The 57,671-nt window shown below is 41.1% G+C and carries 51 protein-coding genes and 1 pseudogene (2 of these 52 running past the window's edge); 28 read left to right on the top strand and 24 right to left on the bottom strand.

The window, feature by feature from the left end; translation table 11 throughout:
* Together MUCPA_RS20595 and MUCPA_RS20590 are read left to right on the top strand one after the other, a co-directional pair.
* On the top strand, positions 1-572 hold the end of the coding sequence (locus tag MUCPA_RS20595) for an ABC transporter ATP-binding protein (RefSeq protein WP_008509023.1). The gene continues 1,186 nt to the left of window position 1, outside the view; 572 of the gene's 1,758 nt are visible here — the last part of the coding sequence; its start codon lies off the left edge, out of view; the stop codon is at positions 570-572.
* Positions 573-663: 91 nt separating this feature from the next.
* Positions 664-876, top strand: a complete 213-nt coding sequence (locus tag MUCPA_RS20590; RefSeq protein WP_008509022.1) for a PLDc N-terminal domain-containing protein — start codon at positions 664-666, stop codon at positions 874-876.
* A gap of 128 nt (positions 877-1,004) precedes the next feature.
* Here MUCPA_RS20590 and MUCPA_RS20585 read toward each other — a convergent pair whose 3' ends face one another.
* From MUCPA_RS20585 to MUCPA_RS20570, 5 genes are all read right to left on the bottom strand, one after another.
* Positions 1,005-2,282, bottom strand: coding sequence for an MFS transporter (locus MUCPA_RS20585; RefSeq protein WP_008509021.1), 1,278 nt, complete (start codon positions 2,280-2,282; stop codon positions 1,005-1,007).
* Positions 2,283-2,453: 171 nt separating this feature from the next.
* On the bottom strand, positions 2,454-4,562 hold the full coding sequence (recG, locus tag MUCPA_RS20580) for an ATP-dependent DNA helicase RecG (RefSeq protein WP_008509020.1): 2,109 nt from the start codon (positions 4,560-4,562) through the stop codon (positions 2,454-2,456).
* A gap of 42 nt (positions 4,563-4,604) precedes the next feature.
* Positions 4,605-4,985: a RidA family protein gene (locus tag MUCPA_RS20575; protein WP_008509019.1), complete on the bottom strand. Its 381-nt coding sequence runs from the start codon at positions 4,983-4,985 to the stop codon at positions 4,605-4,607.
* On the bottom strand, positions 4,982-5,125 hold the full coding sequence (locus MUCPA_RS38685; RefSeq protein WP_008509018.1) for a DUF6728 family protein: 144 nt from the start codon (positions 5,123-5,125) through the stop codon (positions 4,982-4,984). Before MUCPA_RS38685 ends, MUCPA_RS20575 begins: the two co-directional genes overlap by 4 nt.
* 79 nt (positions 5,126-5,204) lie before the next feature.
* Positions 5,205-6,563: an OmpA family protein gene (locus tag MUCPA_RS20570; RefSeq protein ID WP_008509017.1), complete on the bottom strand. Its 1,359-nt coding sequence runs from the start codon at positions 6,561-6,563 to the stop codon at positions 5,205-5,207.
* A gap of 151 nt (positions 6,564-6,714) precedes the next feature.
* Here MUCPA_RS20570 and MUCPA_RS20565 point away from each other — a divergent pair, with 151 nt between their 5' ends.
* Positions 6,715-8,004 carry an aminopeptidase P N-terminal domain-containing protein gene (locus MUCPA_RS20565; RefSeq protein ID WP_008509016.1) on the top strand — a complete coding sequence of 430 codons (1,290 nt, stop codon included), beginning with the start codon at positions 6,715-6,717 and terminating at the stop codon, positions 8,002-8,004.
* Here MUCPA_RS20565 and meaB read toward each other — a convergent pair.
* Positions 7,991-8,866, bottom strand: coding sequence for a methylmalonyl Co-A mutase-associated GTPase MeaB (gene meaB, locus MUCPA_RS20560; RefSeq protein WP_008509015.1), 876 nt, complete (start codon positions 8,864-8,866; stop codon positions 7,991-7,993). The two genes, MUCPA_RS20565 and meaB, sit on opposite strands and share 14 nt — an antisense overlap.
* 146 nt (positions 8,867-9,012) lie before the next feature.
* Here meaB and MUCPA_RS20555 point away from each other — a divergent pair, with 146 nt between their 5' ends.
* The 4 genes from MUCPA_RS20555 to MUCPA_RS20540 all read left to right on the top strand — a co-directional run bounded on the left by MUCPA_RS20555 (position 9,013) and on the right by MUCPA_RS20540 (position 12,384).
* Positions 9,013-9,888 (top strand): glycosyl transferase, encoded by an 876-nt coding sequence (locus MUCPA_RS20555; protein WP_008509014.1) that lies wholly within the window; start codon positions 9,013-9,015, stop codon positions 9,886-9,888.
* A gap of 6 nt (positions 9,889-9,894) precedes the next feature.
* Complete coding sequence (locus tag MUCPA_RS20550; RefSeq protein ID WP_008509013.1) at positions 9,895-10,893, top strand: glycosyltransferase family 9 protein; 999 nt, start codon at positions 9,895-9,897, stop codon at positions 10,891-10,893.
* Positions 10,894-11,022: 129 nt separating this feature from the next.
* Positions 11,023-11,361, top strand: coding sequence for a hypothetical protein (locus MUCPA_RS20545; protein ID WP_157543954.1), 339 nt, complete (start codon positions 11,023-11,025; stop codon positions 11,359-11,361).
* A gap of 93 nt (positions 11,362-11,454) precedes the next feature.
* Complete coding sequence (locus MUCPA_RS20540; protein WP_040626202.1) at positions 11,455-12,384, top strand: hypothetical protein; 930 nt, start codon at positions 11,455-11,457, stop codon at positions 12,382-12,384.
* 42 nt (positions 12,385-12,426) lie between these two features.
* Here the strand turns inward: MUCPA_RS20540 and MUCPA_RS20535 are convergent, their stop codons facing one another.
* On the bottom strand, positions 12,427-13,428 hold the full coding sequence (locus tag MUCPA_RS20535) for a glycosyltransferase family 9 protein (protein WP_008509010.1): 1,002 nt from the start codon (positions 13,426-13,428) through the stop codon (positions 12,427-12,429).
* A gap of 23 nt (positions 13,429-13,451) precedes the next feature.
* Positions 13,452-14,168: a glycosyltransferase family 2 protein gene (locus tag MUCPA_RS20530; RefSeq protein WP_008509009.1), complete on the bottom strand. Its 717-nt coding sequence runs from the start codon at positions 14,166-14,168 to the stop codon at positions 13,452-13,454.
* 129 nt (positions 14,169-14,297) lie between these two features.
* On the opposite strand from MUCPA_RS20530, the gene MUCPA_RS20525 reads away from it, so the two are divergent.
* From MUCPA_RS20525 to MUCPA_RS20510, 4 genes are all read left to right on the top strand, one after another.
* Positions 14,298-15,032, top strand: coding sequence for a glycosyltransferase family 2 protein (locus tag MUCPA_RS20525; RefSeq protein ID WP_008509008.1), 735 nt, complete (start codon positions 14,298-14,300; stop codon positions 15,030-15,032).
* The gene (locus tag MUCPA_RS20520; protein WP_008509007.1) at positions 15,029-16,120 is read left to right on the top strand and encodes a glycosyltransferase family 4 protein; all 1,092 of its coding nucleotides are present in this window, start codon (positions 15,029-15,031) and stop codon (positions 16,118-16,120) included. Before MUCPA_RS20525 ends, MUCPA_RS20520 begins: the two co-directional genes overlap by 4 nt.
* Positions 16,121-16,200: 80 nt before the next feature.
* Positions 16,201-18,024, top strand: coding sequence for an ABC transporter ATP-binding protein (locus MUCPA_RS20515; RefSeq protein WP_008509006.1), 1,824 nt, complete (start codon positions 16,201-16,203; stop codon positions 18,022-18,024).
* Positions 18,025-18,231: 207 nt separating this feature from the next.
* Positions 18,232-19,155 carry a hypothetical protein gene (locus MUCPA_RS20510; RefSeq protein ID WP_008509005.1) on the top strand — a complete coding sequence of 308 codons (924 nt, stop codon included), beginning with the start codon at positions 18,232-18,234 and terminating at the stop codon, positions 19,153-19,155.
* 229 nt (positions 19,156-19,384) lie between these two features.
* Here the strand turns inward: MUCPA_RS20510 and MUCPA_RS20505 are convergent, their stop codons facing one another.
* Complete coding sequence (locus MUCPA_RS20505) at positions 19,385-20,467, bottom strand: acyltransferase family protein (RefSeq protein WP_008509004.1); 1,083 nt, start codon at positions 20,465-20,467, stop codon at positions 19,385-19,387.
* A 158-nt stretch (positions 20,468-20,625) separates the two neighbouring features.
* On the opposite strand from MUCPA_RS20505, the gene MUCPA_RS20500 reads away from it, so the two are divergent.
* Positions 20,626-21,552 carry a hypothetical protein gene (locus tag MUCPA_RS20500; RefSeq protein ID WP_008509003.1) on the top strand — a complete coding sequence of 309 codons (927 nt, stop codon included), beginning with the start codon at positions 20,626-20,628 and terminating at the stop codon, positions 21,550-21,552.
* A gap of 646 nt (positions 21,553-22,198) precedes the next feature.
* Complete coding sequence (locus tag MUCPA_RS20495) at positions 22,199-23,677, top strand: C1 family peptidase (protein WP_008509002.1); 1,479 nt, start codon at positions 22,199-22,201, stop codon at positions 23,675-23,677.
* A 77-nt stretch (positions 23,678-23,754) separates the two neighbouring features.
* On the opposite strand, the gene infB is transcribed toward MUCPA_RS20495, so the two are convergent.
* Genes infB through rimP form a run of 3 tightly spaced genes read right to left on the bottom strand, consistent with a single transcriptional unit; the run spans position 23,755 to position 28,597 of the window.
* Complete coding sequence (gene infB / locus MUCPA_RS20490) at positions 23,755-26,787, bottom strand: translation initiation factor IF-2 (protein WP_008509001.1); 3,033 nt, start codon at positions 26,785-26,787, stop codon at positions 23,755-23,757.
* Between the two features lie 58 nt (positions 26,788-26,845).
* Positions 26,846-28,081: a transcription termination factor NusA gene (gene nusA / locus MUCPA_RS20485; protein WP_008509000.1), complete on the bottom strand. Its 1,236-nt coding sequence runs from the start codon at positions 28,079-28,081 to the stop codon at positions 26,846-26,848.
* Positions 28,082-28,111: 30 nt separating this feature from the next.
* Positions 28,112-28,597 carry a ribosome assembly cofactor RimP gene (rimP, locus tag MUCPA_RS20480; RefSeq protein ID WP_008508999.1) on the bottom strand — a complete coding sequence of 162 codons (486 nt, stop codon included), beginning with the start codon at positions 28,595-28,597 and terminating at the stop codon, positions 28,112-28,114.
* 463 nt (positions 28,598-29,060) lie between these two features.
* Here rimP and MUCPA_RS20475 point away from each other — a divergent pair, with 463 nt between their 5' ends.
* The 3 genes from MUCPA_RS20475 to MUCPA_RS20465 all read left to right on the top strand — a co-directional run bounded on the left by MUCPA_RS20475 (position 29,061) and on the right by MUCPA_RS20465 (position 31,188).
* Positions 29,061-29,990, top strand: a complete 930-nt coding sequence (locus MUCPA_RS20475) for a 2-hydroxyacid dehydrogenase (RefSeq protein WP_008508998.1) — start codon at positions 29,061-29,063, stop codon at positions 29,988-29,990.
* Between the two features lie 213 nt (positions 29,991-30,203).
* A complete protein-coding gene (gene greA / locus MUCPA_RS20470; RefSeq protein WP_008508997.1) occupies positions 30,204-30,677 on the top strand; it encodes a transcription elongation factor GreA in 474 nt (157 codons plus the stop codon).
* Between the two features lie 103 nt (positions 30,678-30,780).
* Positions 30,781-31,188 (top strand): HIT family protein, encoded by a 408-nt coding sequence (locus MUCPA_RS20465; protein WP_008508996.1) that lies wholly within the window; start codon positions 30,781-30,783, stop codon positions 31,186-31,188.
* A 117-nt stretch (positions 31,189-31,305) separates the two neighbouring features.
* On the opposite strand, the gene ruvC is transcribed toward MUCPA_RS20465, so the two are convergent.
* On the bottom strand, positions 31,306-31,920 hold the full coding sequence (ruvC, locus tag MUCPA_RS20460) for a crossover junction endodeoxyribonuclease RuvC (RefSeq protein ID WP_040627757.1): 615 nt from the start codon (positions 31,918-31,920) through the stop codon (positions 31,306-31,308).
* A 109-nt stretch (positions 31,921-32,029) separates the two neighbouring features.
* Between ruvC and MUCPA_RS20455 the strand changes: the two genes are divergently transcribed.
* Complete coding sequence (locus MUCPA_RS20455) at positions 32,030-33,001, top strand: hypothetical protein (RefSeq protein ID WP_008508994.1); 972 nt, start codon at positions 32,030-32,032, stop codon at positions 32,999-33,001.
* Positions 32,985-34,115 carry a glycosyltransferase family 2 protein gene (locus MUCPA_RS20450; RefSeq protein ID WP_008508993.1) on the top strand — a complete coding sequence of 377 codons (1,131 nt, stop codon included), beginning with the start codon at positions 32,985-32,987 and terminating at the stop codon, positions 34,113-34,115. The genes MUCPA_RS20455 and MUCPA_RS20450 overlap by 17 nt, the downstream gene beginning before the upstream one ends.
* Positions 34,116-34,218: 103 nt before the next feature.
* Here the strand turns inward: MUCPA_RS20450 and MUCPA_RS20445 are convergent, their stop codons facing one another.
* From MUCPA_RS20445 to MUCPA_RS20415, 7 genes are all read right to left on the bottom strand, one after another.
* On the bottom strand, positions 34,219-34,416 hold the full coding sequence (locus MUCPA_RS20445) for a cold-shock protein (protein ID WP_008508992.1): 198 nt from the start codon (positions 34,414-34,416) through the stop codon (positions 34,219-34,221).
* A gap of 106 nt (positions 34,417-34,522) precedes the next feature.
* Positions 34,523-35,188 (bottom strand): energy transducer TonB, encoded by a 666-nt coding sequence (locus MUCPA_RS20440; protein WP_008508991.1) that lies wholly within the window; start codon positions 35,186-35,188, stop codon positions 34,523-34,525.
* Between the two features lie 351 nt (positions 35,189-35,539).
* The gene (locus MUCPA_RS20435) at positions 35,540-36,778 is read right to left on the bottom strand and encodes an IS4 family transposase (RefSeq protein ID WP_008503844.1); all 1,239 of its coding nucleotides are present in this window, start codon (positions 36,776-36,778) and stop codon (positions 35,540-35,542) included.
* Positions 36,779-37,095: 317 nt separating this feature from the next.
* Complete coding sequence (locus MUCPA_RS20430) at positions 37,096-37,800, bottom strand: peptidoglycan DD-metalloendopeptidase family protein (RefSeq protein WP_008508990.1); 705 nt, start codon at positions 37,798-37,800, stop codon at positions 37,096-37,098.
* Positions 37,801-37,805: 5 nt separating this feature from the next.
* Positions 37,806-38,183, bottom strand: coding sequence for a 30S ribosome-binding factor RbfA (gene rbfA / locus MUCPA_RS20425; protein ID WP_008508989.1), 378 nt, complete (start codon positions 38,181-38,183; stop codon positions 37,806-37,808).
* A gap of 298 nt (positions 38,184-38,481) precedes the next feature.
* A complete protein-coding gene (locus MUCPA_RS20420; protein ID WP_008508987.1) occupies positions 38,482-40,329 on the bottom strand; it encodes a DEAD/DEAH box helicase in 1,848 nt (615 codons plus the stop codon).
* Between the two features lie 569 nt (positions 40,330-40,898).
* Positions 40,899-41,366, bottom strand: a complete 468-nt coding sequence (locus MUCPA_RS20415; protein ID WP_008508986.1) for a DUF4293 domain-containing protein — start codon at positions 41,364-41,366, stop codon at positions 40,899-40,901.
* Between the two features lie 148 nt (positions 41,367-41,514).
* On the opposite strand from MUCPA_RS20415, the pseudogene MUCPA_RS37150 reads away from it, so the two are divergent.
* From MUCPA_RS37150 to fabF, 4 genes and pseudogenes are all read left to right on the top strand, one after another.
* Positions 41,515-41,652 (top strand): annotated as a pseudogene (locus MUCPA_RS37150) (tRNA pseudouridine(38-40) synthase TruA); the annotation flags it as partial.
* Between the two features lie 42 nt (positions 41,653-41,694).
* Positions 41,695-42,525, top strand: coding sequence for a tRNA pseudouridine synthase A (locus MUCPA_RS39425; RefSeq protein ID WP_316928943.1), 831 nt, complete (start codon positions 41,695-41,697; stop codon positions 42,523-42,525).
* A gap of 93 nt (positions 42,526-42,618) precedes the next feature.
* Positions 42,619-44,421 carry an ABC transporter ATP-binding protein gene (locus tag MUCPA_RS20405; protein ID WP_008508984.1) on the top strand — a complete coding sequence of 601 codons (1,803 nt, stop codon included), beginning with the start codon at positions 42,619-42,621 and terminating at the stop codon, positions 44,419-44,421.
* Between the two features lie 99 nt (positions 44,422-44,520).
* Positions 44,521-45,765 carry a beta-ketoacyl-ACP synthase II gene (fabF, locus tag MUCPA_RS20400; RefSeq protein ID WP_008508983.1) on the top strand — a complete coding sequence of 415 codons (1,245 nt, stop codon included), beginning with the start codon at positions 44,521-44,523 and terminating at the stop codon, positions 45,763-45,765.
* Between the two features lie 463 nt (positions 45,766-46,228).
* Here the strand turns inward: fabF and MUCPA_RS20395 are convergent, their stop codons facing one another.
* From MUCPA_RS20395 to MUCPA_RS20385, 3 genes are all read right to left on the bottom strand, one after another.
* Complete coding sequence (locus MUCPA_RS20395) at positions 46,229-46,981, bottom strand: SDR family oxidoreductase (RefSeq protein WP_008508982.1); 753 nt, start codon at positions 46,979-46,981, stop codon at positions 46,229-46,231.
* Between the two features lie 103 nt (positions 46,982-47,084).
* Complete coding sequence (locus MUCPA_RS20390) at positions 47,085-48,635, bottom strand: DHA2 family efflux MFS transporter permease subunit (protein WP_008508981.1); 1,551 nt, start codon at positions 48,633-48,635, stop codon at positions 47,085-47,087.
* Positions 48,636-48,809: 174 nt separating this feature from the next.
* Positions 48,810-49,412, bottom strand: coding sequence for a TetR/AcrR family transcriptional regulator (locus tag MUCPA_RS20385; protein WP_008508980.1), 603 nt, complete (start codon positions 49,410-49,412; stop codon positions 48,810-48,812).
* 166 nt (positions 49,413-49,578) lie between these two features.
* Between MUCPA_RS20385 and dctA the strand changes: the two genes are divergently transcribed.
* From dctA to MUCPA_RS20360, 5 genes are all read left to right on the top strand, one after another.
* A complete protein-coding gene (gene dctA / locus MUCPA_RS20380; protein ID WP_008508979.1) occupies positions 49,579-50,826 on the top strand; it encodes a C4-dicarboxylate transporter DctA in 1,248 nt (415 codons plus the stop codon).
* A 154-nt stretch (positions 50,827-50,980) separates the two neighbouring features.
* Positions 50,981-51,859 (top strand): succinate--CoA ligase subunit alpha, encoded by an 879-nt coding sequence (sucD, locus tag MUCPA_RS20375; protein WP_008508978.1) that lies wholly within the window; start codon positions 50,981-50,983, stop codon positions 51,857-51,859.
* Between the two features lie 115 nt (positions 51,860-51,974).
* Positions 51,975-52,985 (top strand): hypothetical protein, encoded by a 1,011-nt coding sequence (locus MUCPA_RS38545; protein ID WP_174316913.1) that lies wholly within the window; start codon positions 51,975-51,977, stop codon positions 52,983-52,985.
* 66 nt (positions 52,986-53,051) lie between these two features.
* Complete coding sequence (locus tag MUCPA_RS20365) at positions 53,052-53,477, top strand: methionine-R-sulfoxide reductase (protein WP_394330541.1); 426 nt, start codon at positions 53,052-53,054, stop codon at positions 53,475-53,477.
* Between the two features lie 440 nt (positions 53,478-53,917).
* A complete protein-coding gene (locus MUCPA_RS20360; protein WP_157543953.1) occupies positions 53,918-54,952 on the top strand; it encodes an acyltransferase family protein in 1,035 nt (344 codons plus the stop codon).
* Between the two features lie 118 nt (positions 54,953-55,070).
* On the opposite strand, the gene MUCPA_RS20355 is transcribed toward MUCPA_RS20360, so the two are convergent.
* On the bottom strand, positions 55,071-56,213 hold the full coding sequence (locus MUCPA_RS20355) for an ATP-grasp domain-containing protein (protein ID WP_008508973.1): 1,143 nt from the start codon (positions 56,211-56,213) through the stop codon (positions 55,071-55,073).
* Positions 56,214-56,378: 165 nt separating this feature from the next.
* Here MUCPA_RS20355 and MUCPA_RS20350 point away from each other — a divergent pair, with 165 nt between their 5' ends.
* Positions 56,379-57,671 carry the 5' portion of an oligosaccharide flippase family protein gene (locus MUCPA_RS20350; protein ID WP_008508972.1) on the top strand. The gene runs 63 nt beyond the window's last position, so only the first 1,293 of its 1,356 coding nucleotides appear in the window; its start codon is at positions 56,379-56,381; the stop codon falls past the right edge of the window.

Below are 57,671 nucleotides of genomic sequence, written 5' to 3'. Positions count from 1 at the left end.
ATGTACTATACAACAATGTATCAAGCAAAAGCATTGACCTGGATCAACTACGCGAAAAAATTGGTTTTGTTACCCAGGATACGCAATTATTCTCGGGTACGATTCGCGAAAACCTGTTATTTGTTCGGCCCGACGCTACCGACGAGCAGTGCTTGGATGTGTTGCGTAAAGCGGCATGTCACACGCTCATGGCCCGCGCCAGCAATGGCCTGGATACAGTTATTGGCGAGGGCGGTGTAAAGGTATCGGGGGGAGAAAAACAACGCCTTTCTATAGCGCGGGCCTTATTACGTAAGCCAGATATCATGGTGTTTGACGAAGCGACATCTTCGCTTGACTCCATTACCGAGGAAGAAATTACAGAAACCATCCGCGATGTATCAAACTTAGGCGGACAAATCACTATTTTAATAGCTCACCGCTTGTCAACTATTATGCATGCCGACAGGATTTATGTACTTGAGCGGGGCAATATCATTGAATCTGGAAAACATTTGGACCTGATAGAGCAAAAGGGTTTATATTATGCCATGTGGCGCCAGCAAATTGGCGAAAAACATGCAGTAATTTAATAGCCCACGCAATAAACTAATAGTGTATTTAGTTGTTTAATTGTTACATCGCCGCAGCATTTGCTATGGTGTTAATATTAACTCAATTATCATGCAATTTATCAGCTCGGTTATAGGCGGCGCGTTTGGTTTGTTATTCTTTATAGCATGGGTAGTTTTAGTACTGTACGCGCTGCTGGGTATCTTACGCAATCCCGGCTTCAATTCAAATACCAAGCTTTTATGGATTGTGATTATTTTAATTGCGCCTATTTTGGGTTCATTGCTCTATATCTTCTGGGGGCGAAATCAAAACTTCCTTTGATAGTCAGCTTGAGATATCAATTGAGCAATTTCACTTCACGATGTGGAAGGAGTGGAGTAGTAGCTTGGTGTATGCCAACCGAAACAAAATTTAGACAAACCAGCTATAGAAATTAGGTAGACACAACTTTAGTCTTTCGGGGCGTTGATCTCATCCAGCGTTAGCGGCACAAGCTTCCTGGTTTTCAGCCACGTTGTTACAACCACAATTAACGTCATGGAGCCTCCGAAAAGAACCGAAGGTATTGCACCCATATATTTAGCCGTTAAACCAGATTCAAATGCGCCAATCTCGTTAGACGAGCCTATAAACATAGAGTTTACCGCAGATACCCGGCCACGCATTTTATCGGGCGTTAATACCTGCATAATAGTGGACCGGATGAGTACGCTGATGCTATCAAAGGCACCTAAAGTAAACAGGAAGAACAGCGACCAGTAAAAACTGCGCGACAAGCCGAAACAGATAATAGAGATGCCAAAGCCCGTAACGGCTATCAAGAGGTTACGCCAAGGTTTACCCATCGGCGAATAACGCGTCATGACCAGCATGGTGAGTACCGCACCTATTGAATCGATAGAGCGCATTAAGCCAAAGCCCTCTGCCCCAACTTTTAAAATATCATTGGCAAAAATAGGCAAAACGGCAACAACTCCTCCAAACAGTACCGAGAACAGATCAAGACTTAAAGCACCCAGCATCATACGGGTTTTAAACACAAAATTAATCCCCTCGGACAGGCTATGATAAATACTTTCTTTAGGTACATATTCTGCCGGATGCCGCTTAAGTAATGATATGGCTATCAGTGCTATGGTGATAAAAACCACAACTACTACAAAAGTGGAGGTTATGCCTGCGTAAGCAAAAATAAGCCCGCCCACCATTGGCCCTATTACCGAAGCGGTTTGATAAGCAGAGCTGTTCCAGGTAGAAGAGTTAGGATAAAGCTCGCGTGGGATAATATGTGTCATCACCGAAAAAGCCGTTGGGCCGTAAAAGCCACGGGCCAACCCGATGCAAAATATCATTAGATAGATAATAATGAGTGCCAGGCTGCTGCTTACATATTGGTGCGCCTGTGGAAGTGTAACCAGCAGCATTACGGTAGAGCAAACCCACATTACCGCAAAAATTTTGATCAGTAGTTTTTTCTTTTCAGATTTATCTGCCACATATCCCCCGTATAGGGCAATCCCAATGGATGGTATGGCCTCCACCAAACCGATCATCCCGAGGGCAAAAGCGTCTTTTGTTTGCTGATAAATGTAGTATCCGATGATTACCGCCTGCATTTGGTAGGCGAACGTAAAAAAGAAACGCATGCCCAAATAAGAACGAAACTCGCTGTATCGCAATGCCGCGAAAGGGTCCTTCTTTGTGCTAACCTGTTCTCCTTCTTCCAAAATCAATTATTAATGTTTGCAAAAATACTCAACCTTAATTTATATTATGTAATAATTAGGTTAAAAATCAAACCAGGTCCGATCAATTTAACAGCTTAAATACGCTATTGAAGCCGAGCAAGACAGATTAAATTTCATGTAATCGACGGGGTGTAAATATACATAACGTTATCAGGATATTTTATCCCAGCTTAAGCCGCCATTATGGGTATGCGAAGTTTGATTTAAAATTTGATTTTCGGGTAGTTGTAGTTGAGGATCTTTCTCAAAAATTCCCTCTACGCATTTACGGGCAATCATCAGCAATTGCTGATCGGTAGCCAGATTGGCCAATTTCAAATCGAGCACGCCGCTTTGTTGCGTCCCCTCAATATTACCCGGCCCACGTAATTGCAAGTCTATCTCCGATATTTCAAAACCATTGTTGGTTTTAACCATTGTTTCTAACCTGATCTTACCATCGTGGCTCAGTTTATGGCTGCTCATCAGGATACAGTACGATTGTTCGGCCCCCCGCCCTACCCTGCCACGCAGCTGATGCAATTGCGATAAGCCGAAACGCTCCGCATTCTCGATAATCATCACAGAGGCGTTAGGTACATTTACGCCAACTTCAATCACGGTAGTAGCCACCATAATTTGCGTTTCGCCCTTTATAAAGCGCTGCATCTCAAAATCCTTATCCGAAGCCGACATTTGGCCATGTACAATACTAATACGGTATTGAGGTAACGGAAACTCGCGGGCCATTACTTCGATACCATCCGTCAAATTTTTCAGATCCAGTTTTTCACTTTCCTTAATCAAAGGATAAACCACGTAAACTTGTCGCCCCTTGTCAATTTCCCGCTTCATAAAGCCAAACATGCGCAAACGATGGCTATCGTAAAGGTGCAAAGTTTCAATAGGCTTACGTCCGGCTGGCAACTCATCTATTACGGATACGTCCAAATCCCCGTATAAGGTCATAGCAAGTGTACGGGGTATAGGCGTGGCTGTCATTACTAAAACGTGAGGCGGGATAATATTCTTTCGCCATAACTTAGCGCGCTGCTCAACGCCAAAGCGGTGCTGCTCATCAATCACAACAAAACCCAGGTTTTTAAACTGAACTTTGTCTTCAATTAAAGCGTGGGTACCAATCAAAATTTTAAGATCGCCGCTTTCAAGCTTCTGATGTAATACCTTCCGTTTTTTGGCAGAAGTTGATCCTGTTAATAAGGCAACCTCCAAAAATTCATCATCAATTAATTGCTCGATGGATTGATAATGCTGGTTGGCTAAAATTTCAGTCGGTGCCATAATGCAGGTTTGGAAACCATTATCAATGGCCAACAGCATACTCATCAACGCAACAACCGTTTTACCGCTCCCTACATCGCCCTGCAACAAACGGTTCATTTGTATACCACGCTGGGTATCCTGCCTGATCTCCTTGAGTACTCTTTTTTGTGCATTGGTTAAATCAAACGGCAATTTATTTTTATAAAACTCATTAAAATAGCTGCCTACGGTTCCAAAAATATTCCCTTTAAACTTCAGGGTATGTAACAATTTATTTTTTAGCAGCTTAAACTGGATAAAAAAAAGCTCCTCGAATTTAAGCCGGTCAACAGCTAAGTTTAAGTGAGAAGTATCCGCCGGAAAGTGAATATTCATATAGGCTTCTCTACGCCCTATTAGCCTTAGCTTTTGTAGTAAGTGTTGCGGAATACTCTCTTCAATATCTTTAGCTGTTTGTTCAAGTAAAATGGCAATAAGTTTCTGTATGCCTTTGCTATCTAACGAAAACGGTTTGAGTTTCTCTGTAGAGCTGTAAGCCGGTTGTAGTTTTAAATTGCCTTGCTTTTTTATGGCTTCGGGCGAGTATAATTCAATTTCGGGATGGGCCATTTGAGCTTTACCGTTAAACAAGCCTGGCTTACCAAATACAACATACGCTTTGCCAACTATCAGTGATTTTTCAATCCACTTAATTCCCTGAAACCAGGCAAGTTCCATCGTTCCGGTATCGTCATACACCTGGGCAATAAGCCGCTTGGTATGCTTCTCTCCTAATATTTCTTTGCTTTTGAGCCGTACAATGATCTGCACGTGGGGAAGATCTGGATTAGCTTCTCTTATCTTATAGAAACGCGTACGGTCGATATATTTATAAGGAAAATGCCGAAGCAGGTCGGCAAAGGTAAATATCCCAAGCTCCTTTTTTAAAACGTCAGCGCGTGCAACGCCTACGCCTTTAAGATATTCTATAGGAGTCTGGAATATTTGCTGGTTCATTAGGCCTTTTAGCCTCCGTAACGGAAAGCTTGTATCTCTGTGTTATCCTTTATAAGCAATAACCGATATTTCAACGTTTACATTTTTGGGCAAAACAGAAACCTGCACGGTTTCACGTGCGGGGTAATTGCCAGTAAAAAATGAGCCATATATTTCGTTCACTTTTGCAAAGGTACCCATATCTGAAAGGAAGATAGAGCTTTTAACAACATCATCAAAAGTGAAAGAAGCTTCATCTAAAATGGCCTTGATATTGTTCATCACAAGTTTAGTTTCCGTTTCAATATCATCTAAAACTAATTGATTGCTAACCGGATCAAGAGCAATCTGACCGGATACAAAAAGCATATTGCCTGCTAATATAGCCTGATTATAAGGACCTATTGGCGCAGGGGCTTTATCGGTTTTAATTATTGTTTTCATTTCTTTATAAAATATACATCAATCAATTTCCAGATGATGCCTGCCAAAAACATAATAATAGCAAGTGCATTAATAAAATGCATTACCCGTAAATTAAAGTTATCAGGCCTGTTAGGATCTTTCTTTCTGAAAAAATACATCGTTCAAATATAATAAAAAAAGAGGGTTCCAGTTTCCCGGAACCCTCTTTCAAAAATTCTATTGATTCTAATTGATCAATTATTTTTTAAATTCAACGCGACGGTTTAATACACGTCCGTCTTCAGTTGAGTTATCAGCAATTGGGTGAGTTTCACCTAAGCCTTTAACCTTGATACGTTTAGCATCAACACCAGAGTTAACTAAGTAAGTTTTTACTGAGTTAGCGCGGTCTTTAGATAATTGCAGGTTGTGAGCTGCAGTACCTTCAGATGAAGCATAACCGTTAACAGTAATTGATTTTTTACCTGTTCTTAAGTCTGCTGAAGTAGCATCTAAAATTGGGTAAGAAGAAGTTCTTAATACTGAACTATCAAATTCAAACTGGATGTTAGAATAAGGAGTTGCTACAACAGGAGCAACTTTTGCAGTAGTATCAGGAGTTGGGAATTTGATTGGGCAACCTGAACCATCAACTACAGTACCTGCAGGAGTGTTAGGGCATTTGTCAAATTGATCAGCAACACCGTCACCATCAGAATCTTTTTTCAAATCGTTAACAGCGCTTTCAACATTGTTCATACGACCTTTTAAAGCTTCAACTTCTTGACGTAATGTAGGATCGTTTAATTCGTCATACATCATAGCAACAGGGTTAACCCAGTCTAAGTTCGGTTTTGAGCTTGAACCTAAAGAGAATTCAAGACCACCGTATCCGTAAGAATATTTGTCTTTGTGAGTAACTTCATTGGTCAATTTTTGTCCATCAAAGCTGTCATTGTCAACAAAAGTTGCAGTATAACCGAAGTTTAAAGCAACACGATCGCTCAACCTGAATTTAACACCAACACCAACCGGGATGATCAATTCTTTTCCATAGTCATCACCACTTGGGCGTGTTGTTTTTAAGTCTCTGGTAGAGTTATTTGAAAGAGTAACTACCGGGTTATAAGCAAGGTAACCACCACCAGCAGAAACGAAGAAGTTAACAGCATTTTTACGACGTAAAAAATCTACAGTCGCAACGTTAGCAACACCGCTTAAAGTAGCAGCATATTGGATAGTTGTTTCGAAAGACTTGATACCTTGTTGAGCGCCAGAAGCTACGGTATTGTTGTTACCAGCAACCTTACCGCGCATAATGTCCGCTTGTAAGCCAAATGCGTGACCCAATTGTTTTCTAACCGAAATACCATAACCCAGTTCTAAAGTAGGGTCAGTGTAGTTATTAGTTCCGCCGATAGCAAGGAATGGCGAAAGAACACCTGCATTAACACCAATGTTCCATGTTCTGTACTGTGCTCTGCCGCCAAATACCTTGGCAGTAGTAGCCGTAGTCTTTGCAGTTGAATCCGGAGTTGTTTGTGCGTTAACAGCACCAACAGCAACTAAAGAAGCAAATGACAAAGCGACTGTTTTCTTTAATGTAGAATAATTCATAATTTTAAGATTAAACAATTTTAATTGTGATTTTTTTTTCAAATTTAGTTATTATGTTTGAAACGAATACCAAACTCCGTTCCAATTTTTAATAATTGTTAGACAAATATTTTTCAAAAAAGTTTGAAAAACATTCACATCATTCATTAAAATGAAATATTTACCTATTGGTTTTAATTTATTTACAAATAATAGAAAAAATTTCGTCTCACGACTTAAAAAAGACTCCTTAGCCATATTTAACTCAAGTGATGAATTTCCGAGAAGTGGCGATCAAGCTTTCACATTTAAACAAAATGCTGACTTTTTTTACCTGACAGGCGTCGATCAGGAGCAGTGTATACTGTTATTATATCCTGATTGTCCTAATCCGCTATACAAAGAAGTACTTTTTTTAAGACAAACTAATGAGCAAATTGCAGTTTGGGAAGGACACAAGTACACTAAAGAAGAAGCCAGAAAAACATCCGCAATCGACAACATTTACTGGATAGATGATTTTAATTCCATATTGCACTCTGTAATAAATTATGCAGAAAACATCTATCTTAATACAAACGAAAACGACCGGTACGTACACGGCGTGCAGTATAAAGACTTGCAATTTGTAAAAGAGCTCCGCGAGCGTTACCCACTGCACAACTACTTGCGGTCGGCACCAATTATGCGTGCTTTAAGGGTTGTAAAATCGGACATTGAAGTTGAACTTACCCAACAAGCCTGCAACATTACCAATGATGCATTTGTACGCGTTTTAAAATATGTAAAGCCCGGGGTTGCTGAATATGAAATAGAGGCTGAAATTATCCATGAATTTATCAGACAGCGTGCGAGTGGCCATGCATATAACCCGATAATCGCATCTGGCCCCAATGCTAACATCCTTCATTATAATGACAATAACCAGGTTTGTAAAGATGGCGATGTGATACTTTTTGATTTTGGTGCCGAGTATGCCAACTACAATGCTGATCTGAGCCGGTCGATACCAGTTAACGGGCGCTTTACCAAACGCCAGCGGGATGTTTATAACGCTGTATTACGTGTAATGAAAGAGGCCACCAAAATGATAGTTGCGGGTGCGATTTGGAATGAGTACCATGAGGAAGTAGGCAAAGTAATGACGGGCGAATTAATTGGCCTTGGCTTATTAGACAGACATGATGTTGAAAAACAAAACCCAGCGATGCCAGCCTATAAAAAATATTTCATGCATGGCACATCTCACCATTTGGGCCTGGATGTGCACGACTTCGCCAGCCGGTACGAGCCCTTCCAGGTAGGAAATATCTTAACATGCGAGCCCGGTATCTATATTCCGGCGGAAGGATTGGGAATAAGGCTTGAAAACGATATTCTGATCACCAGCGCTGGCAATCGGGACCTGATGGCTGCCATCCCTATCGAGGCCGACCATATTGAAGAAATTATGAATTCGTAAGTTCGTCAGCAAAACGATAGATATTAAATCCATCTGTCAGATAAGCTTCGCCAATAACCTGGCGAAGCTTATTTTTTTCAATACCCCTCATTTTGTTATACTGAATAAGATGATACACTTTTTCAGTAAGCAGGTGCAGTTTCTTTTCATCGTTATGCATCCCAGCCTTAGTTAAATGTTTTAGTATTTCGCCAATGCCAATGTTGTTGATGGCTACAGTTTTGAAAACAGGTACCTGAACCTGGTTATAATGAATGAGCTTTTGTAAATTGTTGGCGAAGCCATCGCCTGGATCACGATCTGCTTTGTTAACAATAAATACATCAGCTATTTCCATCAGCCCTGATTTGATATGCTGTATCTCATCGCCAGACTCGGGCACCAGTACCACCATCGTTACATCAGCCAGGCCTGCTATATCGATCTCCGACTGCCCAACGCCTACAGTTTCTATCATAATATAGTCAAAGCCGTAGGCCTTAAACACGTCGGTCATTTCCATCGCTTTCACGCTCAGTCCGCCAACCCAGCCGCGTGTGGCTACCGAACGGATAAAAACATCGGGATGATTAAAATGAGAGGTCATCCGTATCCTGTCGCCCAACAAAGATCCGTGGTTAAAAGGCGATGTGGGATCAACTGCCAAAACGGCAATTCTTTTGCCTTCGGTTAGCAGTTGGCTTATCAACGCATTTACCAAGGTACTTTTACCTGCGCCGGGCGGCCCCGTTAACCCAATTACCGGGATGCTATCATTTAGATTTAAGCTTTTTAAATACTCAAGTCCGCCCGGTAAATCATTTTCAACCAGGGTTAAATGCCTTGCGAGCGCCTTAAAATCTATTTGGTGTAAATCCGACATATCAATTTGCTATTAAAAGCAAGCTAATTTAGGGGCTTATTTATACTTAGTTTAGAAAATTTGCATAAATTAATTGTTATTTGTTGCAGGCGAAATACAAACGAGATCCGTTTGTTTACACCTTATATATATAGTATAGCTTAAAAATGAAAGTTGCAGGTTTTACATTTATCAGAAACGCGGTAAAAAACGACTATCCCGTTGTTGAAGCAATTACTTCCATATTGCCTTTATGTGATGAGTTTATTGTAGCGCTTGGCAATTGTAATGACGGTACGCGGGAATTAATCGAGGGCATTGCATCGTCTAAAATTAAAATTATACATACAACCTGGGATGAAACCAAACGCGAGGGAGGTACTGTATTTGCCGAAGAAACTGATAAAGCCTTTAAAGCTATAGCAACCGATGCCGACTGGGCCTTTTACATTCAGGGTGACGAATGCGTCCATGAAAAATATCTGCCGCTGATTCAAAAAGAAATGGAAGATAACCTGGATAACGAACAAATTGAGGGCTTGCTATTTAAATATCTTCATTTTTACGGCTCCTATGATTACTACAGCTATTCGCGCAGATGGTACAGGCGCGAGATTAGGATTGTTAGAAACAATAAGGCCGTACACTCGTACCGGGATGCACAGGGATTTAGATGGGACGGACGAAAATTGAATGTTAAATTGATTGATGCCTATATATATCACTATGGATGGGTAAAGCCACCAAAGGGTATTGTTAATAAGATGCATAATTTTAATCAATTTTATCACGGCGACCAGGCAATACCCGTTCAGGAAGAGCAAGAGATACACGATTTTGAATACGGCAACGCCGATAAACTGATCCCCTTTGCAGGCACCCATCCCGCCGTACTGCAAAAACGTATTTCGGCTTCTAACTGGAAGTTAAACCTCAACAAGGTTAAAATAAAGATGTCGGTCAGGCGCAGGCTGCTTCAGCAGATAGAAATGATAACCGGATGGCGCATCGGCGAGTATAAAAATTATAAAATAATTAAGTAGGCATTAGTGAAGGTTATCAAAAATCAGCATATCCTGATCAGCCGGGTTGACGCCATTGGCGATGTGGTACTCACTTTGCCTATGTGTGGCTATCTTAAAAGCATTTATCCCGCTGTTACCATTTCGTTTTTGGGCAAAACCTATACGGGCCCGGTAATTAACACGTGCGGTGCGGTTGATCATTTTATTAATTACGACGAACTGAAGGTATTGCCCCAAAAAAAACAGGAAGACTTTTTACGATCAAAACATATCGATATCATTATTCATGTTTATCCGCAAAAACAAATTGCATTGTTAGCAAAACGTGCTGGTATCAAAAACAGGATAGCAACCACCAACAGGGTTTACCATTGGTTTACATGCAACAAATTAGTTAAATTAAGTCGAAAAAATTCCGACTTACACGAAGCGCAGTTGAATATAGTATTGTTGAGGCCATTAGGTATCAACCATATTCCCACAATTAGTCAACTACCAAACTTTTACAATTTCAGTTCAGCAACTCCCCTGCCGGCTGGGCTGGCCACCTTACTAACTAAAGATCGCTTCAACCTCATTTTACACCCAAAATCAAACGGGAGCGGAAGGGAATGGAGCCTTGATCGGTTTGCAGAATTAATAAACCTATTACCTCCCGCTGATTTTAACATTTTCATTTCCGGCTCGGATAAAGAACAGGCTTTGCTTAAAGATTGGATTGATACCCTACCCCGTAATGTTATCGACATCACCGGAAAACTTACTCTGGAGCAATTGATCAGTTTTATTACACAGGCGGACGGGCTGGTTGCATCGGGCACAGGGCCTTTGCATATAGCGGCAGCGGCTGGCATAAATACGTTGGGCTTATTTCCTGGTGTAAGGCCTATACATGCCGGGCGATGGGGACCGATAGGCAAGCGGGCGGAATATATTGATAGCGGCAGCGACAATTTAAACGATATTGCCGCTAACACTGCCTACAATAGAGTAAAAAATTGGCAGATTTTATATAACCTATAAAAAATACCGCTTTCCGTTTGTAATATTAAGCATAGACACAGGATGACTAATAAGTGTGTTTTTATAAAAACATTATTATTTATTCAAAATAATAACTATATTTATAAAAATAACATTCTTAATATTACTATGAAAACGAAAACCTTATTATCAATTGGAATTTGCTTTTTGAGCTTATGCCTTAGTTTACCCAGTTGCAAAGTCGAACAGATCAAACCAATTCAGGTCGATCCGGTGGACGGCGGTGGTGGTGGTGGTGGCGGAACACCATCACCACCACCCTATGTTGAGCCCACTGAAATAACAAATTTACGAACCTATTTTGCAAATACGGCAGGAGTTAGCGTTAGCCAAGTTTATTATGATTCTAATAGTGACATTTTTGGACGTTCGGGCACTACGGATGTTTTAAGTCACGCAGAACTCGCTAATTATTATTATTACTACAACCTTAACAATGCCAATTAATACAAATACTTCATTATGAAACTTAAAATATTCATTTTTCTAATAGGTGTAATTTTAACTATACCATGCTATGCTATTATATCGATAAATCGTATGGAAATAGACAAAAGTAATTTATCATCCTCAGATATTGTTATTGTTCCTTCCAATGGTGTGATACATTTGCAATTTACCGTTTATTTTCAACGTGTCTTAGGCCCGGCAAACCTATCTATAAATTTTATTATTGGATCGTATAATACAAGTACCGGTCAACAACATAAGGCAGCCGGCCCTTTCTCAATTAGTGACGCTGATTTCAAAGACTCAAATACAACATTTGGGATGAAGAGTTTTGCAATTGATATTAACAACTCAGATTTGACCTACAATAATGTTGTTTTAATTTACGACCCTTTTGGCTATACAAATTTCAGTGTCAGGGCGGACAGGTTATACAATACTCCAGCCAATAGTTCCCCTCCGGTTATCTATAATCCACCATCGAATGTACATCCAACTGTAAAATTTATAAATGCCAGAAGGGATCCTGACGACTTCTTTTATTCTGCTTACGGCGTAAATCCTGCAATGATTTATGTTAGTCATACACCAATTTTAACCGCCAATCAAGCGATTTACTCAGAAAATGGAGCTTATAAACTAATCCTACAGGGCGATGGAAATCTCGTTATATATAGAACCTCAGATAATTATACAATGTGGAGCACTGATACAAACGGTAGTGGAGCTCAATATCTGTATTTTCAAGATGATGCCAATTTAGTATTAACAAAAACTACAGACTTACATAGTTCTGTTTGGTCATCAAATATTTATACAGTTTCACAACCTAACCAATCCCTTGCTACTAATTCAAAATATGTTCTACAAAATGATGGTAACTTGGTAATGCTTATTGATTATTATTATTATTATTATTATCAATTTAGTCCTCCCTCTCGACCCGGGATTGAATATTTAGTTTTAGGATCAACTGGCTCATCTAACGATCGCAGCATACATTATGGGATAATTAACTAAATGTAAACAAAGAATGCCTTAGTTAAAAAATTAAGGCATTCTTTATTTAAGCCACCTAACAATTACCTCATACACCATCTTTACCGAGATGCTCGACAGATCGTCCGAATCACTCTCAATATGTTCTGCTTTTTTCCCTAAGGGCGCCCATCTTAGTGCATTTATCGATTTACTGACAGGGAACAAGCCCAAAGCATGTATGCCCGATGCCGCAGCAATATGTAACGGCCCGGTTCCAGATGCCAGCAAACCATCGGCCTTATAAATAAAGGTCATAAACTGCGACAGCGTCATTTTCCCACTTAGGTTAATAACCTCCGGAGGCAATTTCTTCACCCAATCGTTAAGTATCTCCGCCTCTTTAGGTGAGCCAGATATGATGATATTAAACTTATCGAGTGGAAGTTGATTAATCAGTTCGGCGTATTTATCCATTTCCCATTCGCGCCCATGCCCGTTGCTCATGGTATGTACTATCAGGTTAAACTTACCAGGCAACAAATGAGCTGATAATTCGGTAGAGAGTTCTGCAGCAGGCTTATAAAAATCTTTATAATAGCTGGCCAATGTGCCTATGGTAGGGATATGGGTAAAACCCAATGGCTGTAAAAACAAAAACATTTGCTGCGCCTCGTGCAAATGCGAGTTGCCGCGGCTAAGCCTGATTAACTTGTTGCAATAAATAAAATGGCTGTTATTACTGGTATTGCCTATCCGGATAGGTATGCCTGCACGCTTGGCTAATTTGGCAATTTTACTTTTATTAAAGGTATGTAGTATAACATCTATCTTCCGCTCCCTTATATTTTCTACTTGCTCGTTTTCGGTTAGCTGGTCCAATATATCGTAATCGATAAAATGATCAATTGCCGGGCAGGCTTCAACAATTGCCCTGGTATAATTGCGTGCCAAAAAGCTGATGGTAATATCTGGATATAACAATTTCAGATAAATACAAAGGGGCAGCGTTAAAATCACATCGCCGATGTTATCAATGCGGTTAATTAAAAAATGGTTAATGTTTCGATTGTTGATGACAGCCATTAATTTGTTTATATATATAATATCTACTTAGTACCTCTTAATCGTTCTTTAAACAAACGAAACATATAACGTAGCCATATCTTTAGGCCAAAATTCTGACGAATTAAATTTGACTTATTACTCGCAAATAACTCATCCTCCCCCCCAGACGACGCGCCGTTATGGTTAAAATTGGCGATGACATAGTCCCTATATATAAAAGCAATGCTTTGGTCACGCCAGCAGCGCATGTTCAATTCATAGTCGGCCGATATGCTGTATCGGGTATCGTAACGGTAGGTTTTAAAAATGGATGCCGAATAAATTATAGCCTGATGGAATACCCCGGCCTTGGCCTGATAGTATTCATTCACAAAACCAGATTTTTTTTTTCCGTTTGACATCACATTAGCATAGTATAGTGCTCCGGGGCGCTTCAATTCTAAAGCCATTTCCGAAAATTCATCCCTTAGCTCATCATCAGCTCCCATAAAGTATACCCATTGGCCGCTAATATGGTTTAACCCCTTATTCATAGCATCATAAATACCCTCGTCGGGTTCGCTTTTCCAATAAGCAAGTTTGCTGGTATTATCTTTCAGTAGTTCAAGGGTACCGTCTGTACTCCCGCCATCTATCACAACAACTTCAATATTGGGATATTTTTGTGCGTAAATACTATCTAAACCAGCTTGCAGTGTTTTAACGGCGTTGTAGGTGACTATGATGATAGAAATTTTGGGCGCTTTAGGTTGTGACATTTTATAGAACAATTATAACAATCAAAATCCGTTATTTACACTAACCGAGATAAAGATCGTAAGATTGCAAAAATCACAATTAAAGCAGACATTTACAAAGAACTATTTTCGACAACCAAAACCCGATAAATGTTGGATAAAAAAGAAGCACCTTCACTGGTATCTATCATCATTGTAACCTATAACGCGGCCCAATTTTTACAAAATTGCTTAAACAGCATCTATAAACAAACCTATCCGGCTATTGAGATTGTGGTACTTGATGGTGGCAGTACCGATGGCTCTGTTGATATTATTAAAGCCAATGATAACAAAATAGCTTTTTGGAAAAGTGAACCCGATGAGGGCATTTACGATGCCATGAATAAAGCACTTGAATATATTAAAGGCGATTGGGTTTACTTTTTAGGGGCCGATGACATAGTTCTGGAAGGCTTTTCGGCACTCGCGTATGATCTCGAAGATAGCAATGCCATATACTATGGTAGCGTTATTTTACGAGGGAATAAATATTACGGTAAAGCGTCAAAATATCAGTTAGCTAAGAGTACGCTTTGTCACCAAGCTATGATTTATCCGGCACGAGTATTTAAAAAGTACAGATTTAATACACGTTACCAAATCTCGGCAGACTTTGAACTGAACATGCGTTGCTGGCGCGATAAATCCCTCAGGTTTGAATTTAGAGATCACACCGTAGCTAACTTTAACCATACCGGTGCATCCTCAAAAAAAGACCCCATATTTGAAAAAGAAAAAGCCGCCTTAATTTTAAAAAATTTCGGTTTTATTACCTGGCTTCGCTTCAGAATCAAAAAAATAAAACAAAGCACTTACAAAAAACCTAAAGAAACAGAAGATTGAAAATATTATTTGATCATCAAAAGTTTTCGATGCAAAAGTATGGCGGTATTTCGCGGTATATTGCCAATTTAAACCGGGGCTTAAATACAAAGCCCGGTATAAGCAGCAGCATTGCGGCTTTATATTCCGAAAACGAGTATGTTAAAGATAAACCCTTTATTTTAAACAACAGTTTAGGTAAAAAACTTTTAGGCGGCAAATACCACAAAACTTACAAATGGAACCGCAGATTTAGTCGCTGGAGCGTACGCCTGGGCCAATACGATATCTTCCATCCCACGTACTACGATACCGACTTTCTAAAAGACATTAAAAAGCCCTTTGTAGTTACCGTACATGATATGGTGTACGAATTATTCCCGGATAATTTCTCAGACGCAACCGAAGTTATTGCCCAAAAGAAAGCCATCATCACCAAGGCCGATGCCATCATCGCTATTTCCGAATATACAAGAAGAGATATCCTACGCATATTCCCGCAGCTGGAAAGTAAGATCCATGTAGTTCATCATGGCTACGTATTAGGCACCCAACAAGCCGATACAGGCTTACAGCACATAGAAATGTTTATCCTTTTTGTTGGGCAGCGCTGGCACTATAAAAATTTCGAGGGCTTTGTTAAAGCAATAAGCCCGCTTTTGCAGCAAAATCATGATTTGTACCTGGTTTGTGCGGGCGGCAGCGCTTTTACGCCCGAAGAACAGGTAGTCCTTGAGCAATTAAACATCCTCAACCAGTGTGTCCAAATTGGTGCATCCGATGCCGAACTAAAGCAACTTTATCAAAAAGCGGTGCTTTTTGCCTACCCATCCCAACAGGAAGGTTTTGGCTTGCCTATACTGGAGGCTTTTGCAAATAACTGCCCAATAGTATGCAGCAACAATACCAGCATGCCCGAAGTAGCGGGCAATGCCGCCGAATATTTCGACCCGTTCGACGCATCCTCCATATTATCAGCCGTAAGCAAGGTATTAAACGATGCCGCTTATCGCGAACAATTACGAACTAATGGCCGGCAACGCTTAAAACTGTTCAGTTTTGAGGCTTGTGTTACCAATACCATTAAGGTATACCGGTCGTTATTGTGATATCCTAATCATGTAATGGTTTGCTTGCAGAAAAAAATATTCATTACTTATACTTAAATTTGCCAGCTTTAATTTTTTAAATGAAAACATACTTCCGGTTACTATCATTCGCAAGGCCAATTGAAAAATTTGCAATACCCTATGTTATCTTTACCATTTTCTCTGTTATATTCAGCACGCTTAACTTTGTACTTTTAGCACCACTGCTTAAAGTAATTTTCAATGTCGAAAAGGCAAATCCAAAACTGTTAAGGCCTGATAATTGGTTTGACGTTTTGGCCATGTTTAATTATTATGCAAACAAAGCCAATTTAATGTATGGCCCCGAGACGACACTGAAATTTGTTTGCCTCGTTATTGTGGTTTCTGTTTTGTTAGGAAACCTTTTCCGCTATCTATCACAGCGCATAATGGAAAACATGCGCATACACACATTGCTTAACCTGCGCAAATCTGTTTTCGATAACGTAATGCACTTGCACATGGGTTATTTTAGTAACGAGCGAAAAGGCGACATCATATCAAAAGTAACATCGGACGTGCAGGTGGTACAGTTCTCGGTCACTGGTACGCTACAGGTGGTGTTTAAGGAGCCATTACAGCTTCTAGCCTTCTTGTTCATGCTCTTCAGCATATCCTATAAGTTAACGCTTTTTTCGATGCTGGTTATTCCGGTATCGGCATTTGTCATTTCGCGGATAGTGAAAAGATTAAAACAACAAGCTATTGAATCGCAAAAAGCATACTCGAACCTGATAAGCTACCTGGATGAGGCACTCACCGGTATTAGAATAATTAAAGCATTTAACGCTGTTGAATTTATAAAAGACAAGTTTAATAACGAGAACGCGCGCTACTCAAGAATAGTGAGATCAATGGCTAAGCGCCAGCAGATGGCATCGCCGGTATCGGAGTTTTTAGGTGTTACCATGATATCTACCTTGGTTTTATACGGTGGTTCGTTAGTAATATCACATCACTCAGAGTTAAAAGCCGAAGATTTTATTGCTTACATTATTTTATTTTCGCAGGTAATGCGCCCGGCTAAAGCCATTTCGGATTCATTCAGCAACATTCATTCGGGCATAGCAGCGGGCGAACGGGTACTTGAACTGATAGATACTAAGCCGCAAATATTTGACCTGCCAAACGCTGTACCGGTCGATGGTTTTAAAAACGAGATCAGGTTTGAGAACGTATCCTTTGCTTACAACGAAAAACCGGTGCTTAAAAATGTGAATATAATTGTTCCAAAAGGCAAAAAGGTGGCATTAGTTGGCCCCTCAGGTGGTGGCAAATCAACAATGATGGATCTGATCCCACGTTTTATTGAGCCACAAACCGGCAACATATTTATCGACGGGCAAAACATCAAAACCTTTACCACCGATTCGGTACGTGCCTTAATGGGTGTAGTAAACCAAGAATCCATCTTATTTAACGATACCATTTATAATAACATAGCCTTTGCCAAACCCTACGCAACAATGGAAGAGGTAGAGGCCGCCGCCAAAATAGCCAATGCCCACGAGTTTATACTGGCTGCCGAAAACGGTTACCAAACCAACATAGGCGACAGGGGCTCTAAATTATCCGGCGGACAAAAGCAGCGCATCTGTATAGCGCGGGCGGTATTGAGCAACCCACCTATCATGTTACTGGACGAAGCCACATCGGCGCTGGATACCGAATCAGAAAAATTAGTTCAGGAAGCATTGAATAACCTGATGCAGAACCGCACATCGTTAATTATAGCACACAGGCTAAGCACGATCCAAAATGCCGATGTCATTATCGTTTTAGAGGACGGCAAAGTTGTAGAACAAGGCTCACACGCTGATCTGATCAACAACAACGGTGTTTACAAAAGACTGATAGATATGCAATCGTTTGCAACCGAATAAGGCATTTATATATAATTCACGCTTATTACTGATGCGTTAAGTACTACATTGAATAAAATAGCGATATTCTTTAAAAGTTCAATGATTTTATTTGCTTTCGGCAACATACCAAATCAAACCAAAAAATAAAAAAAGTCATATAAATCTAATTACCAGCAACTTAATTTGTTTTTGAAAAAATTAACGCATCACCGATAATCTACGCTCATGAATAAATTAACAATATACAATAGTTTAAACAAATCTTTTCACAAAAAATACATTTTTAATTTTGGCTCAGAAGGGGGCTTTTATTCCGAATTTAACATTATGGTGTTTGCAATAATTTATTGTTTAAAATACCACTACCAATTTATTTTATTTACAGGCATATCTCAGTTTACCATCGACAAAGGCTGGAAAGATTTTTTTGAGCCATTTGCAGATACAGTAAATTCATCTTTCTATAGACGTTTCAACAGAAGATTAACTGCAAAAAAGATAAAAATCAGACATTATCCTCAGTGGTATACTTTTAAATTTCTGAATAAAGAAACTTATTTGAGCCACCAATTATTCCATTTTTATACAATTGGAAAATTCTATCAGGAACAATTTGATTTTCCTGAACTTGGTATTAAAGGTAATTTAAAAGAAGTATCGCGTGAGATAGTTAAAATGATTTATCGTTTTAATGCCGTTACTGAAACTGAAATTAAAAAAAATATGTCCAATTTAAAATTACCTGCTAAATACGCAGCAATGCACGTAAGAAAAGGAGATAAAGATACGGAGTTCGAGTTTATGCCGAATGTAACGTACATAAATAAGTTGGAGGAACTTTCTGATTTAAAACACGTTTTTGTTTTTACCGACGACTATACGGTAATTGAGTTTCTACAAAAAGGCTATCCCCATATTCATTTTTACACTCTCGTGAACCCTAACGAGCGAGGATATATACACAGCGACTTCACGAAGCTAAATCGCTCAAAAAAAAGAGCTGACTTAATCAAATTATTTACCTCGATTGAAATTATGGCTGCTGCTGAAATTACAATCGGAGCGTACACTACAAACCCAGGGATATTTTTAAGTATGAGAATGCCTGAAGATAGCTTCGTTAGCATACAGGGTTCTTTTTGGCTGTAATCTTGCAACCTTTTTGTTTAATTAAGACTTAATGGTTAAAATTAAGCTAATAAAGATTGACTAACGAGCAATGCATTTTTTTAAAACTTTGTTAAAAATACAAAAGTAAAAACTTTAACGCCAAATTAGCCATCTTAAAAAACCGGTTGATAAGTAATACTACCGACCAACCGATGTGTAGACTAACCATACGGCACTGGTTGATCAAGAAATTTATATCATATTAATATTAGCGCCCAACAAGCCATTTAAATCTGGTTTTATTAATAAGCATAACTATCCATAGAGTTAAAAAATACACTATCGAAAAACGCAATATCTGGTACAGAAACAGTACTATGAACGGCAAATGATCTACATCAATATGGAAGGGATTAAATATCCTACTCAATAAAAAAACAACAAAAATATAATGAATAAGGTATATGCCGAACGTAGTCTCACGGGGTTTAAGAAAGCCGATAAGTTTAAAGTCGCGTATTTTTAACAGTAAAAAAAAGCAAGCCATTGAAAATAGCACATTGCTTATCCTTAGCGAATTATAAGGATCATTGTTATTCAGTTGCTTTAACAACTTAATTTCAGCTACGCCAAATAATAAGGTTAAAATACTTAATGCCCACCATAACCATACCGATGTGCCGTTCATCCAGCTATTTACCTTTTCCCAGTTTTTATTAAACTGAGCTCCGAGCCACAAAAAAAACACGAAACCTAAGATTGCTATAGTATGCCCGGAAGGTATCCACGCGTAATAAATATTTACTGTGTAAAAAATCACAAATAAAAATAAAACGGCACCAAACCAGTAATTATATAAAAACCGTTTAAAAATCAAAAGCAAAGTAATACAGAATAAAAAATTAGGTATAAACCAGTAAATGGTATACAGATATGTTGTTTCAAGCCTATCCCATAAAACAAGCCAGTAGCTGGTACCATCGTAATGCGGTATCAAGGTATGGTAACTGATAAGGGCATCAATGTTAGGTTCGAAAACAAATAACAACGACCAAAATAACCATGGCCAGATGGTGTTATTTACTCGCCTTTTAAGGTATTGGCCGGGTGTATAATCAACAAATTTATCACCTATTAAAAAGCCGGCAAGCATAAAAAAACAGATGGTACCAAACTTGCTTAATTGTATAGTAGCAATATAAAATAGTTCTTTATAACCTGTGGGGTGAAAATCTGTACGCTCAAAATAAATGCTATGCTCTGATACAATAAATATCATGGCAATACAACGAATAGTATCTATAAAATCGTAATTCCTTTTGGCTGGAGTATTGGTTACTAAATTTTGCATAACGTTTAAATTGAGACGAAGATATACCTAACGGGTTTAAACCACAGATGTTTTATGCAAAAAACTTTCAACTGTAATTTTATTATTATCATTGCAAAACGGAATAACCTTATAATCCGATATCTTTATAATTGCTTCTACAATAAATTTCGAGCACTATGTTTATAAAAAGGAAAAGAATAGAACGTGAATTAGGTGCAATAAATCAAAAACTTAACATTTTAAAAAGAGAAAGTGATTCACATAAAATTTTATCAGGCAATATTTTAGCTAAGCTTAACAAAGCTAATCAGGAACAGATTATCCATAATGTTCAATTGGCTGAGTTTAAAGTATTCTCTCAATGGGGAGACGACGGTATTATTCAGTTTTTAGTTGATTATCTTGATATAGAAAACAAAACATTTATTGAATTTGGGGTACAGAACTATACAGAGGCCAATACCCGTTTTTTATTAATAAATAATAACTGGACGGGGCTGATTATGGATGGATCGGAGGAGAATATGAATTATGTAAAACATGATGACATTTATTGGCAATATCAACTCACAGCGATACCTGTTTTTATTACAACAGAAAATATTAATAACTTAATTATTGAAAATGGTTTTGAAGGAGAAATTGGATTGTTACACATCGATATTGACGGCAACGATTATTGGGTTTGGAAAGAAATAACAAGTATATCACCAATAATTGTTATTGTGGAGTATAACAGCATTTTTGGCGTTGACAATACCTGGACAACCCCTTATAGGCCGGATTTCCAAAGAACAGAGGCACACCATAGCAATCTCTATTTCGGCGCATCCTTGGCTGCATTATGCGATTTGGCGGACGAAAAAGGCTACCACTTTATAGGATCAAATAGCCACGGTAATAACGCCTACTTTATCCGGAAAGATAGAATGAAAAATCTAAAACTTAAAGATGCCGAAAGCGGGTATGTATTATCAAAATTTCGTGAGAGTAGAGATGCAGAAGGTAATTTAACTTATATCAGTGGCTCAAATAGGCTCAACGTGATTAGGGGCATGGACATTTATAATACTCGAACTAATCAAATAGGAAAAATACAGTAATTCAAGGCGAAATATTAATCTTGATTGGCAAGATATAACTTGCGCTAACACAGCATATCAATAATTAGGGTCTGCTGAAAAACTCAAATCATCATGAAATAAAGGCAGTTGTGTCAATATTTAACGAATGAAGTGCAAGGGTTTATGCAATTTTTCCTCAAAATCCGTGCACTTCAATTTTAGTTAAATTTATTTACTGTTCGGAAATTCAAAAATACCGGGTATTACATCGCCATTTTTAACAAAACACGTCTAAAATCAACTTTTTCATGACGAAATCATTTTAGGGTGCATCTACGAGTTTTTCAGCAGACCCTAAATAGCTTTCGTAGTAGTAGTAGTAACTGTATTGACTTTGAATACATCAAGACTTCATAAAATACTATTAGTATTGCACATCATTATTGTGAAAACGAAACATCCGCGCAAATCATTCTTTTTTGCAAAAATGACATATAAGTCCACATAAAACATATTACCTATTCATATTTTTAACAAAAATCACACTATGAAAAAAAATTAAACCTATTAATCTGATTATCTACATTCCTTCACTATTGCCTGCATTAATTGTAAAACTACAGCCCCCCTTAATGTCTTTTTGTGCCAAATTTCAATAATTTAATATCTACCTAAATCAATCATCATGAAAAAAAACATCTCGTTAACCCTATTGGGATTGTTGCTTATTCTCCTTGTAACTTCCTGTAAAAAATCAGAAACCAGCACATCCAATCTTAAAAAAGATTCAATAAAAAACCAACATGCATTTGGCGCGATACTCAATCAAAAAGCTTATTTGAATACGCAACATGCCGACTTTGACAAAATAAAAGCGACCCTTATAGAACAAGGCTATATTCAAAATATAAGATTAAATAGCGGCTCATTACCTTCTAGTATAATATTAAACCATCCTACACCCGGCTGGCAGGATAGCAGTGGGGCTTGTGTTTCCTGGTCAACCGGATATGCACTACTAGGAACTTTAGATAACGAATTTCCCGTTCCAAATGTTTCAAGCAGCAAGAGCCCATGGTATGTTTTCCAGATTGATCATTCGCGCACCTCCAATTGTGACCGAACCTACGGCATGTATGTATCTGACGGAATGGCTATAATTCAATCAAATGGTGTGCCATCATATGCGTCAGACCCCTATCTTGGTTCTCCATGCACATCGCCTTCGCCCACTGTCAACGCTGAAGCAGCTACTAATAAAACTAATAGTTACTACGCTATATCAACCGTTGCCGATATAAAGACAGCATTGAATTTACATCTACCTGTCGAAATGGGATTTAGAGCCTATCAAAGCCTTATTGATGCTTTTAACTCCGGTCAAGTGTATAATAACAATGCTGTAGGTAGCCTATACTTAAATACCGGCCACGCAGTCTGCATCGTTGGTTACGATGATTCAAAAAATGCTTTCCTCATCCAGAATTCTTGGGGTTCGTGGGGCGGAGACTCGCAGAATCCAGGTTGTATGTGGTTTGCTTATGATTTATTTTCAAACAGTTCATTACAAATCGAACTTTATGTAGCTACCCCACATAATCATGACGCTTTGCCACAGCAATATGCCAATACTTATTTTAATTACGGTGGGTTGCCCTCTTTTAACTCAACTATTTTAACCATGAGCGATACACAACCACTTTTAACAGTTGGTAACTCTATTTATTCGCCCAACAATGGTTATCGGTTAACCCTGCAAACCGATGGAAATTTGGTTTTATATAAAGAAAATTCTAATGCCACAGAAACTGGCATATGGTCTAGCAGAACTCAAGGACGTCCATCGGAATCTGTGTATTTCCAAACAGATGGAAACTTAGTAATATATAGTTTGGGTGGACCAATAGGAGCCCACACGTCAGTCTGGGCATCAGGCCTGTTTAATAACACTGGCTTGGGTACCACACATTTTGCAAAATTCTATTTACAGGATGATGGAAACTTCGTAATGTATTGGCCAATTTATTATAATAATAATTACGTTTACGTTGTATTCGCCGCTTCGGATACACAAGGAGGTATATTAGGACCTCATCCAGGCAATTTAAATCATCCTTTGTGGCCCAATAATACCAACTATGCTTTAGGCAGTAACTTCTTTTAATTAGGACAATATTTTTAATAAAACGCAGAAGCCAGCATGTTAAGATGCTGGCTTCTGCGTTTATTCTTATATTCTACTTACAATTTCCTTTTCACTTCCACATTCTCGTAAGCCTCAACAATATCTCCAACTTCAATGTTATTAAAGTTATGGATATTCAAGCCGCACTCGTAGCCTCTGGCAACTTCTTTAACATCATCTTTATAACGTTTTAACGAAGCCAGTTCACCGGTGTAAATTACCACACCTTCGCGGATAATCCGGATTTTGCTGTTGCGGGTTATGGTACCATCCAGCACCATACAGCCTGCAATTGTACCTACCTTACTAATCTTGAATGTTTCGCGTATTTCAACGTTGGCAACAATCTTCTCTTCAAAGGTTGGCGCAAGCATACCTTCCATCGCGGTTTTAATTTCGTTGATGGCATCATAGATGATGGAGTATAACCTGATGTCGATTTGCTCCTGCTCAGCCAGTTTACGCGCACTTCCCGAAGGACGAACCTGGAAACCGATGATGATCGCATCTGAAGCCGAAGCCAGCAATACATCCGACTCGGAGATCTGACCAACTGCTTTGGAGATGATGTTCACCTGGATCTGATCGGTTGATAGCTTCAGTAATGAATCCGATAAAGCCTCGATAGAACCATCCACGTCACCCTTCACAATAATATTCAGCTCCTTGAAGTTACCTATCGCTAAACGACGGCCAATTTCATCCAGGGTGATATGTTTCTGTGTACGTAAACCTTGCTCACGTTGTAATTGCAAGCGCTTGTTGGCTATTTCACGTGCCTCAGGCTCGCTTTCTAATGCGTTAAACCTGTCGCCCGCTGTAGGCGCTCCCTGCATACCCAATACCTGTACTGGTGTTGATGGCCCTGCAGATTCAACTCTTTGTCCGCGCTCGTTAGTTAACGCTTTTACACGTCCGCTGTAGCAACCGGCCAAAATCGGGTCGCCCACTTTTAAACGGCCAGCCTGTACCAATACTGTAGTTACAATACCACGGCCCTTATCTAAGGCTGCTTCAATTACTGTACCTACTGCACGCTTGTTAGGGTTTGCTTTAAGTTCAAGTAATTCTGCTTCCAGTAATACTTTTTCTAACAGCAACTCTACATTTAAACCTGTTTTGGCCGATATTTCCTGTGTTTGGTATTTACCACCCCATTCTTCAACCAGGATATTCATGGCAGATAATTGCTCACGCACCTTATCGGCATTAGCTCCGGGTTTATCAATTTTATTGAATGCAAAGATGATTGGCGCACCAGCGGCCTGCGCGTGGTTTATAGCCTCGCGGGTTTGTGGCATCACGCTATCATCGGCAGCAATCACGATAATGACGATATCCGTTACCTGGGCACCACGGGCACGCATGGCAGTAAACGCTTCGTGACCTGGCGTATCCAGGAAGGTAATTTTATTGTTATCTTTTAATGTAACCTCGTAGGCGCCAATGTGCTGGGTTATACCACCAGCCTCGCCACCTATCACGTTAGTTTTACGTATAAAATCGAGTAAGGATGTTTTACCGTGATCTACGTGGCCCATAATGGTTACTATCGGTGCACGTGGAATGACGTCTGCCGGATCATCAGGCTCATCTAAGTTGGCCTCTTCATCCTGTGGTTTCACAAACTCTACTTCGTAACCAAACTCTTCGGCAACAATGGTTAAGGTTTCTGCATCCAAGCGTTGGTTGATAGACACAAACATACCTAAACTCATACAAGTTGAGATAATTTGCGTTACACCCACATCCATCATGGATGCTAACTCGTTTGCGGTAACAAACTCTGTTACCTTGATCACTTTCGATTGCAATTCCTGATCTAACGCGTCCTGTTCTGCGGAAGCAGCTACATCATCACGTTTTTGGCGACGGAACTTGGCGCGTTGGGCAAATTTACCCGACTTACCTGCTCCGCTTAACCTGGCCAGCGTTGCTTTGATCTGGTCTTGTATTTCTTTTTCTGAAGGTTCTTCCTTAGTACCTCCGGCAGAAGTTGGTTGCTGCCCCTTGTTCCTGAAATCGGGACGCGAAGGACCATTGCCTGGCTTACGGAAATCAGGGCGGTTGCCGCCTCCGGCATTACCCTGACCCTGGTTAGGTGCACCACCGCCTGCTGCTGCAGGCGACTGCGGCTGCTGCGTGCCCGGCTGATTGCTTTGCGGACGTTGCTGTCCACCTCCCGGCGGGTTATCCTTACGTTTTCTTTTTCTTCTTTGCTCTGCGGCACTATTAGCGCCAGACGACGCTATCGGCGAGTTATTACGCTTTGGCGGATTTACCGGTAACACAATCTTCCCGATAACGTTAGGCCCTGTTAAGCGCTCTGCTCTTGCCCTGATCACATCATCACCATCTTCAGCTGGAACTGGTGCCGACTCGGGCGTTGCTACTGGCGCTGGCGGCGCAACCGGTTGTACCGGAGGTGCTTCTGCCACCGGAGGAACTATAACTGGTGTTTCAATTACGGGCTCAGGTTGTTTTACCTCTACCACAGGTTTTTCAACCACGGGTTCAGGTTGTTTCACCTCTACCACAGGTTTTTCAACCACAGGTTCAGGTTGCTTTACCTCTACCACAGGTTTCGGCTGTTCTTTAGCCACCACCTCTTCCACCTTTTTCTCGGGGCGGGTTTTAGCATTAAGTTCATCAAGGTTTATTTTCCCAACAACCTTAACTCCCTGCAGTACACCTTCTTCGCGCGGAGCCGATACAGGTGCTTCCGGCTTAGGCTTTTCAACCACGGGCGGTGCTGGCGTATGAGGAGGCGTAAACGAATGTAAATTTTTTATCAAAATTTCCTCTTGATCAAAATCTTTTGAACGTGCAGGATGATCGTGTTTATCAACCGGAACGCCATGTTCCTCACGCCTGATTTTACCGATACTGATCTGCTTGGCTTCTTCTTTGATGTTTTTATCAAATTGAAACTCCTTCAGCAAGGCATCATACATATCTCCCTCTATCCTGGCGTTAGGTTGCTTTTCTATTTTGTAACCTTTGGACGCTAAGAAGTCGACTATAGTACCAGTACCAATGTTCAGCTCTTTTGCTGCTTTAAATAACTTTATGGATTTGTCGTCTGACATTTAATATTTATTACTCCGCTTTATTTTGCAAAAATACGTTTTAATTTCGTTATTCTGCTTATTCAAATTCGGCCTGAAGAATAGAAAGTACATCTTTCACGGTTTCTTCTTCCAGGTCGGTACGTTTTACCAGTTCGCCAACGCTTAAAGCCAGTACAGATTTTGCTGTGTCTAAACCAATTCGTTTAAACTCATCCAGTATCCAGCCCTCAATTTCGTCAGAAAATTCTTCGATGTCCACATCTTCCTCGTGTTCGTCTGCTTCACGGTAAACATCTATTTCATACCCCGTCAATTTACCTGCCAATTTTATATTATGCCCGCCGCGACCGATAGCTAATGATACCTGGTCGGGTTTTAAGTACACTGCGGCTGTTTTTTTGTCATCATCCAGTTTAATGGACGTGATTTTGGCAGGCGACAATGCACGCTGTATATATAATTGTACATTATTGGTAAAGTTGATTACATCGATATTTTCGTTTTTCAGTTCGCGCACTATACCATGGATTCTCGATCCCTTCATACCAACGCAGGCTCCTACAGGGTCAATACGGTCATCGTACGATTCAACCGCTACCTTCGCTCTTTCACCAGGTTCGCGAACTATCTTTTTAATGGTAATTAATCCGTCAAAAATTTCCGGAACTTCCAGCTCAAACAGGCGCTGTAAAAATTCGGGGGCAGTACGGGATATAATGATCTTAGGATTAGTGTTCATCATATCAACCTTATGTACCACGGCACGAACACTGTCGCCCTTTTTAAAATAATCGGCAGGAATCTGTTCAGATTTTGGTAACAATAACTCGTTGCCTTCATCATCCAGCACCAAAGTTTCTTTTTTCCAAACCTGGTAAACTTCGCCGGTGATGATCTCGCCAACACGATCTTTATATTTTTTATAGATTTCGTCTTTCTCTAACTCCAAAATTTTGGATACCAAGGTTTGGCGCGCGGCCAAAATAGCGCGGCGGCCAAAACTCTCTAAGGTAATCAGTTCAATGTGTTCATCACCCACTTCCAAATCCGGATCAAGCAACTTAGCTTCGGCCAATTCAATTTCCAGATCATCATCCTCAGAAAATCCATCTTCCATTACTACCCGTGTACGCCAGATTTCCAAATCTCCGTTATCCGTATTCACAATAACGTCGCAGTTCTCATCAGTCCCGTATTTTTTACGGATCATGCTTCTGAAAACGTCTTCCAGCACACTCATCATCGTAGGACGATCTATGTTTTTGAAATCCTTAAATTCCTGAAAGGAATCAATTAAATTAATATTGCTCATTGTTGATTAATATAAATTTGTTTTTCTTTTTTACTTAAATGATATTAAAACCTTTGCTTCGGCAATTTCGGTCAAAGGAATAGTGCTTTCAACAACTTCGGCTTTCTTCCCCTTTTCACCCGGTGCTTTGCGCACGGCTTTTATTTTTTCGTCAATAACAATAGCGTCTTCTGCTAAACTCAATAGTTTGCCTTCCCTCAACTGTCCATCAGTCATTTTTACCGACAGATCCCGGCCAATGTTTTTGGTATATTGCCTGATCAGCGTAAGCGGACTATCAATGCCGGGCGAAGAAACTTCTAAATTATAGGCTTCTTCAATCACATTATCTTCCTCAAGCTTAAAGCCTACAAACCTGCTTATTGCGGCGCAATCAGCTATTCCTATACCTGCGTCACCATCTACCAGGATGATGAGTTTACGGTTAGGCAGCATCTTAACGTCCACCAAAAACAGTTCGGGCCTGTCGGCAATTTTCTCTTCAACCAGTAGGGCAACCCGCTTTTCAATATTCATATCAGCCATTTGATCGACAAAATAAAAGAGGGGGCTATTGCCCCCTCTCCGATTAATGGATACAAATATACGTTTTTTTATTTGAAAGTCAATAGGCTAAGATGATTTCGGGATGAATGATTTTCGCCATTGTTGGTGTCCCACCAACAATCCGTATTGATCTTTCTACCGATAACTAATACTACCGCAATTATGCCAGGCATAACATGATGACAAACACAGCGAGATTTTGCACAAAATATTGAACACGGGGTTGTTGTCGACAACATCAACAAAGGCCGAATAGACACATACAAAAACCCAGCACCAGCAGATTACTAAGCACACGATCGAAATGACATTTTTTGCGTTGGTTTATTATATACTCCATCCAATCCTTCTTCATTTTAAATTACCCTTATGATATCCACCTTATCTTAACAAGCACCTCATTAGCTATATTTGCCGTTCAATTAATGAATAAGTGAAAAAAAATATTTTAATTGTTGACGATCTGCACCCCATTTTTATTGAACGCGCCGAAGCATTAGGCTACCAATGTAACTACCAGCCCCAATTTACTTTGGATGATACGCTGAAAGTAATTGCGGAGTATGATGGACTGGTGATTAGATCCAAATTCCAGGTAGATAAAAACGTGCTTGACATAGCTACAAACCTGCGCTTTATTTGCCGCGGCGGCGCTGGTATGGATAATATTGACGAAGCTTATGCCCTGCAAAAAAACATCACTTTGATTAATGCCCCCGAGGGCAATATGGATGCTGTTGGCGAACATGCCGTAGGGATGCTTTTAAATTTAATGAACAATATTAACCGCGCCGATGCCGAGGTGAGGGCTGGCTTATGGAAACGGGAAGCTAACCGCGGATATGAATTAAAAGGCAGAACTGTAGGTATTATAGGCTACGGCTTTATGGGGAAAAGCTTTGCCCGAAAATTATCGGGCTTTGGAGTTGATGTAATTGCTTATGATAAATATAAAACGGGCTTTAGCGACAAATACGCCCGCGAAGTAAGCATGGAAGAAATTGTGAGGCAGAGTGAAATATTGAGCCTGCATGTACCGTTAACTACAGAAACCAAATACTTATTTAACGATGAGTTTTTGTTCCATTTCCGCAAGCCGATATTTTTGATCAATACCTCGCGAGGTAAAGTGGTTAAAACCCAAGCTGTTTTAAATGGAATTAAAGAGGGTAAAATATTAGGTGCCTGCCTGGATGTGCTGGAGGTTGAAAAATTTCCGGCCCTGGGAGAACAGCAATGGTTTGCCGAACTGCGCCAAAACGGCAAAGTACTACTAACCCCGCATGTGGCCGGGTGGACGTTTGAATCGTACCGAAAAATAAGTGAGGTAATGGCCGAAAAATTACAGGCCTTATCCCAATAAAATTTCGCCATTGATGCGCCGGAGCGATTATAGCAATTAAAAGATTTGGAATTGTAAACTTAAATCTGCTATCTTCGTTTTATACTAAACAAGACTATGTAGGCCATGCCGATATAGTCTTGTTTGTTTTAAAGAACCCGTGATGTCCTTCTGAAACAGGAGGGCTATTTTTTTTAGGGTTGATGAGTAATTAATAATTAATTTAAGTGAGTTATGGCAGATGTAGCATACTACACCAAAGAAGGTTTAGAAAAACTAAAAGAAGAATTACAGTATTTAAAAACTACAGGAAGGCAAATCATCTCCAACGCGATAGCGGAAGCGAGGGATAAAGGCGACTTGAGTGAAAATGCGGAATATGATGCAGCCAAAGATGCTCAAGGACACCATGAGGCCAAAATTGCAAAACTGGAAGAGGCGATGTCCAACGCACGCTTGCTGGATGATTCGAAATTAGATTTATCAAAGGTACTGGCGCTATCCATTGTCAAAATAAAAAATCTGAAGAATGGTGCCACCATGAGCTACCAGCTGGTATCAGAAAGTGAAGCCGATTTAAAATCAGGCAAAATATCTACAGCTTCTCCCATAGCCAAAGGCTTATTAGGCAAAAAGGTGGGCGAAGTTATCGAGATCACGGTGCCTGCCGGTAAAATAGATTTTGAGATCCTGGAGATTAGTCGCTAACGCTCCTAAATTTACTGAGTGATTGATTGACTGAATGATTGATTTTAACACGTCCGTCGATCACAATCAATCATTCAAAAATCAATCACTCAATCAATAACCCATGCCAAGCATATTCTCTAAAATTGTGGCCGGCGAGATACCCGCCCATATTGTTGCCGAAACAGTTGAGTTTTTAGCTTTTTTAGATATAGCCCCTTTGGCTATAGGCCATGTACTGGTTATCCCTAAAAAGGAAGTTGATTATTTGTTTGACCTGGACGATGAAACTTACACCGGCTTACAAATTTTCACTAAAATTATCGCCACAGGTATCAAAAAAGCTATCCCCTGCGAGCGCATAGGCGTTACCGTAATGGGGCTGGAAGTACCCCATGCGCATATTCACCTGATACCGATTAACCATGCGGATGATATGAATTTCGCGAGGCCCAAACTTAAGCTGAGCCAGGAAGAGTTGGTGGATATTACCGCTAATATCAAAGCTGCTTTACGGACGGTGGAGGATTAATGCTAAGTCTTGAGTATTTAGTCTTGATTCAAATCTATTTTTGATCATCATCAGTAATTTGGCCCTGGCTAAAACACGGCTTTATGTTGACGAACTTGCGAGACCGGATCTATCTTCCTATCGACTCTTCTTCACCGGCTTTACCGTACCGCTAACACGTTCGCTGTTATCTTTAACAAAAGCGGCCCACCCTACTTTCATTTTTTTACCACCCCCAATACTCGAACTTCCTTTAAGTTCAATTTTTTGAAAAGCATGGCAAACCGCTACAGCCAAACCATCGGTAGCATCTAAAAATTGTGGCGTTTCGGTAAATTTCAGCAAGGTTTGTAACATGGCGGCTACCTGCTCTTTGGTGGCGTTACCGTTCCCGGTGATAGATTGTTTTATTTTGCGGGGCGCGTATTCGCAGATAGGCAGGTTGCGGGATAATGCCGCTGCCATGGCCACGCCCTGCGCCCGGCCCAACTTAAGCATTACCTGTATATTTTTACCGTAAAAAGGCGCTTCAAGAGCCATGCAATCGGGCTTGTATTGATCAATCAGGCTTAGCGTTTTTTCAAAAATACGCTGTAATTTAAGGGCATGATCATCCAGGTGTTCCATTTTAACAACACCAAGGCTGATCAGCTCAATCCGTGGCCCGGTTTCTTTAATCAAACCATAACCCATTACGGCAGTACCAGGGTCAATCCCCAAAATCACACGTTCCCTCAAATTTACCAACTGCATAGGCAAGTATAAGCAAAGCTTAAACGCTATTAAAACAAAATGCAAAAAACAAACTTTATAGGTGTGCATTATATAAGCATTTTGTAACATTGCACAAACATCTACCTAATTGACCAGTACCACTAAAAAAATAATTTCGTACAGTACAAAAGCAGCTATTATTTTATTTGCTTATGGGTTTATTTACCGCACCGTAAATAATGATAACAGGCTCAGGCAGTTTAAGCTGTTAATATCGCAAGTTAACCACCAACAAGTAATGTACACGCTTACGGCGTTGGTAGCCTTAATGCTGGTTAACTGGGTGCTGGAAGCTTTAAAATGGAAGTATTTAAGCCGCAAGCTACAACGCATGACCCTATGGCGATCTGTAGAGGCAGTATTTTGCGGCCTCACCTGGGCTATATTTACCCCTAACCGCTTAGGCGAATATGGCGGCCGGGTTTTGTTTTTACCACCGCGCAAACGTGTTTATGGCGTGTTTGTAATGGGGGTCGGCTCCTTCGGGCAAAACCTAATTACCAACGTGGTAGGCATTACCGCTTTAATATGGTTTGTTTATCATTATATCCATTTAAACATCTGGGTAATGGCTGTTTTTACCTGTGTTGCCATTGCTTTTGGCTTGTTTATGCTCACCTGCTACTTCAATATCAAATGGTTGTTTTCTATTATCGGCAAAATTCCGTTTTTAAAAAAATATAGTCGTTTTTTCGAGATCATCTCCCGCTATAAAACCGGCCACCTTTTAAATATCCTTCTTTTTTGCCTGGCCAGGTTCTCGGTTTTTTCGTTCCAATATTGCCTGGTTATCCATTTGCTGCTACCGCAACTACCGGTACTACCCACCATGATGATGGTGTTTAACAACTTTTTTATCCAGTCGGCCCTGCCCACACTTGATTTAATTGACGTAGGTTTGCGCGGGATGACGGCATCTACCTTTTTTGGATATATTACCAATCAGCAAATTGCCGTCATTGCAGCTGTATCGTCCATCTGGTTTATTAATTTAATAGTTCCAGCTATTTTAGGCTCTGTTTTCGTTTTAAAAATCAACTTCTTTGATCGCAATTCTTAGTACTATATCGTTTTTATGCACAGGCCTGTACCTGTCTGTTGTAATTTACCTTATCAAAGGCTGGTCGCGGATAAAAACTCCGGCAATAAGCGGGCAACCCCTTACCACCAAGCTAACCGTATTGATTGCGGCCCGTAACGAGGAAGAAAAAATAGCCCTCACCATTGGGGATATTTTAGCACAGGATTATCCTGCCCACCTATTTGAAATCATCATAGCTGACGATCACTCCACCGACCGTACGGCCGAAATCATTAGCAGCTATGCCGACAGGGGTGTAAGGCTGCTTCAACTCAGGGACGAGAAGGCCTTAAATTCCTATAAAAAAAGGGCTATCACCGAAGCCATTAAATTATCTACGGGAGATTTTTTGGTAGCTACAGATGCCGATTGCCGCATGGGGCCTAAATGGCTTTCATCTATCGTAGATTATTATCAATCCAATAACCTGGTGATGATCTCGTCGCCGGTAAGCTACTTTGGCGAGAGAAACTTGTTTGAACGGATGCAAACCCTCGAATTCTCATACCTGATTGGCCTGGGCGCCGCATTTATTGGCAACAATCACGCATCTACTTGTAACGGAGCTAATTTTGCCTACCGCAAGGATATATTTTACGAAGTTGGCGGCTTTAAAGGCATTGACGATCTGGCATCGGGCGATGATGAATTACTGTTACAAAAAGTAGCCGAAAAGTACCCCGACAGAATAGGTTTTTTAAAAAAACGCGACGCTATAGTTTATACAGATGCCAAACCCACCCTGCACGATTTTTTACAACAACGGCGGCGCTGGGCATCAAAATCAATCAAATATAAAGATAAACGCGTGGTAGCCGTTGTAGTTGGCATTTGGCTGTTTAATGTGACTTTGTTATTAAACGCACTGCTCGGCTTTTACAATGTTTACTTTTTTAACATGCTATTGGTGCAGTTTATATTGAAGTTCACGTTCGATATGCTTTTCCTGATCCCCATCACCTCCTTTTTTGGCAGGCTAAAATTGCTCTGCATTATGCCTTTAATTTGCACAGTACATGTGATATACTTTATTTATATCGGCATTATGGGCAACGCCAAAAAGTACGACTGGAAGGGTAGAAATGTACGATAACCGGCATTGAGAAGCCGCAAACTTTATACAAATAACAGATACAAAAAAAGCGATGAGTTAAAAACTCACCGCTTTTTTACGATAATGATTTATGTCTTACTGATTAAGAAATAACTTTAACATTAACCGCGTTCATTCCTTTTTTACCGCGTTCAACACCGTACTCTACTTTATCGTTTTCACGGATCTGATCAATTAAACCAGATGAGTGTACGAATACTTCTTCACTTCCGTCGGCCGGAATAATAAATCCGAATCCTTTAGTTTCGTTAAAAAACTTTACTGTACCTTCTTTTTGCATTATATTATTTTTAAAAATTAAGCTAAAGTAGGCATTTCAATTTAATTAAACGGTAGCTAAGCATCACAATTATTGCAATTTGACAATAAGCAGTGTACACAATGTGTTAATGACAATTGACGGACAACATTTTATCCGCTTTACTACTGCCTATATTTTTAACAAATAGCCAGTCTTCGCAAGCTCCTTCCTTATCGCCCTGTTTAAACTTTTTGTTTGCCTGCTGCATCACCTGATCGGCATAGTCGTCATCAAACCCCAATTGTTTTTTTAACGAGATGATCAATTGTTCTTTAGTAGTATCTGCCTTGCCTAAGTATTTATTACTGTAATAGTTGGTGACAGCGGTTACAAGCGCCTCACGCGATTTATAAGCCTCGATAGCCATAGCCACACCCGCGGCATCAAAAGTTTGGCAGTGCGTTTGTTCTGCATTAAATTTTATGGGCAGTACGATGCTGGCTGCGGGATCATGCCCGGCCGGGACTATCCAGTTGCCCGACGTTAGCTTTACGATCCTAACGGCCTCATCATCCAGATCAATGCCAAGGCCTTTGTAAACCTTTACATTGGATGTTTTACCGTTTTTATCCAGGTTAAAACTCACCTGTATAGTTCCCGAAATACAGTTTTGCCTTGAATATTCGGGGTATACCAGATTTTGAGCCAAAAAACTATTGAGCGCGCTACTTCCACCCTTATACTGGGGCTGATCGTCGGCCTTGTGAAAAGGGAATACCAACAGGTACATCAACACTAAAAAATGATTCATAATTGAATGCCGCTAGTTAAGAAATGGACTTGCTTATAAAATGGCAATATATTCACGTAAAAGCGCCAGATGCTAAGTAATAACAGATAAGAACACAGGCTGCGCTTTACAATCGCTCGCATAGAACACACCCCTCCGCCCCTCTCGAGAGCATAGCCGTCAATTTAAGTAGCTGTACTCATATATTGTTGATTTTCAGTTATTTAATTTTTAGGCGCGGTTTGCCCGCATGGGCAAACCTATGTATTTTTACTCTCATATTTTTCGTTTTTTAAGGCGGGGAGGTTTAGATGGCCCCGCCTTTCTTATTTTTGTTTAACTATCTAAATATAGTATTTAAATATCTAATAATCAAATACTTATTACAATTTCTTCTATTTTTAACCTATGTTTTCTGTGCTCTTTTGAAAGGTGCTTTAAGTTTAATTTCTCCAACAGAGCTAACCACTTTGAGCATATCCCTAAAAGCTGCGCTCGCAATTCTTCTTTCGTAGAAGCGATTAGTCGATGCACCTTTAAAACACTAATTTGACCTATCTTACCGATAGCCATGCATATTTTCCAACTCAAAACTGCCCAGATCAACTTACTGTATAATATACTGGTTATACGATCCGAACTTCCTTTGGGGAACGTGTGTATCTTTAAAAACGACTTCCATGCTTTAAAAACCAATTCTATCTGCCATCGCAGGTGATATAACTTTTGGATCAATTCAGCGCTATATTTTTCGCTCACCAGGTTGGTAACAATAAAGTTAAACCCTGCCCGCTCTTTGAATCCCTTACTGGTGGTACTGCCTTTCTTTTTATTGTACTTTTCAGTATTGGCTATCCGCCTTGCCTTGAGCTCTTCACTTACCGGTTCTATTATTATCCTTACCGGCATCTTATCAGCTCCGATATATACCTGTTGATCAAATACGCCGGTTATGCCTTGTAGTTTCGACAACTCTAACTTTTGGTATTGGTCGTCCTTTAATAGATAAATCGTTGTTTTCGGACATAATTTATTAATAAAGAAAGCTTTGACTTTGTTAATATTGTTCATATAACTCAAGTGAGTGTAACCCAGATCTCTCATATATAATACCCCCGGCTGAATTGATGCCTTGTCCAGATGACTCTCACCCTGGTCATTTGCGTTGGCCGGAGTTACTTTGATATCGCTTTTACCACTTTTGATTTCAAATTCAAATTGTACAGATGCTCCCGCTTTCATCCCACTTCCTTTTGTTCCGGGGAATGTCTCTGCAATAACTTCCGGCAACGCGAAACGGGTAGAATCTTTGATACGGATCTCCAAGCCCTGTGTTTGCTCTTGCGGTAACTCAACTGCTATTAATTGCTCAAAAACGGCTTGTACAAACTTTGTCATATTGCTGTGATGTCTTTGATGCAATGCCTGCTTCGAAATATCAAGCCCATCCCTCCGCATTAACTGCATACTCATGCCGTTAAACGATTGATCTCCATCAAATAACGCCATATCCAATAGTTCCTTGCCTCCCACTTTTCGTTTGCGTTGTATCGCCTCTGTTTTACGGGCCAGGCCATCTAACACCGTTGGTTCAAATAGTTCCGAACTCATTCGCTCGAATAATGACTGCAATTTTGCAGTTCCGATTCTTGCTCTAAAAAAATTTTATCCCTTTTTTTTCTAAAGTTGACGGCTATGCCTCTCGAGAGGGGAATCGCACGGGCCGCCGCTTGCCCTACATATTACATTGATAATGAATAATTTTATTCTAACCCCACGTTGAGAGCGGTCGGCTTTAGCTGTGCTGTTGCAGGGGTATGTTTCGCCATGCGATGAACTCTGCAACCATGCTTGAAACTGCTTAACTAAACGGCACTGATTCATAATTCCTGAAATATACCTCCGTTTAAAAAACGCTTATATCGCTCTCAGATTATACTCCCTGCCGGAAATTGTAATATCAACCCAGGGTCGGCAATATTGTGCCTGTACTTATCTTGTTCTGATAAACGGCAGGCCCCAGGGTAATCGCCCTTCAGGCCCTCCATATCAAACATCAACTGAAAATGTAAATGCGGCGGCCAGTTGCCATTCTCTTCGGTACTGCCAAATTCGCCCAGGGCTTCACCCTTTTCTATAGCCATCCCCTCGCTCAAGCCTAAAAACGATTCATCATTTAAATGCCCGTACAGGCTAAAAAGCTTCAGGCCATCCAAATGGTGCTCTAAAATAATGGTTGCCCCGTAGTCGCCAAAATTATCGTTATCCTGAAAGCTGTGTACCTTACCAGCCAACGGAGCGTAAACCATGGTTCCGGCATCGCCCCAAATATCAATACCTAAATGCAGGCAACGCGGCTCTGCAGTGGTATTAAACAAAGCGCTGCGCGAGTAAATGGTGCGGTTTTCAAAATATCCGCCTACACCGTATTTACATTTGTTCTCCTTCAGCTTTTTAAATACCCAGGCCGAAAACTGTTGCGTATGGCCGATAATTTCGGGGCTCAGCTCATGGTTGGCATCGGTAAAATCAAGCCGCAATAATTTGTGCCGCGCGGCGTCAAAATAAACTACCTTGCCAACCTTATCCGGGTTAGCGGCAATAAAATGCTCCAACTGCTTATGCCGATCCATTCAATTTAGCTTTGGCCGCTGTCGGCAGGGTTTTCTTCCTTATGGATCTTGTCAAAAATCTTATCCATCCGCTCAACGTAATCACTGGTATCATCCACAAAAAATTCCAGTTGCGGGATAATCCTAACCTGGTCTTTAATACGCGAACCTAATTTATATCTTATTTCTGATGCATGCAGCTTAATGGTTTGCAGCGCCAGCTGGGTATTGGCATTATTAAAAAAGCTTAAAAAAACACGGGCCAGAGCCAAATCGGGGGTAACCCTTACCTTGGTTATGGTTACCAGGGTATTAGGCAAAAAATTCATTCCCTCACGTTGAAATATCGCGGCCAGGTCTTCCTGTATAACTCCGGCAAATTTTTGTTGACGTTTTGATTCCATAATAGATTTATATTAAACAGTGAGGTAATTGCACAGCCAAAGATATTGAAATAAAAATGTATCGTACAAATTAGGCAACAGCCCTATAGCAGACTGAGCTGTTAGCGCTAATATCAGTATCGCCACCAGTACTTCAAAACACTTTATAGTATAATTAAATTTAAGGCATTTTGTTTACACCTAATTACGGCATAACCGACGGATATTTCCAAACCCTTTAAAAACAAAAGACTCCGGATAATCATCCGGAGCCCCATGTAAAAACTAAATTAAACTAATATAACAAACTATGACTTTGTTAAAATTTTCTGCGGCGTTCGCCACCACCACTTCCTGTGCTGTTACGATCTTCACGGCGTTTACCCGAAAAGTCGCGGAAACCGCCACCGCTGTTGCCACCGGTACGTTCGCGCGGGGCACCGCCTTCACGACGGAAACCACCTTCTTTTCTTTCGCCGCCACCAGCGTAGCCACCTTCACGACGTCGGCCACCACCACCGCCACTGCGGTTGTCGCTGGTACCTTCGCCAGAAATTTCGATCCTTACCGGACGACCCTTAAATTCAGCGTCTTTAAATTCGGCAAAAACCTTATCAACATCAGCCTTTGGCACTTCAAAGAAAGAGTAAACACCCTTTACATCTATTTTACCAACAGTGCGTCCGCTTATTTTAGCAGTGTTGCAAATGTAACCCAGCAAATCGCCACGGTTAAATTCGTCAACCGAACCTAAGTTGATAAACAAACGGGTATAATCAGAGTTGCCTGTTCCGCGCGGAGCACGGTCGCCAAGCTCACCCCTAACCGCCCTGTCATCCAAAGGAGCATTCAGGTCAGGTGCATTTTTGTAATAATCCAGGAAACGGTTAAATTCAATGGAAGCGAAGCGCTTAATAATATCTTCTTTTTCCAGATCCTTAAACTCATCCATAATACGCGGAATGTATTGCTCAATCTGCTGCTCGTTCACCTGTACGTTATGTACTTTATGAACTATGGCAAACAATTGTTTTTCGCAAACATCAAACCCGTTTGGTATTTCGCCTTTAATAAACTTTTTACCAATAACGCGTTCTATCTGGCGTATTTTACCTAACTCTTTTGAGTTGATGATGGCTATAGATACACCTGTTTTACCGGCACGGGCTGTACGACCGCTACGGTGGGTGTAATTTTCAATCTCATCAGGTAACGAGTAGTTAATAACGTGTGTAACATCATTAACGTCGATACCACGTGCGGCAACATCCGTAGCAATTAACAATTGCAGGCTGCGCTCGCGGTAGCGTTTCATTACCTTATCGCGTTGTTGTTGTGATAAATCACCGTGTAACGAATCGGCATTGTAACCATCCTTAATTAAAGCCTCAGCAATTTCCTGGGTTTCAATTTTTGTACGGCAAAACACGATACCGAAAATTTCGGGATTAAAATCAACAATGCGTTTAAAGGCAGCGTATTTATCACGTGCACGAACGATATAGTATTCGTGCTCAATGTTAACGTTACCTGTATTTTTTTCGCCCATGGTTAATTCGAACGGATCGGTCATGTATTTTTTGGCGATACGGCGAACCTCGGAAGGCATAGTGGCTGAGAACAACCAGGTTTTTTTGTCGTCAGGTGTGGTCGACAAAATGCTGTCGATATCTTCCTGAAAACCCATATTAAGCATTTCATCAGCTTCGTCCAGAACTACATAGTTCACGTCGCTGAAGTTGATGGCTTTACGGTTAATAATGTCGAGCATACGGCCAGGCGTAGCCACAACAATTTGTACGCCGCGTTTAATCTGGCGTAACTGATCAGAAATATTTGCACCTCCATAAACGGCCACAACGTTAACGTTTGACATGTTTTTAGAGTAATTTTTCAAATCGTTGGTGATCTGTAAACACAGTTCACGGGTTGGGCAAAGAATAAGCGCCTGAGGATGATTTTGTTCGAAGTCCAGCAATTCTAATAGTGGCAATCCGAAGGCAGCGGTTTTTCCGGTCCCTGTTTGAGCTAATCCGACAAAATCGTTGCTGCCTGTTAACAAAACCGGAATTGATTGTTCCTGGATTGGCGTGGGATTTTCAAATCCCAGATCAGTGATGGCATTAACAATATCATGACGGATTCCCAATTGACTAAATGGGTTCATGAATATTTAAAAAACGTATTTAGCTACATTGCTAAATCGGCTGCAAAAGTAGTGATAATTATCAAAAAAACCAAAACAAAGCTAATGTGTTGAAATTAAAGCATTTCCATGACAAAGGGATTACCAACACAACTTGGAAATAGCGCTTACCAAACTTTGTCATTTCGACCGGAGGGAGAAATCTTTTGCGCGGAATAAGCCTGTTGCAGAACTGCGCTCGGTTACCATTCGGGTGCAGAAGATTTCTCTCTCGTTCATCGTTCGAAATGACATTTTTTTGCGCCTCTCAAACTTTGTCATTTCGACCAGAGGGAGAAATCTTTTGCGCGGGATAAGTCTGCTTTAGAACTGCGCCCGGTTACCGTTCGGGTGTAGAAGATTTCTCTCTCGTTCCTCGTTCGAGATGACATTTTTTTGCGCCTCTCAAACTTTGTCATTTCGACCAGAGGGAGAAATCTTTTGCGCGGGATAAGTCTGCTTTAGAACGGCGCCCGGTTACCATTCGGGTGCAGAAGATTTCTCTCTCGTTCCTCGTTCGAGATGACTTTTTTTTATATAGAAAGCCTCCCCTACCTCAACCTATCCGCCGACTTAATCAGCTTCTCATCATTCTTAATTCCCTTGATCGCCAATAAAATAAACACTATACTGATAGAGGTTAGCAAAGCACCTATTCCGTAATTTTCGGTGCGGATACGCGCGGTTTCAACCACGTTCTGCACCGTTTGCGACATCCAAAAACTAAAACCTATCATGGCAAAGATAAACCCATAGCACAAGGCCATTTGCTGTTTACGGTTTTTATACAGCATCAAAATAATGAGCGGGATGAGGCCCATAATAATAGTCACGATGGTTAAGGCTAAAAACGATGTAGTGCGTTGCATTTGCCCACCCAAGTCCTCATAAATGCCGGTAACTTTGACAGTTTTAGGGATAGTACCGATGTATACATTATGAGCGATAGGAAAAATAAACAGGGCGTATATAGCCAGGCTGGCGCAAAACAAGTATATACTTTGTAGTCTTTGTATCATGATGATGTAAATTGAAATGCAAAGATAATTTGTTTCGTTCACATTATCGTGCCTGATATTTAAGCTTTGATTAACTTTGCGCGTGGCCGATACACAACGATACTTTATAGAGCTTGCTTATGATGGCACCAATTATCATGGCTGGCAAATTCAGCATAACGCTATCAGCGTACAGCAGGTTTTAAATAAAGCGTTAAGTACCTTATTGCGCATGCCTGTTGAAACCCTGGGCTGCGGCCGCACAGATACAGGTGTACATGCAAAGCAGTTATATGCGCACTTTGACATAGGGAGGCAGGAGCAGCCCATAGTCGATGGTCCATGGTCCATGGATGAAGGGCAGCAAAAAAAAGCGCAGAAGCGGACCATAGCCCATAACCCATCCTCTATGGATGAAGAGCAACCGTCAATAGATAATGAACAAATAACTTCGGGTAACATACCATCAACCCAAGCCCATGGACTACCAACCGTTAACGATACACTATCGACTACTAACCATGGACCATCAACAACACCATCCGCTGCCAACCATGGACCATCGACCATGGACCATCGACCATCGACTACCAACCATGGACTATCAACAACATCATCGACTACACACCATGGACCATCGACCATCGACCATGGACTACCACAAAAAACCCGAAGCCTTAACGCCCTCTTGCCCCATGATATCGCTGTAAAAAGGATTATCCCGGTACATGCGGATGCCCATGCCCGGTTTGATGCTACCTTGCGCAGTTATGAGTATCATGTGCATTTTGAAAAGGATCCTTTTTTAAATAACCTGTCATGGCAACTACGCGACCGGCCCGATGTAGGTTTGATGAACCAGGCGGCTCAAATTGTGATGGAATATACCGACTTCAGCTGCTTCAGCAAATCGAACACCCAAGTTAAAACCAATAATTGCAAAATATCACGTGCGGAATGGGTATCCAATGGCGATAAACTGATCTTCCATATTTCGGCCGACCGCTTTTTGCGTAACATGGTACGGGCCATTGTGGGAACCCTGATGATGGTGGGCAAGGGCGACATCAAGCCCGAAGAGGTAAGGCGCATTATTGAAAGCAAAAACAGATCAAACGCGGGCGTATCCGTACCGGCTTGCGGTTTATATTTAACCGAGGTGAGGTATCCTTATTTATAAAATAGTTATTGAGTTAATGGGTTATTATGTTATTACCTGCTTGTATCACATTAACGCCGATAGCAAATAATTTAGTAAAACTAACAACAAACAATGTCAGAAGTAACCGGTAAGGCTATTGATTGGAAATTACTGAAACGCGTAATGCATTACGTTAAGCCGTACAATAACACTTTTGTTATAGCCGCTTTTCTTACCATATCGCTCGCTTTCATAGCGGTAGCGCAGCCTATCCTGATGCAAAAAACGCTGGATAATTATATCCTGCAAAGTAATTATAATGGCTTGGTGATGATGGTATGCCTGATGATAGGGCAATTGATTATTCAAACCCTGGCCCAGTATTATCAAACCTTTACAACCAACGCCTTGGGCCAATCGGTTATCCGCGATCTGCGGATTGATATTTTTAATCATATCACCAGCCTGCGATTAAAATATTTCGACCGCACCCCTATCGGGATGCTGATCACCCGTACCGTATCCGACCTGGAAACCATTGCCGATATTTTTTCGGAAGGATTGATCTCCATCATTGGCGACCTGCTATTGGTTATCGTAATTGTTGGCTGTATGATCTGGCAGGATTGGAAGCTGGCCCTCATCACCTTAATACCGATCCCCTTTGTGCTGCTGGCCACATACGTATTTAAGGAAGCTATCAAATCATCCTTTCAGGAGGTGCGCACCCAGGTATCACATTTAAACACCTTTTTGCAAGAGCACATCACCGGGGTGAGCATTATCCAATACTTTGCCCGCGAAGATCAGGAAATGCGCAAGTTTGTTGCCGTAAACGAAAAATACCGCGATGCCAACATCCGCTCCAACTGGTACTACTCCATCTTTTTCCCGGTGGTAGAAATTTTCGCCGCTATAGCGCTTGGTTTGCTGGTTTGGTATGGCTCTAAACGGGTACTGTCAGATCAGGAACTGGTATATATCTCGGCTGGAAAAAAAGGGATCACCCCTGGAACCATCGTGGCTTTCATCACTCTGTTAAACTTACTCTTCAGGCCCATCAGGCAGCTGGCCGATAAGTTCAATACCCTGCAAATGGGTATGGTTGGGGCCGACAGGATATTTAAGGTACTGGATACCGATGAGGTAGCCGTTAACACCGGTCAGTTAAAACCGGCTTCCATTAATGGCGAAATTGAATTCAGCAGGGTTTGGTTTGCCTATAACGACGAAAACTGGGTTTTGAAAGATATATCCTTCCATGTTAAACCCGGCGAAACCCTGGCGCTTGTGGGGGCTACAGGCGCGGGAAAATCATCCACCATCAATATCCTGAACCGCTTCTACGAGATTGGCAAAGGAACCGTTAAGGTTGATGGTGTTGACATACGCGAATACGATGTGGACTTTTTGCGGATGCAGATTGCCACCGTGATACAGGATGTGTTTTTATTTTCGGACACGATTGCCAACAACATCAGCCTGAATAACCCGGAGATTAGCCGCGAACGTATCATAGCCGCCGCCAAAGAAGTTGGCGCGCACGATTTTATTGAACGCCTGCCCGGTGGCTACGATTATAATGTGATGGAACGCGGCGCTACCTTATCCGCCGGGCAGGCGCAGCTAATTTCGTTTATCCGAGCCCTGGTTTATGATCCCAAGATTTTGGTACTGGATGAGGCCACATCATCGGTAGATACCGAAACGGAAGAACTGATACAAAAGGCGATCTACAAACTGATGGAAGGCCGCACAGCTATCGTAATTGCACACCGCCTATCAACCATCCAAAATGCCCACCGGATTATTGTGCTCGACCACGGCGAGATTATGGAAATGGGCACCCACCAGGAATTATTGCGCATTCTGCACGGGTATTACCGCAAATTGTACGACCTGCAATTTAATTCAGCCGGATTAAAAGTTGGATAAGCAAACCATATCGATCCAGAAATTTAAACAAAACAAATATCACTTTAAAAATATACCTATCGGTATATTTTTTATCTTTGTATTACTAAATAAATCAGCATGTTAAAAAGAGTTGTTATCACAGGCATCGGCGCGTTAACCCCACTTGGGAACAACGTTCCGGATTTTTGGGAAAATATATTGGCCGGGAAAAGTGGCGCCGCTACCATTACCCGGTTTGACGCTTCCCTTTTCCGTACACAGGTGGCTTGTGAACTAAAGAATTTTGATGCCACAGCACACTTAGACAGGGCCGAACTCAAACGGACCGACCTGTTTACGCAATACGCCTTAATAGCGTCGGACGAAGCTATTAAAGATTCGGGCTTTGAGTTTGATAAAATGAACCCTTTTGATGTGGGTGTGATCTGGGGAACGGGGCAGGGCGGCATGGAAACGTTTGAAGAGCAAGTAACCGAATATGCCCGTGGCAACGGCGCGCCAAGGTTCAGTCCCTTTTTTATTCCGAAATTGTTACCCAATATGGCCTCGGGCATGATCTCGATCAGGCATGGCTATATGGGTATTAACTATACTGCTATTTCGGCCTGTGCAACATCCAATACGGCCATTATGGATGCCTTTAACTACATCCGCCTCGGTAAGGCCAAGATCATTATCAGCGGTGGCTCAGAAGCGCCGGTAACTCCTGCATCAGTTGGTGGCTTCTCGGCAATGAAAGCCATGACCGGACGGAACGACGATCCACTAACGGCATCGCGCCCTTTTGACACCCACCGCGATGGCTTTGTAATGGGCGAAGGCGCAGGCGCTTTAGTATTGGAAGAATACGAACATGCCGTTAAACGCGGAGCCAAAATTTATGGCGAAGTTGGCGGCGCAGCCATGACTGCCGATGCCTACCACATGACGTCAACCCACCCCGAAGGGCTTGGAGCCTTACAGGCCATGAAATTTGCCCTGGAAGAGGCGGGTTTAACCATTAACGACGTGGATTATTTAAATGCCCATGCCACATCAACCCCCGTGGGCGACCTATCCGAAATTAAAGCCATAACAGCCCTAACCGGGCCGGGCAAAAACAACCTGTTCATCAGCGCTACAAAATCCATGACAGGCCATTTGCTCGGAGCCGCCGGAGCCATAGAGGCCATTATTTGCTTGCTGAGTATGCGCGATAGCGTGATACCGGCCACCATCAACACCACCGAACTGGACGCCGCCATCCCCGATAATATGAATATCGTTATAGGTGAAGCCATATCGCACCCGGTGAAAGCCACCTTGAGCAATACCTTTGGCTTTGGCGGGCATAATGGGATTGTGGTGTTTAAGGCGTTATAAAAAGCAGGGGCTTAAAAATTGCCTTAAAGGGACGGAGTAATCACACCGGAATATGCGTTCGCGATTATTAATTTGTGTTAATTTTTATTGGTATTAATGAGCTCCCTTCGGTCGGTTGTTTCGTTCCTCGCAATGAGTTGGTGAGAGGGCAAGTCAATAACCGGCTTCTTTCCTTCCCCATCGTCATTGCGAGGAGGTACGACGAAGCAACAGGGTGAACCTACAGAGCGGCTCTGCAAGCGTAGAGATTGCTTCGTGCCTCGCAATGACGGTAGGAGAGATGTGATATCAATAATCGGCTTCCTTCACCCATCGTCATTGCGAGGAGGTACGACGAAGCAATCTCTATGCTATACAGGGCAAACCTGCTTAGCAGCCCTGCCTATGTAGAGATTGCTTACTTCCTCAATGACACTTGGTGAAATACCAAATATGCCGATATTCAAAAAACTCAACACACTACTTATCCATTACCCCTCTCCTGGTTCAAAGCCTTAAAAGCTTCCTCCGGAGATGAAAGGAATAGTTTGTAAATATCGGCCGTAGCCCCAACATGGATCTCGTACTGGTCATTTTCAAAGCCCTTTACAAACTGTTCCGCTACAGCAGATGGCGGTATACCGTTTGAGCCACCAATCTCTTTTGAAAATTCGGTATCAACCAATGGGGGAAATAACTCAAACACTTTAATTGCCGTAGTTTTGGCAAGCGTAAACCTTAGTGTTTGTGTATAAGAGTGCAAAGCGGCCTTGCTTGCGGCATAAGTGGGAATAAAAGCGTTAGGCGCAAAAACCACGATAGACGTAACGTTTACAATGGCGGCTTCTGGCTGTTTACTTAATAAATGCAGCAACTTTTCTGTCAGCCTGATCACCGACAGGTAGTTGGTTTGTATTTCCGCCCCTGCTTTTTCAAAAGCGTCGGCTTCGACCGACAGGTGGTAGGCAGACGCCTGCCCGGCGTTGTTAATCACCACATCCAAAGTGCTATGGTTAGTATTTAAGTACTCCACCAGTTTATCCACATCGTCGGCATTGTTAATATCACCTGCAAAGGCGCTGGTGTTTTTTAAACCGGCCACAGCCTTTTGCAGCTTAGCCTCGTTACGGCCTGTAATAATTACTTTATTGCCTTTTTCAATTAAGGTTTTGGCTATTTCCAGGCCGATACCCGAACCACCACCGGTGATCAGGGCTGTTTTGTTTGTGATATTCATTTTATGATTTTGTTTGTGTCTTTAATTGATATTACATTTGATATATTGGAGTACTTTACTTACCTGCATGCGAGGGTTGCTTAGTTGTCCGTCTTCTTAAGTTTTAATGATCAGATACGATCACGTTGGCAGTATTGGCTTTTGACCGCTTAATCACAAACAACAATAAAGGAAGTGCCAATGCGAATAAAAGGCCGATCAATAAAAAGGAATCAAGGTAACTCATCAGGGTTGATTGCTTAACTATAGTCATGTCAATCAGCTTCATCGCCTTTTGATGAGCATCCAACATGCTACTGCCTTTGTGTTGAAAGTATGCGGTGTAACCGTTAATCCTGTCGGTAGTTAAAGGGTTTGATGCAGTTACGTTACTGATCAGGTCAACCCGGTGCGATGCCGTGCGCCTGGCCGAATAGGTATTGATAATGGAGATCCCGAACGATCCGCCTAACTGCCGCATCATGTTGTTGAGCGCAGTTCCCTGGGGCATATCCTTAGCTTCGAGTGACGATACGGCTAAAGAGCTTAGCGGCATAGTAAGCAAAGCCATGCCCAAAGCCCTGAAGATAAGCCTCAGTGTAATATCAATGGCCGGCGTTTCGAGGCTCATGGTTGACATGGACCAGTTAAAGTAAATAAAGCATAAAAAACCGAACAGAATAATGAGCACTGGCGACACGCCCCGTTGCAGCATTTTACCCGAAATAATTAAGGCAAACACCGCTATAATGGCTCCTGGCAGTAACAATAAACCCGATTGCGAAGGCGTAAAACCCAATAAACGCTGCGCCACAACGGGCGTTAAAAAAATAGACGTAAACATACCCATCCCGGTGATAAAGGTTAATATGGCAGCCACTTTGAGCGATTTACTTTTAAGCACCCGCAGATCAACCACGGGATTGTCAACCCGCAATTCGCAGATCACAAATCCGGTTAAACTGAGTATGGCCGTAACTGTTAGTACGATAATATAGTTGGTTGCAAACCAATCTTCGGTTTGGCCTCGTTCCAGCACGGTTTGCAGGGAACTTATGCCTACCGTAAGCAAACCGATGCCTAACCAATCAACCTTGCCAACTCTGGTTTTCACTTTAGATTCAGGCAGTAAAAAATAACAGGAAACTGCTACCAGTATGCCTATAGGCACATTAATGTAAAAAATCCATGGCCACGAATAGTTCTCAGTAATATAACCGCCAAGCGTTGGGCCAATGGTAGGCCCGATAAAGATGCCGATGCCAAATAAAGCGCTGGCCGTCCCGAGCTTTTCTTTCGGAAACAATTCATAAACCACCGCTGCCGAAACCGAGAGTAAAGCCCCGCCGCCTAAGCCTTGCAGAAAGCGGAAAATCACCAGTTCTGAAATACTGTGCGCCTGGCCGCACATCAGCGAGCAAAGGATGAATAGTATAACGGAACCGATATAATAATTTCTGCGGCCCAGTTTATTAGTTAAAAAACTGGTCATGGGGATGATGATCACGTTGGCAATGGCGTATGATGTAATTACCCAGGCGGTATCCTCAAGGGTTGAACCCAGGTTACCACTCATGTAGGTTAGCGCCACATTCACAATGGATGTGTCTATCAGCTCCATAATGGCTGCCAGGATCACGGTGATAATTAAAAGTTTTCTGTTAAAAGGGCTCATTGTTGATTATTGTAGGATTACACCGATTGATTGATGATTCACTGATTGATTTTTAAGACTATGATCTTATTTATACCGATTGGTATATTTATTAATACAACAATTCCCTTATTCAATCACAATGCAATGTTAAGACATAAAATATACCGATTGGTATATTTTATGTCAAATTTTTTAAGTTTTAATTTGATTGATGATCATTTCAACAGTTTTCAATACCTCGTCGAAGTTTGCCGGCGAATCGGTGATCTTGGCTATCATTATTCCACCTTCAATTAAGGCTATAATGGATAAAGCTACCTGATTTTGATCTGCGTCGCTTCTAAATTCCCCTGAATCGATGCCGCCCTGAATTAGCCCTGCTATGGAATCTTTCCACCGCAAAACAGCTTTGGCCGCCCGCTCTTTAAGGGCGGGGTTGGTATCGTCAGCTTCAATGGCGGTGTTTAATATCGGGCAGCCCCCTACCGGAAAAACGCCACGCGTAAAACTGTGATAAACGGCGGCGTAAACCATCAGCTTATCGTGAAAGGTTTTAGCCTTTTCAATTCTCTGCCGGATATCCGTCGAAATTTTTCCATAATTATAATCAAAAACGGCCAGCGCCACTTCTTCTTTATTTTCAAAATTGCCATAGATACTCCCTTTGGTAAGGCCGGTTGCCTCCGTAATATCCGACATGGAAGTGCCTTCATATCCCTTGGTATTGAATATGCTTGCCGTAGTTTCAATAATAAACTGCCGGGTACGTTCCGCTTTTGATAATGTGTTATCCATTATACAAATATACCAAATGGTATTTAACTGCAACACATTGAAATAAAGATTAACAATTGGCTTTTAAACCCTGTAGTCAATCTCAATTCATCAATTTCAATACCTGTCCATTCATATCCAGGTAAAAATCCATATCTTTTGCTTTTAAAACCTATCGTTACTGAGCATGAAGCGAATATTTTCTAACTTAACCGTCCAGGTTCTGCTGGCTATTGTATCAGGTATTGTGGTGGGCGCAGTATTCCCGCAATTTGCGCCGGCGGCAAAAATCATCAGCCAAACCTTTATCAGCCTTATCCAGATGCTCATCGCCCCTATCATATTTCTAACCATCGTATTAGGTATTGCCAGTATGGGTGATATTAAAAAGGTAGGCAAGGTAGGCGGCAAAGCTTTATTGTATTTTGAAATAGTAACCACCTTTGCCTTATTTATCGGTTTGGCTATTGCCAATATTTTAAAGCCCGGCGAAGGGTTTGTTCACCAGGCCATTAACGATGTATCTAAAATAGCGGTATATCAAAAAGAAGCCGCAGGGATGAACTGGGCCGATTTTTTGAGTCACATCATTCCGCATAATATTTTCGAAGCGTTTGCCAAAGGCAATATCTTGCAGATCTTGTTTTTTGCTGTGTTGTTTGGTTATGGCATCAGCCATTTGGGCGAGGCAGGCCAATCATTAATCCAAACATTCGATAAATTATCCAGGGTGTTTTTCAACATCATGAAGGTGGTGATGAAGCTCGCTCCAATAGGCGCGTTTGGCGGGATGGCTTTTACCGTCGCCACCTTCGGCCTTAAAACGCTGGCGCCAATGGCAAAGCTGATGGGCTCGGTATATTTAACCATGGCCTTGTTTATTTTTGTGGTACTCAACATCATCTGCGTTATTTTTAAGTTCAGCCTTTGGAAATATCTCCGGTTTATCCGGCAGGAGATTCTTGTGGTTCTGGGCACCTCCTCGTCTGAATCGGCCCTGCCCGGTATGATGGAAAAACTGGAGCAGTTTGGTTGCTCTAAATCGGTAGTAGGTTTGGTGATCCCTACGGGATATTCATTTAACCTGGATGGCACTACCATCTATCTATCGATGGCTGTGGTCTTTTTGGCGCAGGCATTCCAGGTACCCTTGCCGCTATCGCAACAACTTACCTTAATGGGCATCTTAATGGTTACATCCAAGGGAGCGGCAGCGGTAACCGGCGGAGGTTTTATTGTACTGGCATCAACCCTGGCTGCCACTAAAATTATCCCGGTAGAAGCGGTAGCCATTTTGTTGGGGGTTGACAGGTTTATGTCGGAAGCGCGGGCCATCACCAATGTAATAGGCAATGGCGTTGCCGCCATTGTGATTGCCAAAAGCGAAAAAGAATTTGACGAAGAGAAGTACAGAGCAGCAATTAGAACAAGTTAATTACTTATGCCTGGCTGATATATACATTGCAACGATTAAAACAGATTCACTCCAAAATCGGCACAAAAAATACTTTTTTACTGCCATTTGATACGAATTATCCTTTGACTTTAAAGGCAATAAGTTTAGCTTTGCCCGTACAAAATAAAAAACCATGAGTGTTCTCGTAAATAAAGATTCTAAAGTTATAGTTCAGGGCTTTACAGGTAACGAAGGTACCTACCATGCATCACAAATGATTGAGTACGGAACGCAATTGGTTGGCGGTGTTACACCAGGAAAAGGCGGCCAGTCGCACCTTGATCGCCCGGTGTTTAATACAGTAGCCGACGCGGTAGCGCAAACCGGAGCCGATGTTTCTATTATTTTTGTTCCGCCTGCCTTTGCAGCTGATGCCATTATGGAAGCAGCCGAAGCTGGTATTAAAGTTATTGTTTGTATTACCGAAGGTATCCCTACCAAGGATATGGTACAGGTAAAGGAATACATCAGCGATAGGGATTGCCGTTTAATTGGCCCTAACTGCCCTGGTATTATTACTGCAGGCGAAGCTAAAATTGGTATTATGCCTGGCTTCATCTTCAGAAAAGGTAATGTAGGTGTTGTTTCTAAATCAGGAACTTTAACTTACGAAGCGGTTGACCAGGTTGTTAAAGCCGGTTTAGGTATTACTACCGCTATTGGTATTGGTGGCGACCCGATTATTGGAACCCCAACCAAAGAAGCTGTTGAATTATTGATGAACGATCCGGAAACTCACGGCATCATTATGATAGGTGAAATTGGCGGAGGCATGGAAGCCGAAGCAGCACGCTGGATTAAAGAACATGGCACTAAACCGGTTGTAGGTTTCATCGCAGGTCAAACAGCTCCTGCAGGCCGTCGTATGGGTCACGCTGGTGCTATTGTGGGCGGTGCCGATGATACAGCCGCTGCAAAAATGAAAATCATGGCTGAGTGCGGTATCCGCGTTGTAGAATCGCCTGCCGAAATTGGCGCTGCCATGGCAGAAGAGTTAGCTAAATTAGCTTAAGATAAATTAGTATAGCGATATGCGTATTGAGATAAAGTAAATCCTGGTTGAAAAACCGGGATTTTTTGTTTAGTTTATATATTGCATAGAGTTAACCCACACCTGTTAGTTCCTTATGAACCGCATTACTATAGAATGTCCAAAATGTAGTTGGGAACCAGATGACACATGTCGCTGGAAATGTTCGATATGTGGTACTGTTTGGAATACATTTACCACTGCTGGACAATGCCCTGGTTGCGGTACACAATATAAAGAAACGATGTGTATTAGCCACAAGGGAGGATGCGGCCAAATGAGTCCACATTTAGATTGGTATATTACTCAAGACTCACCTGTGCCACGCTCGCTCTTTGAAGTACTATGCTTTTGGAAAAAAGAAATTAGATGCCCAGTTACTAAAAAAGACAAATTATGGATTGAACATTCATTATTGTCTCTCTGTCAGTTATTCGATCCTATATATTTTGACTCACTAACTACTATTTTGCCAATTGAATTTTATCATGACCGGCACTTTACAGGGATAGAAGAAGATGCACAATACATTTTTGAAAAGCTGATATCTATAATGCGATTGGATGCATGGGAAATCCAGTTGTTATTCTTCACCAATAAATCTACCATATTTTCGGAGGGGATTGCTGCTACTCCTTCGGAAAACCTGAAAGGGACTTGGAACAGCTCTTCTGCAAAGTTTATCGACAACGGATTAGGACATAGAGAGATATGGATTGAATTAGAGCTATTAACAGATCAAACAGCATTAACAGCAATCCTTGCTCACCAACTGACCCAATATAAACTGCTTACCGAATACATCATAGAACAAGATAACCTTACCACAGCCATTGCTACAATCGCCTTTGGATTTGGTATTTTTATGGGTAATTCATATTTTAAATTTGAGCAATGGACAGGTAATTCACATCAGGGATGGCAAATAAGCAAGAGCGGTTATTTGCCAGAACAGGTAATTGCATACGCAATGGCCTGGCTGGCACATTACAGAAGGGAAGACATTTCATGGAAACTTCAATTAAATAAAACCATGAAGAAATATTTTGAACAAAGCTATTACTATATCGAAAGAAATAAGGAATCAATGAAATGGGTTATGGAGTGATTTTTTTTCTCTTTATTGGTCAACACTTTGTAAATACCTCTGCTGGAAACATGACAAACGCACGGTTTGGATCAGTATTTGAAGCATGTTCTAAACTCAACCATTCAATCCAGCAATATTAAAAAAATGGAATATAATAAATTAACGCCCGAAGAAGAGTACGTTATCGTTCACAAAGGTACCGAAAGGCCTTATACAGGCGAGTATACCAATAACAAACTACCCGGAACATACATCTGCAGAAGGTGTAATTCGCCGTTATATCTATCTGCCGACAAATTCGACTCGCATTGTGGCTGGCCAAGCTTTGACGACGAAATACCCGGCGCGGTAAAGCGGGTTACCGATGCCGATGGCCGCCGTACAGAAATTGTTTGCGCTAACTGCGGCGCACACCTGGGCCACGTTTTTGCAGGCGAAAGGTTTACACCTAAAAATACCCGCCACTGTGTCAATTCTCTTTCTATGAAGTTTGTACCAGACGAGCAATAAATATAGCGTCGGCAGGTTGATGTACGCCGTTTTTTTTATCTCATCAACCTGCCAGGCTTTTTAAATTATTTGATACGAACTATTTATAACACTCCTCCTCCGGTCTCAATCTGTCACCCACCCATTTTAAGGGAAAGAGATTTCTTTCATCCATTGTCACAACAATTATACTCCCTTTTTGTAATTAAACCTATTTAGCACCTACTCCCCATATAATATCTCCTCAAATTATATTAGCTTTAACATTTTAATATCCTATGCATCAGATCTATTATTGGCCAAATGTTATATAACGGCGCAATTATTATTCTAATTATAAACTTGGGTAGCGAGCTTGTTATAGAGCATCTTAAGGCAAACCAGCGTGACGTTTACTTGCTTGGCTCCCCTGGTCTTTTATGACATTCGACAAGGGGCTACCTAAACTTTACGCCGACAGAATGAATATCATCAGACTTTTGGCCATGTGCTCCATTGTTTGGGGGCATTGTTTGTATGGGTGGGAAGAAAAAGTGTTCTGTCGGCCAGACTATCAAATTATACAGGCCGTTATAATTCAATCAGGCAGAATAGGAACCATCTGGTTTTTTCTGATCTCAGGATTTTTCCTGAGCGATAAACTTTCCGGCTTTAATATTGTAAGTTTTACACGCTACAGATTACTTTCCCTAATTGTACCCTGGGCCATTTTTCTTTCGCTCTACATATTGATCGAGGTGGTGCACCTTAGCCCTGATAAACAGATACTACATGGAGATATAAAACCGGCCATTCACATGAGTTTCGAGTTGTTTAAAGCTTTTATTTTTCACGGTGCATATTGGTTTATCCCCGCTTCTATCATTACCGCTTATGTGTTAATCACCTTAAAAAAATACATCAATCAACCCTGGCTTTGTATTACGTTAATTTGTTTTACTGTTTTTTACTCGGTCAATTTATATTACAGGTGGATAACTGTTGATCATACAAAAGCATTTTGGGGCTATACGCTTTTTTTGTGGATGGGTATTCAGGTTAAAAGGAACATCGATCAATTTAAAGTCGCGCTCGATAAAATACCATGGACGCTATTGTTAACCTGTTTAATTTTAATGTTTACCCTATCCTGCTGGGAAGGTATTAAATTAACTCAAATAGGCTGTGCTGACGCCTACAGCTCGTTAAGATGCTCTAACTCTATTCTTGCCATAGCAGGCTTTTTGTGTTTATTAAAATCTGACGGATTTCAATGGATCCACAAGTTGAATTCCGCAAAATATGTTTACGGCATCTATCTTGTGCACAGCATCATCGGCACCGAAATCTCTCCATTTTTAAATCGATATCTTGCCCATTATAGCTTATTCGATAATTTGCCGTATTTAATTGTTATACAGTGCCTATACTTTTCAATTGTATTTGCCTCAAGTTACTTTTTAGTGGCAGGCATTACCAAATCGCCACTTTATTTTGTTGTGGGCAGGCGCCGCTAACTCTTTTAAGATCGTAGTTTCAAACAACGTTACCTCACTGTATCAATACATTATTTCAATGCCCAATTATGCCCAGTATTGAAACGATAGCGCAAAATCATCAGGAATAATACAGCTGTCAAGCAGAATTTTTGATCTTAAGAAAATCTTTCATGATTTTTCTTGAAATTCTGCTGATGATTTTTGAATCATACATTGGAATAAATTTCCAGTACCCATCTATATTAAATATCCAGCGCAAAAGCCCTTTATAGTCTTTACGTTTAAAACAACGCCTGATATCGCGATCAAAAATTGCTACCTCAACCCAGTCATCAGGCTTTGTTGTACCGGTTGGGATATAAGCTAACTGATTATTTATAATTCGCCTAATTCCATCAGAGAAATCATGCCCGGTAAACCGCGAATACGGCATCCATGAGTTGGTACGAGCGTCAACCTCAATAAGGTAATATAATTTACGGCCAGGGTGATAAATGTATTGAATGCTTGCAAAACCGTTGAGACCAACGCTTTTACCTAATACACGCAGCAATGCTGCTATCTCTTCATTCTGGTAATATTTACGACGGGTGGTAAACGAAAACTTATCGTACATATAGCTGAGTACTTCCCCACAATTATAAGTAATCAGTTCACCATCCCTAAAAAGGGCCTCTAAGCCAATATCTTCGCCTTTGATAAATTCCTGCAGAACAAGATTGGTTTTAACCTGTACCTTATCAAGGCATCCCTGCAGTTCCGATTCATCTTCGCAATACTGTATGCCAATTCCCGAAAAACTAAAGTCTTCTTTCAATAAAATAGGGAAATCAAGCTTTTGTTTAATAACTTCAGTATCATTCACATCAGAGTAATTAACAAACCGAGGTGTGGTTATACCATATTTTTGGCAAACGCTTGATAGGCCGGCTTTGGACGATAACAAGTCCCGATTCTCTATTTTGTTGATAGGAAGTATTTTTTTGAAGATGTCTTCCGACAGGATTGCATCATTCATCAACTTGATGGTGATATCTTCCAATGGCACTATCCAGTTATAATGATCCGGCTTTTCGTCAATCAGTTTCAGCAACTGATCTTTAAAAGTTTCATGGTCTTCACTACTCTTTATCCAGTTATCATGGTATCTGTTGCTGAGCAGCCACGACGTTTCATTACAAAAAACATCAACCTGGCACCCGGCCCTTTTAAACATAAAAGGAATCTCGCCAGTAGAGTCAAAAAAACTCGCTATAGAAACGAGCAGTACGTTATACATTATTTTAGTTTAATTATGCTAATTAATTAAGGGTTATTTACTCTAATATAAGCATATCAATGATATCAAATAACACTTACGGGAATAATATGCTAATTTATAAATTTCGACGTTTTTTGAACCATTTTTATAAATTTACGTATATCTGTGTAACTTGAGCACCATATGCGAATCCCTAAATTATCTGATTTAAACAATAAACACATTTTAGCTCTCATTGGCAATGTAGTAATTTCCGTGTTCAGCGTTTTAACCATGTCGCTTTTACTCCGGACCATGACTAAGGTTGATGTAGGTGTATGGTTCTTTTTCCTCTCCATTTACAATCTGTCTGATGCTTTACGAAACGGTTTTTTATCAACCGGCACTATCAAATTTTACGCAGGTACCCAGCCCCTGCGCGGCAATGAGGTATTAGGGTCTGTTTGGTTTTTGGCCCTTAGTGCTTCGTTAGGCTTAATGTTTTTAAACCTATGCGTAATGCCATTTATCGGCATGATACAAAATCCCGAAATAGTGTTGGTCATCAAGTGGTTTGGTGTTACGGTATTAAGCTCGGTAACTTTTAACATCACCTTTTGGATTTTAGTTGCGGATGAGGATTACCTTACCATATTGTGGATGCGGCTTATTAACAGCGGCTCCATGATATTGGCGCTGCTGGTGATGAACTATCTGAAAAAATCATCGCTTGAAAACTTACTGATCATCAACTTTTTCACCAACTGCCTCACCAGTTTAGCCTGCATAGCATTTGGCTATTCCAGGTTCAAAACCATTTTTAAACGTAGCCGCGAGTGTATGATAGAGCTGGCGCATTTTGGCAAATTCAGCCTGGCAACCAGCCTCAGTTCAAACTTATTAGGGAGTGTAAACACTTTTATAATTACCCCCATATTAGGGCCGGCTGCTCTGGCTGTATACAACGTACCCAATAAATTAATGGAAATAGTTGAAGTATTGCTACGCACTTTTGTAGGTACGGGCATGTCGGCCATGGCTACCGCCTACAACTCCGACAATATGTATCACCTCACATTTGTTACAAAAAAGTATGCGGGCATGTTAACATTGTTATTTATACCCTTGGCCATAGGAGCTTTCTTTTTCGCCGACTTTGCCATATGGCTATTGGCAGGCGATAAATATGCAGGAACGGAGGCAGCTAATATTTTCAGGATATTTATGTTGATGGCTATACTTTATCCAATCGACCGCTTTAACGGTGTTACCCTTGATATTATACACAAGCCTCAAATTAATTTTTACAAAGTAATTATCATGCTTGTTGTAAACGTGGTTGCCATATCCACCGGCGTTTATCTGTTAAAAAATGTTTACGGAGCAGCTTTGGCGGCCCCATTTTCATTAGTGGCCGGTCTGGCATTTGGTTATTATCATTTGAAAAAACATCTCGACGGATACTCCTTCCGAGGCATTATTGCTACCGGCTATGTA

Source organism: Mucilaginibacter paludis DSM 18603 (assembly GCF_000166195.2).
In the GTDB taxonomy this organism is placed as follows: Bacteria; Bacteroidota; Bacteroidia; order Sphingobacteriales; family Sphingobacteriaceae; genus Mucilaginibacter; species Mucilaginibacter paludis.
This window is presented reverse-complemented; position numbering and strand designations above follow the sequence as displayed.

What these genes read in the sequence shown, in the direction of transcription:
- MUCPA_RS20395 (WP_008508982.1), bottom strand. Translation starts at nt 46,981, where the DNA reads ATGAATATCACAAACAAAACAGCCCTGATCACCGGTGGTGGTTCGGGT.
- rbfA (WP_008508989.1), bottom strand. Translation starts at nt 38,183, where the DNA reads ATGGAATCAAAACGTCAACAAAAATTTGCCGGAGTTATACAGGAAGAC.
- MUCPA_RS20465 (WP_008508996.1), top strand. Translation starts at nt 30,781, where the DNA reads ATGCCAAGCATATTCTCTAAAATTGTGGCCGGCGAGATACCCGCCCAT.
- MUCPA_RS20525 (WP_008509008.1), top strand. Translation starts at nt 14,298, where the DNA reads ATGTTGGATAAAAAAGAAGCACCTTCACTGGTATCTATCATCATTGTA.
- MUCPA_RS20420 (WP_008508987.1), bottom strand. Translation starts at nt 40,329, where the DNA reads ATGAACCCATTTAGTCAATTGGGAATCCGTCATGATATTGTTAATGCC.
- MUCPA_RS20440 (WP_008508991.1), bottom strand. Translation starts at nt 35,188, where the DNA reads ATGAATCATTTTTTAGTGTTGATGTACCTGTTGGTATTCCCTTTTCAC.
- greA (WP_008508997.1), top strand. Translation starts at nt 30,204, where the DNA reads ATGGCAGATGTAGCATACTACACCAAAGAAGGTTTAGAAAAACTAAAA.
- MUCPA_RS20495 (WP_008509002.1), top strand. Translation starts at nt 22,199, where the DNA reads ATGAAAAAAAACATCTCGTTAACCCTATTGGGATTGTTGCTTATTCTC.
- rimP (WP_008508999.1), bottom strand. Translation starts at nt 28,597, where the DNA reads ATGAATATTGAAAAGCGGGTTGCCCTACTGGTTGAAGAGAAAATTGCC.
- MUCPA_RS20515 (WP_008509006.1), top strand. Translation starts at nt 16,201, where the DNA reads ATGAAAACATACTTCCGGTTACTATCATTCGCAAGGCCAATTGAAAAA.
- MUCPA_RS20535 (WP_008509010.1), bottom strand. Translation starts at nt 13,428, where the DNA reads ATGGCTGTCATCAACAATCGAAACATTAACCATTTTTTAATTAACCGC.
- MUCPA_RS20570 (WP_008509017.1), bottom strand. Translation starts at nt 6,563, where the DNA reads ATGAATTATTCTACATTAAAGAAAACAGTCGCTTTGTCATTTGCTTCT.
- infB (WP_008509001.1), bottom strand. Translation starts at nt 26,787, where the DNA reads ATGTCAGACGACAAATCCATAAAGTTATTTAAAGCAGCAAAAGAGCTG.
- MUCPA_RS20415 (WP_008508986.1), bottom strand. Translation starts at nt 41,366, where the DNA reads ATGATACAAAGACTACAAAGTATATACTTGTTTTGCGCCAGCCTGGCT.
- MUCPA_RS20545 (WP_157543954.1), top strand. Translation starts at nt 11,023, where the DNA reads ATGAAAACGAAAACCTTATTATCAATTGGAATTTGCTTTTTGAGCTTA.
- MUCPA_RS20590 (WP_008509022.1), top strand. Translation starts at nt 664, where the DNA reads ATGCAATTTATCAGCTCGGTTATAGGCGGCGCGTTTGGTTTGTTATTC.
- MUCPA_RS38685 (WP_008509018.1), bottom strand. Translation starts at nt 5,125, where the DNA reads ATGTATTTTTTCAGAAAGAAAGATCCTAACAGGCCTGATAACTTTAAT.
- MUCPA_RS20565 (WP_008509016.1), top strand. Translation starts at nt 6,715, where the DNA reads ATGAAATATTTACCTATTGGTTTTAATTTATTTACAAATAATAGAAAA.
- ruvC (WP_040627757.1), bottom strand. Translation starts at nt 31,920, where the DNA reads ATGCAGTTGGTAAATTTGAGGGAACGTGTGATTTTGGGGATTGACCCT.
- MUCPA_RS20505 (WP_008509004.1), bottom strand. Translation starts at nt 20,467, where the DNA reads ATGCAAAATTTAGTAACCAATACTCCAGCCAAAAGGAATTACGATTTT.
- meaB (WP_008509015.1), bottom strand. Translation starts at nt 8,866, where the DNA reads ATGTCGGATTTACACCAAATAGATTTTAAGGCGCTCGCAAGGCATTTA.
- MUCPA_RS20430 (WP_008508990.1), bottom strand. Translation starts at nt 37,800, where the DNA reads ATGGATCGGCATAAGCAGTTGGAGCATTTTATTGCCGCTAACCCGGAT.
- MUCPA_RS20500 (WP_008509003.1), top strand. Translation starts at nt 20,626, where the DNA reads ATGTTTATAAAAAGGAAAAGAATAGAACGTGAATTAGGTGCAATAAAT.
- MUCPA_RS39425 (WP_316928943.1), top strand. Translation starts at nt 41,695, where the DNA reads ATGGATGAAGGGCAGCAAAAAAAAGCGCAGAAGCGGACCATAGCCCAT.
- sucD (WP_008508978.1), top strand. Translation starts at nt 50,981, where the DNA reads ATGAGTGTTCTCGTAAATAAAGATTCTAAAGTTATAGTTCAGGGCTTT.
- MUCPA_RS20360 (WP_157543953.1), top strand. Translation starts at nt 53,918, where the DNA reads ATGAATATCATCAGACTTTTGGCCATGTGCTCCATTGTTTGGGGGCAT.
- dctA (WP_008508979.1), top strand. Translation starts at nt 49,579, where the DNA reads ATGAAGCGAATATTTTCTAACTTAACCGTCCAGGTTCTGCTGGCTATT.
- MUCPA_RS20405 (WP_008508984.1), top strand. Translation starts at nt 42,619, where the DNA reads ATGTCAGAAGTAACCGGTAAGGCTATTGATTGGAAATTACTGAAACGC.
- MUCPA_RS20540 (WP_040626202.1), top strand. Translation starts at nt 11,455, where the DNA reads ATGGAAATAGACAAAAGTAATTTATCATCCTCAGATATTGTTATTGTT.
- MUCPA_RS20555 (WP_008509014.1), top strand. Translation starts at nt 9,013, where the DNA reads ATGAAAGTTGCAGGTTTTACATTTATCAGAAACGCGGTAAAAAACGAC.
- nusA (WP_008509000.1), bottom strand. Translation starts at nt 28,081, where the DNA reads ATGAGCAATATTAATTTAATTGATTCCTTTCAGGAATTTAAGGATTTC.
- MUCPA_RS20510 (WP_008509005.1), top strand. Translation starts at nt 18,232, where the DNA reads ATGAATAAATTAACAATATACAATAGTTTAAACAAATCTTTTCACAAA.
- MUCPA_RS38545 (WP_174316913.1), top strand. Translation starts at nt 51,975, where the DNA reads ATGAACCGCATTACTATAGAATGTCCAAAATGTAGTTGGGAACCAGAT.
- recG (WP_008509020.1), bottom strand. Translation starts at nt 4,562, where the DNA reads ATGAACCAGCAAATATTCCAGACTCCTATAGAATATCTTAAAGGCGTA.
- MUCPA_RS20530 (WP_008509009.1), bottom strand. Translation starts at nt 14,168, where the DNA reads ATGTCACAACCTAAAGCGCCCAAAATTTCTATCATCATAGTCACCTAC.
- MUCPA_RS20385 (WP_008508980.1), bottom strand. Translation starts at nt 49,412, where the DNA reads ATGGATAACACATTATCAAAAGCGGAACGTACCCGGCAGTTTATTATT.
- fabF (WP_008508983.1), top strand. Translation starts at nt 44,521, where the DNA reads ATGTTAAAAAGAGTTGTTATCACAGGCATCGGCGCGTTAACCCCACTT.
- MUCPA_RS20390 (WP_008508981.1), bottom strand. Translation starts at nt 48,635, where the DNA reads ATGAGCCCTTTTAACAGAAAACTTTTAATTATCACCGTGATCCTGGCA.
- MUCPA_RS20435 (WP_008503844.1), bottom strand. Translation starts at nt 36,778, where the DNA reads ATGAGTTCGGAACTATTTGAACCAACGGTGTTAGATGGCCTGGCCCGT.
- MUCPA_RS20355 (WP_008508973.1), bottom strand. Translation starts at nt 56,213, where the DNA reads ATGTATAACGTACTGCTCGTTTCTATAGCGAGTTTTTTTGACTCTACT.
- MUCPA_RS20445 (WP_008508992.1), bottom strand. Translation starts at nt 34,416, where the DNA reads ATGCAAAAAGAAGGTACAGTAAAGTTTTTTAACGAAACTAAAGGATTC.
- MUCPA_RS20575 (WP_008509019.1), bottom strand. Translation starts at nt 4,985, where the DNA reads ATGAAAACAATAATTAAAACCGATAAAGCCCCTGCGCCAATAGGTCCT.